At 74.9% G+C, this 54915-nt stretch carries 59 protein-coding genes (1 of these 59 only partly in view); 26 read left to right on the forward strand and 33 right to left on the reverse strand.

Annotated features, from left to right (window positions below; genetic code table 11):
• Positions 1 to 92 precede the first annotated feature (92 nt).
• Complete coding sequence (locus tag WDV06_RS16990; RefSeq protein WP_395510587.1) at positions 93 to 746, forward strand: maleylpyruvate isomerase N-terminal domain-containing protein; 654 nt, start codon at positions 93 to 95, stop codon at positions 744 to 746.
• Positions 747 to 758: 12 nt separating this feature from the next.
• Here the strand turns inward: WDV06_RS16990 and WDV06_RS16995 are convergent, their stop codons facing one another.
• Positions 759 to 968, reverse strand: coding sequence for a hypothetical protein (locus WDV06_RS16995; protein WP_395510588.1), 210 nt, complete (start codon positions 966 to 968; stop codon positions 759 to 761).
• 364 nt (positions 969 to 1332) lie between these two features.
• Here WDV06_RS16995 and WDV06_RS17000 point away from each other — a divergent pair, with 364 nt between their 5' ends.
• A complete protein-coding gene (locus WDV06_RS17000; protein WP_395510589.1) occupies positions 1333 to 2199 on the forward strand; it encodes a DMT family transporter in 867 nt (288 codons plus the stop codon).
• A 15-nt stretch (positions 2200 to 2214) separates the two neighbouring features.
• Here WDV06_RS17000 and WDV06_RS17005 read toward each other — a convergent pair whose 3' ends face one another.
• Positions 2215 to 2448, reverse strand: a complete 234-nt coding sequence (locus WDV06_RS17005) for a hypothetical protein (RefSeq protein WP_395510590.1) — start codon at positions 2446 to 2448, stop codon at positions 2215 to 2217.
• Between the two features lie 248 nt (positions 2449 to 2696).
• On the opposite strand from WDV06_RS17005, the gene dacB reads away from it, so the two are divergent.
• On the forward strand, positions 2697 to 4364 hold the full coding sequence (gene dacB, locus WDV06_RS17010) for a D-alanyl-D-alanine carboxypeptidase/D-alanyl-D-alanine endopeptidase (RefSeq protein WP_395510591.1): 1668 nt from the start codon (positions 2697 to 2699) through the stop codon (positions 4362 to 4364).
• Positions 4365 to 4406: 42 nt separating this feature from the next.
• On the opposite strand, the gene WDV06_RS17015 is transcribed toward dacB, so the two are convergent.
• The gene (locus WDV06_RS17015) at positions 4407 to 4898 is read right to left on the reverse strand and encodes an FBP domain-containing protein (RefSeq protein ID WP_395510592.1); all 492 of its coding nucleotides are present in this window, start codon (positions 4896 to 4898) and stop codon (positions 4407 to 4409) included.
• Positions 4899 to 4974: 76 nt separating this feature from the next.
• Between WDV06_RS17015 and WDV06_RS17020 the strand changes: the two genes are divergently transcribed.
• On the forward strand, positions 4975 to 5544 hold the full coding sequence (locus WDV06_RS17020; protein WP_395510593.1) for a TetR/AcrR family transcriptional regulator: 570 nt from the start codon (positions 4975 to 4977) through the stop codon (positions 5542 to 5544).
• Entirely contained in the window at positions 5493 to 6764 is a 1272-nt protein-coding gene (locus tag WDV06_RS17025) for a GDSL-type esterase/lipase family protein (protein WP_395510594.1), read from the forward strand. The genes WDV06_RS17020 and WDV06_RS17025 overlap by 52 nt, the downstream gene beginning before the upstream one ends.
• Before the next feature lie 7 nt (positions 6765 to 6771).
• Here the strand turns inward: WDV06_RS17025 and WDV06_RS17030 are convergent, their stop codons facing one another.
• The 3 genes from WDV06_RS17030 to WDV06_RS17040 all read right to left on the reverse strand — a co-directional run bounded on the left by WDV06_RS17030 (position 6772) and on the right by WDV06_RS17040 (position 10250).
• A complete protein-coding gene (locus tag WDV06_RS17030; RefSeq protein ID WP_395510595.1) occupies positions 6772 to 7350 on the reverse strand; it encodes a hypothetical protein in 579 nt (192 codons plus the stop codon).
• Positions 7351 to 7504: 154 nt separating this feature from the next.
• Positions 7505 to 8632, reverse strand: a complete 1128-nt coding sequence (locus tag WDV06_RS17035; protein WP_395510596.1) for an agmatine deiminase family protein — start codon at positions 8630 to 8632, stop codon at positions 7505 to 7507.
• Positions 8633 to 8708: 76 nt separating this feature from the next.
• Positions 8709 to 10250, reverse strand: a complete 1542-nt coding sequence (locus WDV06_RS17040) for an APC family permease (protein WP_395510597.1) — start codon at positions 10248 to 10250, stop codon at positions 8709 to 8711.
• 163 nt (positions 10251 to 10413) lie between these two features.
• Between WDV06_RS17040 and WDV06_RS17045 the strand changes: the two genes are divergently transcribed.
• Positions 10414 to 11070 (forward strand): TetR/AcrR family transcriptional regulator, encoded by a 657-nt coding sequence (locus WDV06_RS17045; RefSeq protein ID WP_395510598.1) that lies wholly within the window; start codon positions 10414 to 10416, stop codon positions 11068 to 11070.
• Positions 11071 to 11073: 3 nt separating this feature from the next.
• On the opposite strand, the gene WDV06_RS17050 is transcribed toward WDV06_RS17045, so the two are convergent.
• The gene (locus WDV06_RS17050; RefSeq protein WP_395510599.1) at positions 11074 to 11427 is read right to left on the reverse strand and encodes an NYN domain-containing protein; all 354 of its coding nucleotides are present in this window, start codon (positions 11425 to 11427) and stop codon (positions 11074 to 11076) included.
• A gap of 142 nt (positions 11428 to 11569) precedes the next feature.
• Between WDV06_RS17050 and thpR the strand changes: the two genes are divergently transcribed.
• From thpR to WDV06_RS17070, 4 genes are all read left to right on the forward strand, one after another.
• A complete protein-coding gene (gene thpR, locus WDV06_RS17055) occupies positions 11570 to 12154 on the forward strand; it encodes an RNA 2',3'-cyclic phosphodiesterase (protein ID WP_395510600.1) in 585 nt (194 codons plus the stop codon).
• 205 nt (positions 12155 to 12359) lie between these two features.
• Positions 12360 to 13022: a dioxygenase family protein gene (locus tag WDV06_RS17060; protein WP_395510601.1), complete on the forward strand. Its 663-nt coding sequence runs from the start codon at positions 12360 to 12362 to the stop codon at positions 13020 to 13022.
• Positions 13023 to 13300: 278 nt separating this feature from the next.
• On the forward strand, positions 13301 to 14728 hold the full coding sequence (locus tag WDV06_RS17065; protein WP_395510602.1) for a hypothetical protein: 1428 nt from the start codon (positions 13301 to 13303) through the stop codon (positions 14726 to 14728).
• A gap of 89 nt (positions 14729 to 14817) precedes the next feature.
• A complete protein-coding gene (locus WDV06_RS17070) occupies positions 14818 to 15660 on the forward strand; it encodes a dienelactone hydrolase family protein (RefSeq protein WP_395510603.1) in 843 nt (280 codons plus the stop codon).
• On the opposite strand, the gene WDV06_RS17075 is transcribed toward WDV06_RS17070, so the two are convergent.
• Positions 15654 to 16133 (reverse strand): hypothetical protein, encoded by a 480-nt coding sequence (locus WDV06_RS17075; protein WP_395510604.1) that lies wholly within the window; start codon positions 16131 to 16133, stop codon positions 15654 to 15656. The genes WDV06_RS17070 and WDV06_RS17075 overlap by 7 nt on opposite strands.
• A gap of 106 nt (positions 16134 to 16239) precedes the next feature.
• Entirely contained in the window at positions 16240 to 16776 is a 537-nt protein-coding gene (locus WDV06_RS17080) for a CAP domain-containing protein (RefSeq protein WP_395510605.1), read from the reverse strand.
• 296 nt (positions 16777 to 17072) lie between these two features.
• Here WDV06_RS17080 and WDV06_RS17085 point away from each other — a divergent pair, with 296 nt between their 5' ends.
• From WDV06_RS17085 to WDV06_RS17100, 4 genes are all read left to right on the forward strand, one after another.
• Entirely contained in the window at positions 17073 to 17471 is a 399-nt protein-coding gene (locus tag WDV06_RS17085) for a hypothetical protein (protein WP_395510606.1), read from the forward strand.
• A gap of 118 nt (positions 17472 to 17589) precedes the next feature.
• A complete protein-coding gene (locus WDV06_RS17090) occupies positions 17590 to 18951 on the forward strand; it encodes an MFS transporter (RefSeq protein ID WP_395510607.1) in 1362 nt (453 codons plus the stop codon).
• 60 nt (positions 18952 to 19011) lie between these two features.
• The gene (locus WDV06_RS17095; RefSeq protein ID WP_395510608.1) at positions 19012 to 19737 is read left to right on the forward strand and encodes a response regulator transcription factor; all 726 of its coding nucleotides are present in this window, start codon (positions 19012 to 19014) and stop codon (positions 19735 to 19737) included.
• Positions 19734 to 21179: a sensor histidine kinase gene (locus tag WDV06_RS17100; RefSeq protein ID WP_395510609.1), complete on the forward strand. Its 1446-nt coding sequence runs from the start codon at positions 19734 to 19736 to the stop codon at positions 21177 to 21179. The genes WDV06_RS17095 and WDV06_RS17100 overlap by 4 nt, the downstream gene beginning before the upstream one ends.
• On the opposite strand, the gene WDV06_RS17105 is transcribed toward WDV06_RS17100, so the two are convergent.
• The 3 genes from WDV06_RS17105 to WDV06_RS17115 all read right to left on the reverse strand — a co-directional run bounded on the left by WDV06_RS17105 (position 21158) and on the right by WDV06_RS17115 (position 23885).
• Entirely contained in the window at positions 21158 to 22126 is a 969-nt protein-coding gene (locus tag WDV06_RS17105; protein ID WP_395510610.1) for a TAXI family TRAP transporter solute-binding subunit, read from the reverse strand. The two genes, WDV06_RS17100 and WDV06_RS17105, sit on opposite strands and share 22 nt — an antisense overlap.
• 20 nt (positions 22127 to 22146) lie before the next feature.
• Complete coding sequence (locus tag WDV06_RS17110) at positions 22147 to 22791, reverse strand: cysteine hydrolase family protein (protein ID WP_395510611.1); 645 nt, start codon at positions 22789 to 22791, stop codon at positions 22147 to 22149.
• A gap of 101 nt (positions 22792 to 22892) precedes the next feature.
• A complete protein-coding gene (locus WDV06_RS17115) occupies positions 22893 to 23885 on the reverse strand; it encodes a GlxA family transcriptional regulator (protein WP_395510612.1) in 993 nt (330 codons plus the stop codon).
• A 208-nt stretch (positions 23886 to 24093) separates the two neighbouring features.
• Here WDV06_RS17115 and WDV06_RS17120 point away from each other — a divergent pair, with 208 nt between their 5' ends.
• Positions 24094 to 24507 carry a rodlin gene (locus WDV06_RS17120; protein ID WP_395510613.1) on the forward strand — a complete coding sequence of 138 codons (414 nt, stop codon included), beginning with the start codon at positions 24094 to 24096 and terminating at the stop codon, positions 24505 to 24507.
• A 71-nt stretch (positions 24508 to 24578) separates the two neighbouring features.
• On the opposite strand, the gene WDV06_RS17125 is transcribed toward WDV06_RS17120, so the two are convergent.
• Both WDV06_RS17125 and WDV06_RS17130 read right to left on the reverse strand, forming a co-directional pair.
• Positions 24579 to 25760 carry a cytochrome P450 gene (locus tag WDV06_RS17125; protein WP_395510614.1) on the reverse strand — a complete coding sequence of 394 codons (1182 nt, stop codon included), beginning with the start codon at positions 25758 to 25760 and terminating at the stop codon, positions 24579 to 24581.
• Positions 25757 to 26467, reverse strand: coding sequence for a cyclodityrosine synthase (locus tag WDV06_RS17130; protein ID WP_395510615.1), 711 nt, complete (start codon positions 26465 to 26467; stop codon positions 25757 to 25759). Before WDV06_RS17130 ends, WDV06_RS17125 begins: the two co-directional genes overlap by 4 nt.
• A 555-nt stretch (positions 26468 to 27022) precedes the next feature.
• On the opposite strand from WDV06_RS17130, the gene WDV06_RS17135 reads away from it, so the two are divergent.
• A complete protein-coding gene (locus WDV06_RS17135) occupies positions 27023 to 27757 on the forward strand; it encodes a DUF4232 domain-containing protein (RefSeq protein ID WP_395510616.1) in 735 nt (244 codons plus the stop codon).
• A 34-nt stretch (positions 27758 to 27791) separates the two neighbouring features.
• Here the strand turns inward: WDV06_RS17135 and WDV06_RS17140 are convergent, their stop codons facing one another.
• Positions 27792 to 28499, reverse strand: a complete 708-nt coding sequence (locus WDV06_RS17140; protein WP_395510617.1) for a hypothetical protein — start codon at positions 28497 to 28499, stop codon at positions 27792 to 27794.
• Positions 28500 to 28704: 205 nt separating this feature from the next.
• On the opposite strand from WDV06_RS17140, the gene WDV06_RS17145 reads away from it, so the two are divergent.
• Entirely contained in the window at positions 28705 to 29661 is a 957-nt protein-coding gene (locus WDV06_RS17145; RefSeq protein WP_395510618.1) for an SMP-30/gluconolactonase/LRE family protein, read from the forward strand.
• 71 nt (positions 29662 to 29732) lie between these two features.
• On the opposite strand, the gene WDV06_RS17150 is transcribed toward WDV06_RS17145, so the two are convergent.
• Positions 29733 to 30149: a nuclear transport factor 2 family protein gene (locus tag WDV06_RS17150; RefSeq protein ID WP_395510619.1), complete on the reverse strand. Its 417-nt coding sequence runs from the start codon at positions 30147 to 30149 to the stop codon at positions 29733 to 29735.
• A 168-nt stretch (positions 30150 to 30317) separates the two neighbouring features.
• Between WDV06_RS17150 and WDV06_RS17155 the strand changes: the two genes are divergently transcribed.
• On the forward strand, positions 30318 to 31658 hold the full coding sequence (locus WDV06_RS17155) for a cytochrome P450 (protein ID WP_395510620.1): 1341 nt from the start codon (positions 30318 to 30320) through the stop codon (positions 31656 to 31658).
• On the opposite strand, the gene WDV06_RS17160 is transcribed toward WDV06_RS17155, so the two are convergent.
• Together WDV06_RS17160 and WDV06_RS17165 are read right to left on the reverse strand one after the other, a co-directional pair.
• Entirely contained in the window at positions 31655 to 32962 is a 1308-nt protein-coding gene (locus tag WDV06_RS17160; protein ID WP_395510621.1) for a DUF1266 domain-containing protein, read from the reverse strand. The genes WDV06_RS17155 and WDV06_RS17160 overlap by 4 nt on opposite strands.
• 9 nt (positions 32963 to 32971) lie before the next feature.
• Entirely contained in the window at positions 32972 to 34393 is a 1422-nt protein-coding gene (locus WDV06_RS17165) for an amidase (RefSeq protein ID WP_395510622.1), read from the reverse strand.
• A 119-nt stretch (positions 34394 to 34512) separates the two neighbouring features.
• On the opposite strand from WDV06_RS17165, the gene WDV06_RS17170 reads away from it, so the two are divergent.
• From WDV06_RS17170 to WDV06_RS17180, 3 genes are all read left to right on the forward strand, one after another.
• Entirely contained in the window at positions 34513 to 35151 is a 639-nt protein-coding gene (locus WDV06_RS17170; RefSeq protein ID WP_395510623.1) for a TetR/AcrR family transcriptional regulator, read from the forward strand.
• 47 nt (positions 35152 to 35198) lie between these two features.
• Complete coding sequence (locus tag WDV06_RS17175) at positions 35199 to 35972, forward strand: maleylpyruvate isomerase family mycothiol-dependent enzyme (RefSeq protein ID WP_395510624.1); 774 nt, start codon at positions 35199 to 35201, stop codon at positions 35970 to 35972.
• Between the two features lie 238 nt (positions 35973 to 36210).
• A complete protein-coding gene (locus tag WDV06_RS17180; RefSeq protein ID WP_395510625.1) occupies positions 36211 to 36633 on the forward strand; it encodes a DUF5133 domain-containing protein in 423 nt (140 codons plus the stop codon).
• A gap of 44 nt (positions 36634 to 36677) precedes the next feature.
• Here the strand turns inward: WDV06_RS17180 and WDV06_RS17185 are convergent, their stop codons facing one another.
• The 4 genes from WDV06_RS17185 to WDV06_RS17200 all read right to left on the reverse strand — a co-directional run bounded on the left by WDV06_RS17185 (position 36678) and on the right by WDV06_RS17200 (position 40510).
• A complete protein-coding gene (locus tag WDV06_RS17185) occupies positions 36678 to 37886 on the reverse strand; it encodes a cytochrome P450 family protein (RefSeq protein ID WP_395510626.1) in 1209 nt (402 codons plus the stop codon).
• Between the two features lie 159 nt (positions 37887 to 38045).
• Positions 38046 to 38447, reverse strand: coding sequence for a guanyl-specific ribonuclease (locus WDV06_RS17190; protein ID WP_395510627.1), 402 nt, complete (start codon positions 38445 to 38447; stop codon positions 38046 to 38048).
• Between the two features lie 154 nt (positions 38448 to 38601).
• Positions 38602 to 39585, reverse strand: coding sequence for an MASE1 domain-containing protein (locus WDV06_RS17195; RefSeq protein ID WP_395510628.1), 984 nt, complete (start codon positions 39583 to 39585; stop codon positions 38602 to 38604).
• A 73-nt stretch (positions 39586 to 39658) separates the two neighbouring features.
• Positions 39659 to 40510 (reverse strand): PP2C family protein-serine/threonine phosphatase, encoded by an 852-nt coding sequence (locus WDV06_RS17200; RefSeq protein WP_395510629.1) that lies wholly within the window; start codon positions 40508 to 40510, stop codon positions 39659 to 39661.
• Between the two features lie 372 nt (positions 40511 to 40882).
• Here WDV06_RS17200 and WDV06_RS17205 point away from each other — a divergent pair, with 372 nt between their 5' ends.
• Entirely contained in the window at positions 40883 to 42151 is a 1269-nt protein-coding gene (locus WDV06_RS17205; protein ID WP_395510630.1) for a serine hydrolase domain-containing protein, read from the forward strand.
• A gap of 25 nt (positions 42152 to 42176) precedes the next feature.
• Here WDV06_RS17205 and WDV06_RS17210 read toward each other — a convergent pair whose 3' ends face one another.
• Together WDV06_RS17210 and WDV06_RS17215 are read right to left on the reverse strand one after the other, a co-directional pair.
• Positions 42177 to 42857, reverse strand: a complete 681-nt coding sequence (locus tag WDV06_RS17210) for a phosphatase PAP2 family protein (protein ID WP_395510631.1) — start codon at positions 42855 to 42857, stop codon at positions 42177 to 42179.
• A 122-nt stretch (positions 42858 to 42979) separates the two neighbouring features.
• A complete protein-coding gene (locus WDV06_RS17215) occupies positions 42980 to 43504 on the reverse strand; it encodes a GNAT family N-acetyltransferase (protein WP_395510632.1) in 525 nt (174 codons plus the stop codon).
• 163 nt (positions 43505 to 43667) lie between these two features.
• On the opposite strand from WDV06_RS17215, the gene WDV06_RS17220 reads away from it, so the two are divergent.
• From WDV06_RS17220 to WDV06_RS17235, 4 genes are all read left to right on the forward strand, one after another.
• Positions 43668 to 45245, forward strand: coding sequence for an alpha/beta hydrolase (locus WDV06_RS17220; protein ID WP_395510633.1), 1578 nt, complete (start codon positions 43668 to 43670; stop codon positions 45243 to 45245).
• A gap of 131 nt (positions 45246 to 45376) precedes the next feature.
• On the forward strand, positions 45377 to 45544 hold the full coding sequence (locus tag WDV06_RS17225) for a hypothetical protein (RefSeq protein WP_344167213.1): 168 nt from the start codon (positions 45377 to 45379) through the stop codon (positions 45542 to 45544).
• Between the two features lie 115 nt (positions 45545 to 45659).
• On the forward strand, positions 45660 to 46463 hold the full coding sequence (locus WDV06_RS17230) for a 3-hydroxybutyrate dehydrogenase (RefSeq protein WP_395510634.1): 804 nt from the start codon (positions 45660 to 45662) through the stop codon (positions 46461 to 46463).
• 158 nt (positions 46464 to 46621) lie between these two features.
• Complete coding sequence (locus WDV06_RS17235; RefSeq protein WP_395510635.1) at positions 46622 to 46918, forward strand: DUF1876 domain-containing protein; 297 nt, start codon at positions 46622 to 46624, stop codon at positions 46916 to 46918.
• Positions 46919 to 46974: 56 nt separating this feature from the next.
• Here the strand turns inward: WDV06_RS17235 and hypE are convergent, their stop codons facing one another.
• The 9 genes from hypE to WDV06_RS17280 all read right to left on the reverse strand — a co-directional run.
• Entirely contained in the window at positions 46975 to 48036 is a 1062-nt protein-coding gene (gene hypE, locus WDV06_RS17240; protein ID WP_395510636.1) for a hydrogenase expression/formation protein HypE, read from the reverse strand.
• Positions 48029 to 49201 (reverse strand): hydrogenase formation protein HypD, encoded by a 1173-nt coding sequence (gene hypD / locus WDV06_RS17245; protein ID WP_395510637.1) that lies wholly within the window; start codon positions 49199 to 49201, stop codon positions 48029 to 48031. The genes hypE and hypD overlap by 8 nt, the downstream gene beginning before the upstream one ends.
• Entirely contained in the window at positions 49198 to 49497 is a 300-nt protein-coding gene (locus WDV06_RS17250) for a HypC/HybG/HupF family hydrogenase formation chaperone (protein ID WP_395510638.1), read from the reverse strand. Before WDV06_RS17250 ends, hypD begins: the two co-directional genes overlap by 4 nt.
• Complete coding sequence (gene hypF, locus WDV06_RS17255) at positions 49466 to 51850, reverse strand: carbamoyltransferase HypF (RefSeq protein ID WP_395510639.1); 2385 nt, start codon at positions 51848 to 51850, stop codon at positions 49466 to 49468. The genes WDV06_RS17250 and hypF overlap by 32 nt, the downstream gene beginning before the upstream one ends.
• On the reverse strand, positions 51850 to 52686 hold the full coding sequence (gene hypB, locus WDV06_RS17260) for a hydrogenase nickel incorporation protein HypB (protein ID WP_395510640.1): 837 nt from the start codon (positions 52684 to 52686) through the stop codon (positions 51850 to 51852). The genes hypF and hypB overlap by 1 nt, the downstream gene beginning before the upstream one ends.
• Positions 52687 to 52688: 2 nt before the next feature.
• Positions 52689 to 53066, reverse strand: coding sequence for a hydrogenase maturation nickel metallochaperone HypA/HybF (locus WDV06_RS17265; RefSeq protein ID WP_395510641.1), 378 nt, complete (start codon positions 53064 to 53066; stop codon positions 52689 to 52691).
• 181 nt (positions 53067 to 53247) lie between these two features.
• Positions 53248 to 53352, reverse strand: a complete 105-nt coding sequence (locus WDV06_RS17270) for a DUF6893 family small protein (RefSeq protein WP_395510642.1) — start codon at positions 53350 to 53352, stop codon at positions 53248 to 53250.
• Positions 53349 to 53885 (reverse strand): hydrogenase maturation protease, encoded by a 537-nt coding sequence (locus WDV06_RS17275; protein ID WP_395510643.1) that lies wholly within the window; start codon positions 53883 to 53885, stop codon positions 53349 to 53351. Before WDV06_RS17275 ends, WDV06_RS17270 begins: the two co-directional genes overlap by 4 nt.
• Positions 53882 to 54915: the 3' portion of a hypothetical protein gene (locus WDV06_RS17280; RefSeq protein ID WP_395510644.1), read on the reverse strand. The gene runs 391 nt beyond the window's last position; only the last 1034 of its 1425 coding nucleotides appear in the window; its start codon lies off the right edge, out of view; it ends in the stop codon at positions 53882 to 53884. Before WDV06_RS17280 ends, WDV06_RS17275 begins: the two co-directional genes overlap by 4 nt.

Raw genomic sequence — 54915 nt, forward strand, 5'->3', positions numbered from 1 at the left:
CCCCCCCCCCCCCCCCCCCCCCCCCCCCCCCCCCCCCCCCCCCCCCCCCCCCCCCCCCCCCCCCCCCCCCCCCGGGGCGTTACCGTGCCATCGTGGACGACTTCTCACACGCTTGGTCGGCGCTGCGCGCGGCGGTCGCCGGACTCCCGGCCCAGGACTTCGAACGGCCGTCCGGCTGCGCCGGCTGGCTGGTGCGGGACCTGGTGTGCCACCTGGTCATCGACGCCCAGGACGTCCTGATCACCCTGGCCACCCCGGCGGGGGGCGACCCGACCGTGGACGCGGTCGGCTACTGGCGCCTCGTCGAACCGCCGACCGGCGAGGACCCGCTCGACGCGCTCGTCCCCCGCCTGGCGGCGGCGTACGGCGAGCCGCGGTGGCTGACGTTCCACCTCGACGACGTCGGCTCGGCGGCGGGCCGGGCGGCCGCGCTCGCCGATCCGGCCGCCCGCGTCGCCACACGGGACGAGGTGCTGACCGTCGCCGACTACCTGACGGCGTACGTCCTCGAATGGACCCTGCACCACCTCGACCTGATCGCGCACCTGCCGTCCGCCCCTCCCCCGCCCGCCGAAACGCTCGCGGCGGCGCGCACGGCCCTGGAGGCGATCGCCGGCGTCCGCTTCCCCGCTTCGCTCTCCGACCGGGACGCCCTGCTGATCGGCACCGGCCGCCGGGCGCCGACGCCCGCGGAGGAGGCCGCGCTGGGCGACGTCACGGCACGGCTCCCGTTCGTCCTCGGCTGAGTCGCGCCGACCTCACGCCGCGGGCGGTCGCGGGGCGTCGGCAGGGCAGTCCTCGGCCTCCTGGCGGGTGTCGATGTCGCCGCGCCGCATGAACCGCTCCCAGCCCTCGGTGGCACGGGCGCGCAGGGCCCGGCCCGGGGCCCCCGGGTCGGGCTCCTGCCCGTCGAAGGTCCGTCCGCTGGCACCGGGCTTCCTGCGGGGCAGTGAGGGGGTGATGGACATGTAGCCGCTCCTCTGCGACGGGAACGCGACGGGCCGGGTCCGGCCGGGGCCGGGGCTCGGACACCGTTGCGAGGGGGAGCACTTCCGGACCGGATGGCCGGATCCGGGGTGCGGTGACCACCTTCGCTGCCGGACGGCCGATCAATCAATGGGTGCGTCGGGTGGATTCGCCCTCACGGCCGCACCCGCGCGCCCCGGGACCGTACTCCGCCAGAACGACGTCCCCGCCGTCGGCGAACTGCGCGACGGCCGGAACCCACAGCGCCGCTCGTGCCGGTCGGGACGGGGTCGGGTGCGGGGCCGGACGGGGGACACGGTGGTGGGGCTGAGCGGGGGGCCGCGCCGGTGCGGTGAGGATCGGGGCATGGGCGTCGTCATGCCGGTCCTCTTCGCGGTGTTCGCCGCGTTCAGCAACGCGCTCGCGACGGTCCTCCAGCGGCGGGCCTCGCTGACCGTGCCGCAGAGCGACGGATTCCGCTTCGGGCTGGTCCTCGACCTGCTGCGCCGGCCGCTGTGGCTCGGGGGAATCCTGGCGGTGATCGCGGCCGGGGCCGGGCAGGCCGCCGCGCTGGCGACGGGCCCGCTGTCGCTCGTCCAGCCCCTGTTCGTGCTGGAGCTGCCGCTCGCGCTGCTGATCGCCTCGCTCGTGGCGCAGAGCCGGCTTCCAGGGGCGGTGTGGATCGCCGTCGGAGGGGTGGTGGCCGGGCTCGGGGTGGTGCTGGTGGCCGCCGCCCCCACGGGGAACCGTACGTACGTCCCGCCGGACCGGTGGGTGCCGGCGCTGCCGGCGTGCGCGGCGGCGGTGGCGGTGCTGGCCGTGGCGGGGCTGCGGCGGCCGCCGGGACGGATGCGGGCGGGCTGTCTGGGCGCCGCCACCGCCGTCTGCTACGCGGTCACCGCCGCCCTGATGAAGTCGGCCGTGCACCTGCTGCGGGAGGGCGGGGCCGGGGCTTTCCTGACGGCCTGGGAGACGTACGCCTTCGGCGCGAGCGGCATCTGCGCCGTCCTGCTGCTCGAACACGCCATGCAGGGCGGTCCCTTGATCGCCTCACAGCCCGCCCTGACGCTGGCCGACGCCGGGGTCGGCGTCGCCCTGGGGGTCCTGCTGTACGAGGAGCACCTGCGCGCCCACTGGTGGCTGCTGCCCCAGGTGCTCGGCCTGTCCCTGATCTGCGCCGGCGTCCTGGCCCTGGCCCGGTCCGGCGCGGGCGCCGGGGCGGGGGCGACGTGAGCGGGGGCGGGTCCGTCACAGGGCGACGACGATGACCGCTGCGGCCTTCCCGTTGCGTACCAGGGTCTGCCACCTCCCTTCCGGTTCCGGGGCCCGCGGCGCCGGGGTGGTGGGCGGGCGGGGTGCGGAGGGGATGGCCGCGGTACCGGAGCCGGGCATCCGGGAGGCCGCGAAGACGCCGGGGGCCACGCGCACGGCTCCGGCTTCCATGGCGGCGGCGAGGAGGGAAACGCGGTGGATGTGGCTCATGGGACTCTCCTTGGAATGCGGGGCCCGGCGGGGCGGTCGCCTTGGGTCCGATGGTGCCGGGGAGGTGGCGCCTGGTGCGGCACCGCCTTCGTGTCCTCCATTGGGCCCCCTGCCGGGGCTCCGCGTCATGCCCCTGCTGTTCGGGGCTTGACAGCCGTCCGGGTGACGGGCGGGCCGGGGCCGGGTGTGCCACGCTGGGCGCAGGTGCCGGACTCCGGCGAGGGCAGCCGCGGCGAACGGAGCGTGCCGTGGGACATCCGATCCGTTGTGCCGCGCTGCGGAGGCGTACGGGGGCCGGGATCGCGGCGCTGTTCCTGACGGCGTGCGGGGCGGGGACGGGAGCCGGCGCGGCCCCGGTGCCGTCCGCGGCGCCCGCTCCCCCGCCGTCGGCGTCCGCGTCCGCGTCGCCGCCCGGACCGGGGGACGCCGGGCGGCTGGACCCGCGGATCACGGAGATCATGCGCAAACCCGCGTACCGGCACGCCCAGTGGGGGCTGCTGGAGACCGGGCCCGGGGGCGGTCCGGTGCGGCACGCGATGTTCCCGGGGCAGTTCTTCATCCCCGGATCCACGGCGAAGCTGTTCTCCGTCTCGGGCACCTGGCGGACCCTGGGAACGGACCACCGGTTCGTGACCCCCGTCTACGCCGTCGGCGAGCGCAGCGCGGGGACGCTGACCGGGGACCTCGACCTCGTCGCCCAGGGCGACCTGACCCTGGGCGGGCGCACCCGGCCCGACGGGACCGTCGCCTACACCGACCTCGACCACACCTACGCCAACGACTTCCCCGGCGCGACCCTGACCCCCGAGAACCCCCTCGCCGGGATCGACGACCTCGCCCGGCAGGTGCGCGCGTCCGGCATCACCCGGGTGGACGGCGACGTGGTCGTGGACAGCCGGCTGTTCGCCGTGGACCCGGCACTCGACCCCGCGCCGACGCCGCTGATCGTCAACGACAACCTCATCGACCTGCTGACCGCTCCCGGGGACCGGCCGGGCGCCGACGCCCGGCTGGACTGGCGGCCGCGCGTGGCCCCGTACCGGGTGACGTCCACGGTGAAGACCGTGGCGGCCGGGCAGCCGACGCAGATCACCGTGACGGCCGATGCGACGGGTACCCGCATCCGGCTGTCCGGCACCATCGCCGCCGGCGCCCGGCCGCTGCTGCGGACCTCCCCCATCGCCGACCCGGCCGCCTTCGGCCGGACGGCGCTGATCGAGGCGCTCGGCCGGGCGGGGGTCGAGGTCCGCGCCCCCGCGACGGGGGCCGACCCCGTCGGGCGGCTGCCGCGCGACTACCGGGGGCGCCCGCGGGTGGCCGCGTACACCTCGCCCCCGTACGAGCAGTACGCGAAGCTGATCCTCAAGGTCAGTCACAACCTGGGCGCGAACCTGGGGATCTGTCTCATGGCCGTCACCGCCGGGAGCGGGCAGTGCGCGGACGGCTTCCCGGTCCTGGCTTCCTTCCTGGACCGGGCGGGTGTCGACCGCGCGCAGGTCGAGCTCATGGACGGCCGCGGCGGCAACCCCGCCGACCGGGCCACTCCGGCCGCGCTGGTGCAGATGCTGGCGTACTGGCAGCGCGGCCCGGACGCCCGGCGCTTCCGGGAGGCCCTGCCGATCCTGGGCGTGGACGGCCTGCTCGCCGGGAACTGCCGGGCCTGCCCGGCGCGGGGGAAGGTGTTCGCGAAGACCGGCGCGGCCGTGGGCGGGGACCTGCTGAACGACCGGCTCGCCGTCGGCGCGATCACCATCGCCGGATACCTGGACCGGGGCGGCGGCCGCTTCGACCTCTTCTACGCGGGCGTGAACGGGGCTTCGACGCCCACCACGGACCCCTCCGGCGTCCTCTCCATCGCCGACGACCTCGCCCTCGTCGCCGCCTACCTCCAGGAAGCGCCGCCGCCGCGGAGCTGAGACGGGGCGGCCGGACGGTCAGGCGGTCAGGCGGTCAGGCGGTCAGGCGGTCACCTTGGCGACGAAAGCGGTGAGGTTCTCCACGGTCCGCCGGACCTTCTCCTCCTGCATGAGCGTCTCATGGAGCCGCGCGCCCGCACCCGTCTCCTTCTTCCCCCGGACGTACAGGGAGCAGGCGAGGTCGTCGCACATGTAGGCGCCGACCGAGTTGCCCTGCTGCCCGGCCTTCCCGGCCCTCGGGGCGACCATCAGCGACACCCCGCCGTCATGGACGGTCAGGCATATCGAGCACATGCTGCGCCGCATCCCGCCCCCGCCCTGGACGGGGCGGCGCAGGGCGAGGGCGCGGGGGCGGCCGTCGACCTCGGTCACCAGGTAGGCGCGGCCCGGGGACTGCGGGTCGCGCCAGCCGAGGTAGTCGAGGTCCTCCCAGGGGCGGTCGGCCAGGTCGCGGGGGACGGACAGGCGCTTGGCCTCTCCCTTCGTGCAGTTGACGAAGGCGGCACGGATCTCTTGCTCGGTCAGTGGCTTCATGGACAGCACGCTAGGTTGCCTAAAGCTTTTAGGCAAACGCATAATCGGCTCAGGCAAGAAGGAGGAGGGAAGAGGCATGGGTCGCATCGGCTTGACCACGGACCGGCTGGTGCGGGCCGGGGCGGAGCTGGCGGACGAGGTCGGGTTCGAGCAGGTGACCGCCTCGGCGCTCGCCCGGCGGTTCGACGTGAAGGTCGCCAGCCTGTACTCGCACGTGCGCAACTCGCGGGACCTGCGGGCGAAGATCGCCCAGCTGGCCCTGGAGGAGCTCGCCGACCGGGCCGCCTCGGCGCTGGCCGGGCGCGCGGGCAAGGACGCGCTGACCGCGCTGGCGGACGTGTACCGCGACTACGCCCGCGAGCACCCCGGCCGCTACGACGCGTCCCGGTTCCGGCTCACCCCCGAGGAGGCCGACGCGAGCGCGGGCCGCCGCCACGCGGAGATGATGCGGGCCGTCCTGCGCGGCTACCGGCTGGACGGGCCGGACCAGACGCACGCCGTCCGGCTGCTGGGCAGCGTCTTCCACGGCTACGTCAGCCTGGAGCTGGCCGGAGCCTTCGGCCACAGCACCCCCGACCCCCAGGAGAGCTGGTCATGGACCCTCGACGCCCTCGACACCCTGCTGCGCGGCCGGGCCACGACGTGACGCCCCGCGCCGCCACGCCCGGCCCGCCGACCCCCGCGCCGCACGCCACCCCCCACCTCACGACGCCCGTCACCGCGGCCCTCCTGCGCGGCGCCCTCGACGCCGAGCACACCGGCCGGGGCCTGCTGCCGCACCGGCTGCCGGCCGGGGCCCGGGCGCGGAACACCGACGGACAGCTGGCCATGGCCGAGTCGCAGCCCTCCGGCGTCCGGCTGGCCTTCCGCAGCGCGGCCACGGTCGTCGAGCTGGACACCCTGCCCGTCAAGCGGGTCTACCCGGGCGCCCCGCCCCGTCCCGACGGGGTCTACGAGCTCCTCGTCGACGGGTGCCCCGCCGGACGGGCGACCGCGGAGGGCGGGGACACCGTGACCGTCGACCTGGCCACGGGCGCCGCCGAGCGCCGGCCCGGCACGCCGGCCACCCTGCGCTTCACGGGCCTGCCGGGCCGTGCGAAGGACGTGGAGATCTGGTTGCCGCACGACGAGACCACCGAGCTCGTCGCCCTGCGCACCGACGCCCCCGTGACCCCCGCGCCGGACCGCGGCCGCAGGGTGTGGCTGCACCACGGCAGTTCGATCAGCCAGGGGTCGGGCGCCGAGAGCCCGACCGGCACCTGGCCGGCGCTCGCCGCCTCCCTCGGCGGGGTGGAGCTGGTCAACCTGGGCCTGGGCGGCAGCGCGCTGCTCGACCCGTTCACGGCCCGCGCCCTGCGCGACGCCCCCGCGGACCTGATCAGCCTCAAGCTCGGCATCAACCTGGTCAACACCGACCTGATGCGGCTGCGTGCCTTCGGGCCCGCCGTCCACGGGTTCCTGGACACGGTCCGCGACGGGCACCCGGACACGCCGCTGCTGGTGGTCTCGCCGCTCCTGTGCCCGATCCACGAGGACACGCCCGGGCCGACGGGCTTCGACACCGCGGCGCTCAGCACCGGGAAGCTGCGGTTCCGCGCCACGGGGGACCCCGCCGAGCGCGCCGCCGGCCGGCTGACCCTCACCGTCATCCGGGAGGAGCTGGAAAGGATCGTGCGGCAGCGGGCGGCCGAGGACCCGCACCTGTACCACCTCGACGGGCGCGAGCTCTACGGCGAGGCCGACGCCGCCGAGCTGCCCCTGCCCGACGGGCTCCACCCGGACGCCGCCACCCACCGCCGGATCGGTGAGCGCTTCGCGCGGCTGGCCTTCGGCGCGGACGGCTTCTTCGGCCCCGGAACCCCCTGAGGGCCGGTCAGCGCCGGTAGGTGTAGTGGCCGAGGCGGGAGCGGGCCTCCTTCTCGGAGATCCCGAGGCCGGTGCCGATCGACTCCCAGGACAGGTCGTCGGCCTCGGCGATGTAAGCGGCGTCACGGGCCACGCTGCGGGTGACCCGCTCCAGTGCGGCCACGGCCTTGAGGGCGGCCACGGGAGCCTGCCCGGCGAGGCGGTTCAGCTGCTCCTCGACCCGCTCCAGCAGGTCGGCCAGTTCGGCGGGCAGGGGTACGGTGCGGGCCTCGACCTCGTCGAGGTGGCGCTCCCAGTCGTCGCGGGGCCCCTCGATGTCCGGGTCGTACGCCCCGGCGGAGTCGTCGTCCACGCGGTCGATGGGGTAGTGCGCGGCTCCGCGCCACCCGCACGCGCACGCGGCCCGGGCGGCGGCGGCCCGGGGCCGGTTCAGGATGCCGCTGTAGGCCCACCACTCCCGCGTCTGGCGGAAGTCGGCCCCGCTGCCCGGGTCCAGACAGACCGGGTCGGGCTCACTGCCGTCCTCCAGGAGCGCACCGGCCCAGCCTTCGTGCGAGGCCCCGAACTCCTCCGCCGTCCACCCCATGCCCACTCCCCGTCAGCCGTGCCGGGCGGCCGTCCCGCGGGGGCGGGGGCCGCACGCTCTCGCCCCACCATGCCCACATCGGGGCCGGGTCAAGCGGAGCGTGCCGGCCGGTTCGCGGCGCGCGGGGCGCGCACCGCGAACCGTGCGCCCCGCGTCAGCGCGTGCGCGGCACGTGCTGGGTGACGCAGTGGACTCCGCCGCCGCCCCAGGCCAGGATCCGGGCGGGGCTGCCGACGACCTCGCGGCCGGGGAAGAGGGTGCGCAGCTGGGTGAGGGCCGCGGTGTCGGCCGGTTCCCCGGACAGCGGGACCACCACCTGGGAGGCCGTCAGGTAGTAGTTGGTGTAGCTGAAGGTCTCCACCAGGAGGCCGTTCTGGCGGAAGTGCGGCTGCTGCTGCATCTCCACGAGTGCGAAGCGGCGCCCGCAGGCGTCGGTGGCGGCCTCCAGGACCGCTTTGTTGGCCGCCATCCGGGCGTGGTTGGGGCTGGTGGTGTCGGGCTGGGTGTGCAGGAGGATCCGGGCGGGGCCGAGGTAGGCGGCGACCAGGTCGATGTGGCCGTTGGTGATCGTGTCGTTGGCGAGGCCGTACGGCAGCCAGATCAGCTTGCTCGCGCCGTAGGCGGACAGCAGCGTCGACTCGATCTGGCCGCGGGTCATCGTGGGGTTGCGGTTGGGGTTGAGCAGGCACTCCTCCGTGGTGATGAGGGTGCCCTGGCCGTCGGTGATGACGGACCCGCCTTCGAGGACCATGGGGACGTCGCGGCGCGGGACTGCGAGGTGATCACAGACGCCGACCGGCAGGAGGTCGTCCTTGTCGTACGGGTACTTGCCGCCCCAGCCGTTGAAGCCGAAGTCGAGGCCGATGCGGCGGGTCTTCGCGGCGTCGAGGGCGAAGATCGGGCCGGTGTCACGCGTCCAGCAGTCGTTGACGGGGTACTCGACGACGGTGACGGCGGGGCCGCACAGGGTGCGCGCCTCGTCGGTGTGTCCCGGCTCGGCGAACATCAGGACCGGTTCGGAGCGGGCGATGGCCCGCGCGATGCCGGCGATCTCGCCCTGGACGTCGGGCAGTAGGGAGCCCCAGCCGTCCGTGCGGTCCCAGGGCCAGGACATGACGCAACAGGAGTGGTCCTCCCACTCGGCGGGCGCCGTGTACTTCTCGGCTGCGGCGGACGTGCCGGCCGTCTCGGCGGCGAGGGCGCGTCCGCCGATCAGGGTGGCGGCGGTGGCGGACAGTGCGGCGGTGCCGAAGCCCCGACGGGTCATGGGTGGCAGGTGCATGACATACCTCCGGATGGGTGGGTGGTGGGGACGAGAGGACGGACGGGGCTGCGGGCCGGGGCCCTGGGAGGAGGGGTCAGGAGAGCCCGGGCGCCGGTTCGGCGGAGCGGTCCGCGGGCCGGCGCTCCTCCGCCTCCAGGTCGCGGAGCTTCTCCTGGGGGCGCCGGACCAGCAGGTAGAGCAGGCCGGCCGAGAGCACGGCGCCGGTGCCGAGGAGACCGGCCCAGACCTGGTACCAGGGGGCTCCGGGCGGAGCGAGGATCGCCCGCGGCCAGCAGACGTTGGCCACCTCGAAGGCGGTCCAGAGCACGGCGAGCACGTTGAGGAAGGTGCCCTTGCGGCCCAGGCGGACGTGGCCCGACGGCACCCAGGTGCCGCGCAGCCGGGCGATGAGCGCGGCCAGCGAGACCAGGAAGAACGGCAGGAACGTGGCGGCCGTGCCGAAGGCGATCAGGCTGCCGATGGCGGTGGCGTTCAGGCCCAGGAGCAGGGCAGAGCAGCTGACGGCGGTGGAGGCGACCAGGCCGCCGATCGGAGCCTGGCGCCGGTTGACCCTGCGCACCTGGCGGGAGAGGGGGAAGACGCCGTCGCGGGCGAGGGAGTAGACGCCGCGGGCCGCGCCGCCCTGGGAGGCCATGGCGCAGGCGAGGAAGCCGACCAGGACGACGAGGACGAAGGGCTTGTCGGACCAGGAGCCGAAGGAGGTGACCACGGCGGTGGTCACCGGGTCGAGATCGCGGCCGGCGACGACCGCGGCCGGGTCGGGGTGGGCCAGGGCCACCGCCATGGCGTTGAGGATGACCACGGTGCCGACGCTGAGCAGCGCCCACCACATGGCGCGCGGCACCTGGCGTCCGGCGTCCTTGGTCTCCTCGGCCGTCGAGACGCAGGCGTCGAAGCCGATGAACCCCCAGCCCGCGACGGCGAGTACGGCCAGGAAGGCCAGCACCGTGGAGCCGCCCGACAGCTGCTCGGCGCCGAGGGTCTCGGTGAAGAGGGAGAAGCCGTGCCTGCGGAAGAAGAGCAGCAGGCTGAAGCCGACCAGGACCGAGGCCACGGCCTCGGCGGCGATTCCGAGCGAGACGAAGAAGCTGAGGATCCTGATGCCGAAGGCGTTGACCGCCGTACAGGCCAGCAGGATGGCCGCGGCCACCGCCACCATGGCCGCCGGGGTGGGGGTGACCCCGATCAGGGCGAAGGCCCAGGGCGCGGCCAGGTAGGCGACGGTGGTGTTGCCGAACATGACGGCGAACTGCCAGACCCAGCCGCTCATCCAGCCGAAGGAGGGCCCGAGCAGCCGGCGCCCCCACTGGTAGGGGCCGCCGGCGAGCGGCCACTGGGAGGCCAGCTCGGAGTAGACGTTGACGACCAGACACTGGCCGAGCAGCACGACGGGCAGCGCCCAGACCCAGGCGGGCCCGGCGATGGTGGTACCGACCATGGACACCGCGTAGAGCGCGACCACGGGCGAGACCACGGCGAATCCCATCGCGATGTTGCCCAGGACGCCGAGGCTGCGGCGCAGCTCCTGCCGGTAGCCGAGATCGTTCAGGCGGGCGGCGTCGCCGTCCTGCGGGGTGGCGGTGGCGGATCTGCCGCCGGTGGAGGGTTCTGACACGTGACACCTCGGAGGGCAGGGGGAGCCGTCCGGCATCCCCGGCGGCTCCCCGAACTAAATCTAACTTTGTTAGGTAACGGGGTTGCGGGGACGTTAACGCGCCCTCGACCTCTTGGGAAGACCTGCCGACCGGTAACCTTGCGGCGAACGAGGGGGAACCGCCGTGGGCCGACCGAGCCAGCCGCTGCTCAGCCGCGCGATCATCGCGCGCGCCGCACTGGAACTGCTCAACGAGGAGGGCCCGGACGCGCTGAAGATGCGGTCGCTGGCCGACCGGCTCGGAGTGCGCGGCGCCTCGCTCTACCACCACGTCGCGTCCAAGGAGGACCTGCTCGACGCGGCGTCGGAGCTGCTCAACGAGGAGATCGACCTCGGACCGCTCCAGGACCCCCGATGGCGCCGGGGCATCGCCGAGTACGCCCGCGGCTACCGCCGGGTGTACCTCCAGCACCCGCACATGATCGCCCTGGTGGCCCGCCGCCGGGTCGAGGCCGAGCGGGCCCTGCGGAGCTACGACGCCCTGCTGGCCGCCCTGGTCCGGGCCGGGTGCACCCCCGCCGGGGCGGCCGAGGCCGCGGCCGCCCTCGACTACCTGGTCCTCGGCTCCGCCCTGGAGACGTTCACCGCGGGCTTCACCCGCGCCCCGGGCGACTACCGCCCCGGCTACCCGGCCCTCGCCGACTCCCTGGAGGCGACCCGCACCGGACCCGGCGGCCTCGCCGGCCTGGACGACCGCGGCTTCGAACTGGGCCTGCGCCTCGTCCTGGACGGCCTGGCGGCACAGCTGGGCGGGACCCGCGACGCCGAAGAAACCCTCTAGGTTCTAGGCCGGACGCACGGTACGGGGGCCCGCGCACGCGGCGCCGTACGCGCGGACCCGTTCACACAGGGCGCGGTCGGCGGTGACGACCGTGCAGGGGCGGTCGGTGTGGGCGGCGGCGAGCTCAACGATGAGGTCGTCCCCGCTGCCGGGCGCGGACTCGACCCGGACCCCGGGGACGGACTCGACGCCGCGGGCGGCTCCCTCGACGACGAGGATCACCTCCTCGCCGGCGTCCCGCTCCGCCAGCCGGTCGCGCAGCCGCTCGGCGGCCGCCCTGCGGTCGCGCCACCATCCGTCGGGCACGGATCCGACGACGTTCGCGGCGTCGACGATCAGCACGGGGCGCGGGGTCACTCCCCCTCCCGGCGGCGCCCGGTCCGATGTCGGGGCGAGGGGCACATCGCTCGTTCGGTCACGTGCCGTGATTCTGCCACGACGAGCGGACCCCGGATCGACCGGCTGGTTCCGACGGCCCCGGCACGGTACGAAGTCCCCTGTGAAACATCAGACCCACAGCACGACCGTCCGCGTGTTCATCGCCCTCGCCCCGCCCGACGACGCGAAGGAGGAACTGGAACGGGCCCTGCTGCCCGCCTACGAGGCGTACCCGCGCATGCGGTGGAACCGGATCGAGGACTGGCACATCACGCTGGCCTTCCTCGGCGAGCTCCCGGTCGCGGCCGTCCCCGGCCTGCGCGGGCCCCTCTCCGGCCTCGCCGCGATACGCCGGCCCCTGCGGCTGGCACTGCGCGGCGGGGGCCACTTCGACGAGCGGGTGCTGTGGACCGGGATCGACGGTGACCTCGACGGGCTGCACCGGCTGGCCTCCGAGGTGCGCTCCCTCGTCACGGAGTGCGGCATCCCCTACGAGGGCCGGCCGCTGCGCCCCCATCTCACGCTGGCGCGCGCCCGCCGCGGGGACACCGCCTGCGTGCCGGAGGCGGCCGCCGGTCTCAGCGGGTTCACCGGTCGCCCCTGGCACGCCGCGCGCCTCCACCTCGTGGGCAGCAACATCGGGCGGGGCCCGGGTCCGATCCACTACCGCGACATCGAGTCCTGGGCCTTCGGGGACGGGGACTGAGCGAGGGGGCGAGGGGGCGAGGGGGCGAGGGGGCGAGGGGGCGAGGGGGCACGCGGGCGGTGTCCGGCCGCCTCGGGGCGGGCGGGGGCGACGCCCGGACGGCGGTGTGTCGGTCGCCGGGCCCGCCGACGCGGTGCGGCACGGTGGGCTGCGGTGGGCGGCCGTGCGGACCACGCGGCCCCGGGCGTACGCGTGAGAGGTTCGGATGACCGACAGCGGCACCTTCCCGAGCAGTCGTCGTGCCCTTCTGCTGGCGGTCGGCTCCGCCTCGGTCGCCGCGCTGACGGCCGGCTGCGGGCGCCCCGCCGCCGCGCCGCCCGGCGGGTCCACGCCCGGGTGCGTGCTGGCGGTGGAGGCGGGCGCGGGGCCGAACTACTCCGGACCGGGCGCGACCCGTTCGGACGTGACCGACGGGCGTGAAGGGGTGCCGCTGCGGCTGGAGCTGACGGTGGTGCGGGCTTCGGCCGGCTGCCGTCCGCTGGCCGGTGCCGCCGTGGACATCTGGCAGGCCGATGCGGGCGGGGTGTACTCGGAGGGCCGCCAGGGCCCGCTGCGCGGGGTGCAGGTGACCGACAGCGCCGGGCGGTGCGTGTTCCGGACGATCGTTCCCGGCTGGTACGCGGGCCTGGCGCCGCACATCCACTTCAAGGTGCGGCCCGACGCCCGTTCCGAGACGACCTCGCAGTTCTTCCTCCCCGAGGACTTCCTGCGGGAGGTCTACGCCCGCCCGCCCTACACCCGGCGCAAGGCGCCGCGCAGCCCCAACGCGCACGACGACCGGTACCGGGCCGCCGCCGGGACGATGACGCTGGCACCGGTGGCCGAGGGCGGCGGGTACCGCGCCGCCTACACCGTCGGCATCGCCTGAGCCGCGCCGGGCGGCCCGCGCAGGGGCGCGGGGCCCGATGCGCACGGGCGGCGCCGAGGAGCCGGGCACCCGGGCGGCGGCGGGCGTGGCGGCCGGGCCGCCGCGGTCGGCCGCCGGTCCCGCGGACTGCGCCTTTGAACTTTCAACCTTCAGGCGGGGCTGGTGAGTTGGCCGGATCCGGGGATGACCGCACCGGTCCGCCCATGTCATGATCAACCCTCACGTTACTTCTCGGTAACGCGTTCAATTCCCCCCATTTACCGAATGGTTCTTCCTACGTGCGCACGTTCGCCCAACGCCTCCTGCTTCCCGGCCTGACCACGTTGGCGCTCGCCACCGCCGGCTGCTCCTCGCCGGCGCACACCGGCTCCACCGGACCGGGGACCTCCCCCGGCGCCCCCGCCGCAGGCGGCTCCCAGCACCTCGAAGTGGCCGCGGCAGCGCAGGGCCCGGCCGACCCGACACCGCTGGCCCGCACCGCCACCGGCGAGGGCCGGCCGGAGAAGTCCTCCCTGCGGGTCGCCTCCTACGACCAGAACAGCCGGCGGGCCGTCATAGCCGCGGCCCCCAAGCCCCCCAAGGGCGGCCGGAACGCCCCCTCCGACGACTCCTCCGCCCCCGCCAAGCCCGTCGCGGTGGGCGACGTCATCGCCAGCGCCCCGGCGCCCGGCGCCCCCGACGGCCTCCTCGCGAAGGTCACCGAGGTGGTCGGCAAGACCGACCGCGGCACCGAGGTGAAGACCGCCCCCACGACCCTGTCCGCGGCCCTCGGCGAGGCCAAGGCCGACGGCAAGGTCAAGGTCGACCCCTCCGCCATGGTCGTCGAACCCCTGATGAAGGGCGTCACCTTCTCCTGGGCCAAGGGCGAGGGAGCCCGCTTCGGCCCCGAGGGCGCCAAGCTGCCGCTCGGCAACCTGCGGCTCGACGTGAACGCGGCCGTCGACACCGCCAAGGACGCCCCCGCCTCGGCCGGCGCCTCGGTGTCCGGCTTCGTCCAGCTCGCCCCCCAGGTCGAGTTCTCCTACACGGGCACGAAGATCGGCTCCGCCCCCAGCGCGGCCTTCCTCGGCATGAGCGGCGACTGGTCCTCGCAGTGGGCCCTCAAGGGCCGGGCGGCGGCGAGCACGGGCGCGCCCAAGCGCATCCCGTTCGCCAAGCTCCACAGCGCCCCCGTCATCCAGGTCGGCCCGGTCCCGGTCGTGGTCAACCTCGACCTGACCACGTACATCCAGGTGGAGGCCGACGGCCAGGTCACCCTGGACGTCGAGCAGGACGTCCAGGGCGACTTCCGCGTCGGCGGCAGCTACGCGACGGGCAAGGGCTGGCAGCCGGTCAGCACCTCGGCCGTGCACAGCTCCCCGGTGAAGGCCACCGTCGCCGCCGCCGGGCGGGTCAAGGGCGCCCTGGGCGCCGAGGCCTCCGTCGGCCTGTACGGGGCCGTCGGAGTCGGCGCCGACTTCGCCCCCTACCTGCGCGGCGAGGCCGACGCCAAGGCCTCCGCGTCCAGCGACGGCAAGACCTCCGTCAGCGGCGCCTGGGCCCTGTACGGCGGCTTCGACCTGAACGGGCAGCTGCACCTCCAGCTCTCCCTGTTCGGCACCCCCGTCCTGGAACGCCGCATCCCGCTGGGCTCCCTGCACCGCGAGTGGCCGCTCGCCGGCGGCGCCGCAGGACGCCAGGGCGCGGCCTCGGGATCACCGCGCTGACCGGATGAAGACGGCGGCGGCCGCTTGACCAACCGGCGCTACGTGCCGGTAACTTGAGGCCGTCCACAGGTCCGACGGAAGGGGAGGCCGTGGCTGACCACGACCTGACCGGTTTCGCCAAGAGCACGTTCACCCACGACGGCGTCACCCGGCGGGTGCTGCGTCGCGGGACCGGACCGGCGGTGATCGTCATCGCCGAGATCCCCGGCATCACGCCCAAGGTCCTCGCGTTCGCCGCGCGCGTGGCGGACGCCGGCTGTACGGCCGTACTCCCGGTGCTGTTCGGTACGCCCGGCCGGGACGCGAGCCCCGCGACCGCGGGCTGGGCCGGTACCGCCCGCGCCGTGGGCTCGGCCATGGGACAGGTGTGCGTCAGCCGCGAGTTCACGGTGCTGGCCACTGGGCGCAGTTCGCCCGTGGTGGGCTGGCTGCGCGCCCTCGCCGCCGCCGAGCACGAGCGGTGCGGCGGTCCCGGGGTCGGGGCGGTCGGTATGTGCCTGACCGGCGGTTTCGCGCTGGCCATGGCGACCGACGAGCGGATGCTCGCCCCGGTGCTGTCGCAGCCGTCCCTTCCGTTGGCGTTCACACCGGGCCGAGCGGGCTCGATCGACATCAGCCCCCGCGAGCTGGCGGTGGTGCGCGGTCGCTGCGAGCGCGACGGGCTCCAGGTGCTGGGGCTGCGCTTCAAGGGGGACCGCCTGGTGCCCGGGGAGCGGTTCGCGTTCCTGCGCCGCGAACTCGGCGACGCCTTCGTCGCCGTCGAGCTGGAGGACGACACGGCCGACCCGGAGAGCCCCATGCCCCCGCACTCCGTCCTGACGGAGCACCTCGTCGACGAGCCGGGCCAGCCCACGCGCCAGGCGCTGGACCGGGTCCTCGACCTGTTCCGGGAGAAGCTGCTCGGGGCGAGCCCGGACAGCCCGGCTCAGTAGACGAGCTTGTAGGTGACGTCCTTGCGCACGGGCTCCGGGGCCCGGTCCGGGTAGAGCAGCCGGATCACGGTGAACCGCTGGACCCCGGGATGGGTGGGCCAGGGGCGCGGAGCGCTCAGGGTGACCTCCACGGGGTAGGACCGGAAACGGCCCGCCGCGCAGTACGGACGGCAGTCGTTCACCATGTCGGTGCCGGTGGCGGTCGCCGTGCTCGCGCCCCAGCTGTCCCAGTGCAGCCCGACGAGGCGGTTGTTGCCGTCTCCGCAGGCCAGGACGTACTCCTCGGGCTGCACCTGGGCGGCGGAGAAGCAGTCGACGACCACGACCGGATACGGGTCCGCGGGGGCCTGCGCCGCCGCCGGCGCGGCCACCGCCGCGAGGGCGGCCGCCGCGCAGAGCAGGCCCGCCTTGCGCCCGCGCGGCCGGGCCGGGCGGGCGCGGCGGGCGCGCCGCACGTCTCCTGAAGCGTCCACGAGCCCTCCTCGCCAGTCGGCTCCGCTGTCGGCGCTGCCGCACCATGTCCAGCTTTGCCCATCGGGGCGGTCCGCGCACCTGCTGGGCGCGGCCCGGGCGGGGCCGTCACCGCTGGCAGCGCCCGAAGGTCACCACGTACGTACCGGCCCCGTCGGCGCCGGCTCCGGCCGGGTCGGCCGCGCCGGCCTGGGCCCAGCTGCCGTACTCGCGCAGCGAGCCGTCCAGGATGATCCTGCGGTGGCCGGGGCTGTTCATCCACCAGGTGACGGCGGCCTTCGGCGTGCCGGCCCCGCCCCAGCCGGTGTACGCGATCTCGGCGACGGCCCAGGAACGGGGGTTCGGGCAGTAGCCGGCGGCCTTGATGCGGCTCTGCGGGGTGGAGCCCGTCTGCGGGTTGGTGTGCGCGTCCTTGCCGGGACCCCACCACTTCAACTGCACGGCCGCGGCGGTGTGCTGCCGGGCCGCCTCCGTGAGGGACGGATTGCCGGTCAGGGGCTGCAGCCCGCGCTGGGTGCGTTCGGCGTTGATGAGGCAGGCGACGGCGAGCCGCGCCGCGTCACTGCTGCCCGGAGCGCTGCCGGACGCGGCGGGATCGCAGTACGCGGCCGACGCGGGCGCGGCCGCGACCGGTACGAGCGTCACGGCGAGGCATCCGGCCGTCGCCAGGCTCACTGCAAAACGGGTCGGTGAAGCGAGTCTTCCCACGGGTCCCACCTCCTGCGGAGCCGGTGTGGACACCCCCCGGGCGCCTGGCGCCCGTCCCAGCGTGCCATCGGGTCCCGCCGCTCGCCACGCGGCTCCCCGCGCGGTCGCGGGCCTGCCCGGGCGCAGGGGTGAAGACGTATCCATCATGACAGGTCAGAGGGGGTTTTCGTAGGACCGAAAGCACAGCGGATTGCCCTTGTTCGGGGGTCTGTGCGGCTTTCAGAATCTCCCTCATGAATCCCACCCCGCACATCAATCACGACGCCGTCCTGCGCGCCCGCGTGGCCCTCCTCGGGTCGGGGACCCTGCCCGCCCGGGAGGAGGTCGCCGCCTGCCGGGTGCTGGCGCAGGTCAGCCCGATGGCCTATCTCCCGCGGCTGGCGGAGGCGTTGTACGAGTACAGCCGCCAGGAGTTCGCCCACGAGCCCGGTACGGCGCTGGCACTGCGGGCCGAGGCGGTGGCCGCCGCACGCCGGATGTGCGACCTGGAGCACGGGCGGACGCCCCTGCTGCTGACCGCGCTGGAGCGCTACCGCAGGCAGCTGGAGGGCATGGACCGGCCGGAGGAACTCGCTTCGGTGGACGAGGAGATGGCCCTCCTCGGCGCCGGGGGGCGTGCGCGGCTTTCTTAGCGGAACGTTAGATCTGGGCGGCGGGCCTTGTCCGGGTGCGGCGGCGGCTCCACTCTGGGCACTCCCCGACAAACGGGGAACCACCCCTTCCCATCAGGGACTTCCCTCTGGAGCCGCCATGTCCTCGTCCGCCGCCACACCCGGTACGCCGCCCGGGGACGAACGCCGCAGGCGCCGTCTCGCGCTCGTCGGCGGCTCGCTCGGGAACCTCGTGGAGTGGTACGACTGGTTCGTCTACGCCAGCTTCGCCATCTACTTCGCGGATTCCTTCTTCCCCGGCGACAACCCGACCACCCAGCTGATGAACACGGCGGGCATCTTCGCCGTCGGGTTCCTGATGCGTCCCGTCGGCGGGTGGATCCTGGGGCGGGCCGCCGACCGGCACGGGCGCAAGAGCGCGCTCACGCTCACCGTCACCATGATGTCGGTGGCCGCCCTGATGATCGCCGTCGCCCCGACCTACGGCCAGGCCGGCTACTTCGGCGCCGTCGTCCTGCTGCTGGCCCGGCTGCTCCAGGGGATGAGCATCGGCGGGGAGTACGCGGCCAGCGCCACGTACCTGACCGAGGCCTCGGCCCGCGACCGGCGCGGGCTGGGGTCCTCGTTCCAGTACGTGTCGATGACCTGCGGCCAGCTCCTGGGGCTGGGGATCCTGATCACGATGCAGCACACGCTGACCAAGGAGCAACTGGGCAGCTGGGGCTGGCGCGTTCCGTTCCTGCTCGGCGCCGTCTTCGCGGTCGTGGTGTTCTGGCTGCGGCGCCGGCTCCAGGAGACCGACGCGTTCAAGGAGGGCGGCGCCCACGACGACAGCGCGCGCGGCTCGCTCAGGGCGCTGTGGGAGCACCGCCGGCAGGCGGGGCTGGTCATGGCGCTCACCCTCGGCGGCACCGTCGCCTACTACACGTACACCACCTACCTCACCAAGTACCTGGTCGGCAGCGCGGGCATGGCCAAGAACACGGCCACGCTGGTGAGTTTCACCGCTCTGGCCCTCTTCGCCGTGCTCCAGCCCTTCGCGGGCATGCTGTCCGACCGGATCGGCCGCCGACCCCTGCTGATCACCTTTGCGGTGGGCTGCACCGTCGGCACCTATCCGATCATGACGGCGCTCGGCTCGGCGTCCTCGTACTGGTCCGCGCTCGGCCTGTCCCTGCTGGCCCTGGTGATCGTCACCGGCTACACCTCCATCAACGCGGCGGTGAAGGCGGAGCTGTTCCCCACCCGGGTCCGGGCGCTGGGCGTGGCGCTGCCGTACGCGATCGCCAACGCGCTGTTCGGCGGCACGGCGGAGTACGTGGCGCTGTGGTTCAAGAACGGCGGGCACGAGAAGGCGTTCTTCTGGTACGTGTCGGGGTGCGCCCTCGTCTCGCTGGTCACGTACGTGCTGATGCCCGACACCCGCAACGCGGCCCTCAGCCGCGCCGAGGAGGAGGCGGGGGCGCCTGCTCCGACGGCCGCCGCAGTGTCGGCACGATAGGCTGCCGACCAGGCCAGGCCGGACCGGGCACGGGTACGGGTACGGGTACGGGGAGGTGCGGTGCACGCGCTGCTCGTCGAGGACGACGACCGGATGGCCCGCGCCCTGGGCACCGCGCTCGCCCGGCGGGGCCACACCGTCCGCCGGGTGGGCCGGGCGCTGGACGCCCTGCGGCACGTCCGCGAGGCGGAGTTCGTCCTGCTCGACCTCGGCCTTCCCGACCTCGACGGGCTCGAACTGCTGCGGCGGCTGCGCACCGTCTGCGACGCGCCGCTGATCGTGGTGACCGCCCGGTGTGAGGAGCGCGACGTCGTGCAGGGGCTGCGGGCGGGCGCCGACGACTACGTGGTCAAGCCGTTCCGGATGGCGGAGCTGATCGCCCGCATCGACACCGTGCGCCGGCGGACCGGCCCGCGGACCCACCGGCCGGGCGGCGCCGGTACGGACGGCGGCGGGGGCGGGCCGGTACGCGCCGGGGACGTCGAGGTGGACCCGGCCCGCCGGACCGTCACCGTGGCGGGCAGCGAAGTCCGGCTGACCCGGCGGGAGTTCGACGTGCTCGCCCATCTGGCCGCCCGTCCCGACGAGGTGCACGCGCGGGAGGAGATCCTGGACCGGATCTGGGGCGACGCCTTCCTCGGCGCCTCCCGCTCCCTCGACGTGCACGTGGCGGGGATCCGCGCCAAGACGGGCCGTCCCGGCCTGGTGCGGACCGTGCGCGGGTTCGGCTACCGGCTCGGCGGCGCGGCCCCGGCCGCTCCCGGGGAGCAGGACGCGGACCGGTGAGACGCCGGCTGCTCGCGGTGCTGATGGTGCTCATGGGGACCGCCGCGCTGCTGCTCTGCGTCCCGCTGGCCGACGCCTACGCGCGGGGGCGCACCGAACACCTGCTGCTCCAGCGGCGGTCGGACGCCGTGCGGTTCGCCGACCTCGCCGACCGGGCGGACAGTGTCGCCGACCGCGCGGAGCTGTCCGCCGAGATCGGCCGGTACGCGGAGCTGTACGGGGCCTCGGTGGTCGTGGTCGACGCGGCGGGGGCGACCGTCGCCCGGGCGGAAGGCGGCGGCCGCGCCCGGCCGTCCGGTGCCGCCGACGCCCGGCGCAGGGCCCTCACCGGGCGCTCCACCGACCGGCTCCCCACGATCCGCCCCTGGGGCCCGGACGGCGTGGTGCTCGCCGAGCCGGTGGGACGGGACGAGCGGGTCAGCGGGGCGGTGCTGCTGGCCGTGCCCACGGACGCCGCCCGCCGGGACGTGGCGGTCCGGTGGTCGCTGATCGGCGCCGGGGCCGTCGCCGCCTTCGCCGCGGCGGCCCTGGTCGCCGCGGGGATCACGCGCTGGCTGATGCGCCCGGTCCTCGATCTGGACCGGGCGGTGGAGCGGCTGGCGGCGGGCAGTCTGCGGGCCCGGGCCGTCTCCGACACCGGACCGCCGGAACTGCGGCGGCTGCGGCGGCACTTCAACGCGATGGCGGAAGCCGTCGCCGACTCCCTGGGACGCCAGCGCGACTTCGTCGCCGACGCCTCGCACCAGCTGCGCAATCCCCTGGCCACGCTGGTGCTCCAGCTGGAGAACGTCGAACCGCACATCGCCCCGGGCCCGGGACTGGCCGAGCACGCCCGGGCCCTGGACGAGGCGGAGCGGCTGGAGGAGCTGCTGGACGGGCTGCTGGCGCTGGCGCGGGTGGAGGCCGGGGCGGCGGAGCTCGCGGACCAGGACCTGGCGGGGGCGGTACGCGGACGGGTCGAGGCCTGGTCCCCGGTGTTCCGGGCCGCCGGGCTCGTCCTGGCGGCCGGCGGCCTGCCGCGGGAGCTGCGCGTCCGCGCCCTGCCCGACGCCGCAGGGCGGATCCTGGACGCGCTGCTCGACAACGCGGTGAAGTTCGTGCCGTCCGGCGGCCGGGTGGAGGTGGGCGTCACGGGCGGGGCCAACGGCGGGGCCCTCGTCCGGGTCGCCGACGACGGGCCCGGGGTTCCGGCGGACCAGCTGGGCCTGCTGCTGCGGCGTTTCACCCGCTCGCCCGAGCACCAGAACGTGCGCGGCAGCGGTCTGGGGCTCGCCATCGCCGAGGAGATCGCCCGGATCAGCGGGGGCGGGCTCGCCGTCGCCGCGAACGCCCCGCGGGGCCTGGTCTTCACGTTCCGGCTGCCGTCCCCCGGGGACGGCGCGCCGCACACCGGGGAGAGCCGGCCGTGCACCGGGGACGCTCAGCCGTACACCGAGCGGTAGTAGGAGACCGCGCCCGGGTGCAGCGGCACCTCACCGGTGGAGATGGCGAACCGGGGTTCCAGGCGCACGCCGGCCGTCACCTCGCGCAGCAGGTCGTGCCGGCGGTCGAAGAGCACCCGCAGCAGCTCGCCCGTGGCGGACGCGGCCACGTCCTCGCGGGCCAGGAGGTAGTTGCCGACGCCGATGGTGCCCACGGGTCCGGTCAGTCCGTAGGCTCCGGCGGGCAGGGTGACGGTCGTGTAGACGGGCCCGTACCGGCGGCGCAGGGAGTCCGCGTAGCCGTCCAGCGGCAGGAAGCGCAGCGGGAGTGCGCGGGCCAGGCCGGTCAGGGCCGGGGTGGGTACGCCGCCGGACCAGAACACGGCGTCGACCTCTCCCGAGCGCAGCGCGGCCGCCGACTCGGCGAGGCCGAGCTGCCGTTCGCCGGCCGGCGCCGGGCCCTGCGTCAGGCCGGCGGCGCGCAGCACGCGGCCCGCCAGCACCTGGACCCCCGACCCGGCCGCGCCGGCCGCGAGCGGGCGCCCGGCGAGGTCGGTCAGCGAGCGGACCGGTCCGGCGGCCGGGACCAGGAGGTGGGTGTAGTTGACGTAGACCCGTGCCAGAGCCGTCACCGGAGCCCGCCGGGCGAACGGTTCGCGGCCCAGGACGGCGTCCTCGCAGACGTCGGCCATGGACAGCGCGAGGTCGGCGGAGCCCTCGTCCAGCCGGTGCAGGTTGTCCACGCTCGCGGCGGTGGCCAGCGGGACGATCTCCAGCCGGCTCCCGCTGTCGGCGACGGCGCGGGCGAGGGCCTGCCCGAAGGCGTGGTACGGGCCTCCCTGCGGCCCGGTCGCCAGCCGGAGCCGGGGCGCGGGCCCTGCGTGCCCGGAGCAGCCGGCGAGGGCCGCCGTGACCGCGCCGAGCCCGGCGGCCAGCAGGCGTCGGCGTCCGGTCGCTGCGCTGGTCACGGCGGCAGCCTGACGCGCGCTCACGCGCGCAGGTCCTCCGCGGTGGGAACGACGATGCCGAACAGGTCGGTGATCGTGGTCAGGGCGGCGGCCTGGAGTGCGGGAGCGGGCAGGACGGTGCCGTCGGGGGTGGTCAGGGCGCGGGTGGCCGTGGCCTCGGCGACGACGGTGGGCCGGTAGCCGAGGTTGAAGGCCTGCTGGGCGGTGAAGGTGATGCACATGTGCGTCATGAACCCGGCCAGCACGAGGTCCTTTCCGCTGCCCGCGGCGAAGCCCAGGCCGGTGAGGGTCTTCTCCAGGTCGGTGGCGTGGAAGGCGTCGGGGAAGTTCTTGACCACCACGGGTTCGCCGTCGGCCGGGGCGACCTCGTCGCCGGGGGCGCCGATGTGCTCGCGGACGTCGTACGGGCTGCCCTCGCCGCCGTCGTGGACGACGTGGACGACGGGGATGCCGGCGGCGCGGGCCTGCTCCAGCAGGCGGGCGCCCGCGGCGACGGCCTCCTCGGCTCCTTCCAGGGCCATGACGCCGGTGCGGTAGGTGTTCTGGAAGTCGATCATGATCAGGGCGCAGTCGCCCAGCCGGGGCGGCCGGTTGTCCAGTCCGCTCAGCTCGCGCAGGGTCGCGGACGCGGTGGTGGTGCTGTCGACGGTGGTCGTGGTGCTCATGGGTGCCTCTCATCGGGATGCGGGCCCGGCGGGAGCGGGCAGGGCGGAGCGTCCGCCCTGCCGTGCGCCGGGGGAAAGGGGTGGGGGCGGGTGGGCGGCCGTCAGGCCGTCTGGGTGCGGAAGCGGCGCCGGTAGGCGGCGGGGGTGGTGGCGAGCTGCCGCCGGAAGGCCCGGTGCAGGGTCTCCGCCGAGCCGAGGCCGGCGGTGGCCGCGACCCGGTCGAGCGGGTGGTCGGTGGTCTCCAGCAGCCGCCGGGCCAGTTCGACGCGCACCGCTTCGACGTAGGCGGCGGGGCTGGTGCCCGTCTCCTGTTTGAAGACGCGGGCGAAGTGCCGTTCGCTCAGGCACATCCGGGCGGCCAGGGCCGGCGCGGACAGATCGGCGTCGGGGTGGTCGGCGATCCACAGGCGCAGGTCGTCGATCTCCCGCCGCCCGGCGGCCGGGCGGCTGAGCGGTACCGAGAACTGGCTCTGCCCGCCCTGCCGCTTGAGGTACATCACCAGCTGCCGGGCCACGGCGAGCGCGGTCTGCTCGCCGAGGTCCTCCGCGACCAGGGCGAGCGCGAGGTCCAGGCAGGCGCTGATCCCGGCCCCGGTCCACAGCCGGCCCCGGTCGGTCCGGACGAAGATGGGGTCGGGGTCGACCGTGACGCCCGGGTGGTCGGCGGCGAGCTGGGCGGCGGTCGACCAGTGGGTGGTGGCCGTCCTCCCGTCGAGCAGGCCGGCGGCGGCCAGCAGGTGGGCGCCCACGCACACCGACGCGACGCGCCGGGCGTGCGGGGCGGTCTCCCGCACCCAGGCCACGACGTCCTCGTCGATCCGGGCGACGGGGCCCTCCTCGGCCATGTCGACCGCGCCCGGCACGAGCAGGGTGTCCACCTGCGCGCCGACGTCGCCGAACGCCACGTCGGTCAGCAGCCGTACGCCCGCCGACGTGCGCACCGGGCCGGGCGCCGCGCCGGCGAGGCGGACCTCGTACCCGGCCCGGCCGGCGGTCTCGCGGTTGGCCAGCGCGAAGACCTCCGCGGGGCCGGTGACGTCGAGGAGGTCGACATCGGGGAAGACCGCGATGACGACACGGTGTGCGGTGGGCATGCCCCCATCCTCCCCGCGGCCGGCGCATGGCGGCAATGACGCTTCCCCGTCACATTCGGACACGAGTCCCAAGGGGGAGTCCGGCCGGGGGCGCGGGCCCCGCCCGGCGATCGGGTGACCTGGCGCCACCTCTTCCCGCGGACGCCCGTTACCAGGACGACCTCCCCACCCGGGGCCGGTCCTCCGCCAGACAAGGAACCTTTCGAGCATGCTGAAGAAGATGATGGTCACCGCCGCAGCCACCGCAGCCGCGCTCGGTGCGGGCGCTGCCGCTGCCGCCCCGGCCATGGCCATCGGCAACGACAACGGGATCAACACCGTCAACGGCAACGGTGCCCAGCAGATCTACGGCAACCAGAAGACCACCGGTGACCAGAGCCCCCAGCTCAGCCTGGTCCAGGGTTCCGCGAACAAGCCCTGCGTCGGCCTGCCCGTCAAGGTGAACGCCCAGTCGCTGGTGGCCATCCTGGCCAACGTCGGTGTCCAGGACATCAACGTCCTGTCCAACCCGCAGAACCAGCAGTGCACCGAGAACTCCACCCAGGCCAAGGGCGACGAGCCGCTCTCGCACATCCTGGACAACATCCCGGTCCTCTCCGGCAACCTCTCCGCCGGCAGCTGAACGGCCGAGGCCCCCCACCCCGCGTCCGGGGTGGGGGGCCTCGTCATGCCGTCAGCGGGACCGGCGGGCGGTCACCACATCACCGGCAGGCGCTCGGGGAGGCGCTTCATGAAGCCGGTGCGCCATACGAGCTGTTCGACGGGGACGGCCAGCCGCAGCCGCGGCATCGCCGCGAGGACGGCGCGCAGGCCGATCTCGGCGTGCTTCTTGCCGAGGGCCGTGGCCGGGCAGTAGTGGGAGCCGCCTCCGAAGGAGAAGTGGGCGGAGGAGTTGGCCCGCGTGAAGTCGAGGCGGTGCGGGTCCGGGAACACCGAGGGGTCGAAGTTGGCGCCTTCGGGAAGCACGAGCACCAGCTCGCCCTTCTTCACCTCGACGTCGCCGAGGGTCATGTCCTCCATCGCCAGGCGGGGCAGGCCGTCGCCGATGGACAGGTTGATCCGCAGGAGCTCGTCCACGGCCTGGGGCATCAGTTCGGGGTGGTCGGCCAGGTGGTCGGCCTCCTCCGGGTGGGTGAGCAGGGTGACCAGGGCCATGGCGAGGAAACCGGCGGTGGAGATGACGCCCGCGCCGAACAGGGTGACGCCGACGGTCGCGAACATCTCGTCGCTGACGTGCTCGTAGCCCTCGGTGCCGCGCAGCTTCGCGAGGTCGCCGACCAGGCCCTGCTCGGTGTCGTCGAGACGGGCCGTCATGTAGGCGATGTCGCGGTCCCAGTTCAGCCGGGCGGCGGGGATCTCCCGGGGGCTGTTCATGAACGCGATCGGGAGCGACTCCGACAGCAGCGGGGCCGCCTCGTGGGGTATGCCGAGGATCTGGCAGTGCATCGCCTCCGAGAAGGGGTCGGTGAACATGGACCGGATGTCGACGGGAGCGCCGTGCCGGACCATCCGCTCGACCAGCTCCGCGGCGTGCTGCTCCATCCACTCCTGGAGGCCGGGGGCCTTGGGGTTGATCGCCTTCATGACGGCCTTGCGCAGGCCGGCTCCGGTGATGTTGCCCATGTTGTTGACGACCTCGGGCGGGATCGTCAGCGCGTACTGGCGGGGCACCCCCGGGTCGGAGGTGTTCTTGAGGCTGAACCGGTCGTCCTCCAGGACCTGCTTGACGAGTTCGTACGAGGAGACCAGCCAGGCCTCGGCTCCGGCGATGGTGCGTACCTTCACCACCGGGGCGAGTTCGTCGATCTGGGCGGGCAGGTGGGTGCCGTCCCACGTGAAGGGGAAGTCGAGGATCGGCTCCGCGTGGGTGGTCACAGCTGGTCTCCTTCGGTGGCGGGGGTGACGACGGCGTGGCCCTGGTTGCGGGAGGCCCGCAGCCCGGCGCCGCGCGAGTAGAGCAGGTCCGCCATGGGCAGCGCCTGGTGGTAGCAGTTCAGCGACGAGGGGACGCCGAGGATCGCGGGGGTGTCGAGGAACAGGGGCGCTTCGGCGCACACGTAGTCGAGGCAGACCTTCCGCTGCTGTTCGGTGGGCTGCCGGCCTCCGAGCACCTTCGAGGAGAGGAAAATGTCCACGAGTTCGTTCGCGGTCTGGGCGAACGCCGGATCGGTGCCCAGCCGTTCCAGCAGGTCGGCGTGCATGAGGTCGTACGCGGGGATGCCCTGGAGCGACGACATCGGTCTGCCGCGCAGGCGGGTGCCCGACGGGTCGATGTCGGCCACCGCGTTCGTCACCTTGGCGCGGACGCCGCGCAGGTTCTTGACCGTTTTGCGGCGTGCTTCGTCCTCCGGATAGCCCATGGCCACATACATTTCGGCCACGTGCAGGTCGGTGTAGATCAGATCGGCCTGGCGGAAGTTGTCGAGGGCCCATTCGGCGAGCGCGTGCACGCGCTGGGCGGAGAAGTAGGAGTTGCCGGGGGAGATGCCGATGACGGCGTGGTCCCCTTCGCCAGCGATGACCTGGCAGTGCGGGGTGTAGGGGTCAACGCGGAAGGCGCTGGTCCGGGTTGCTGTTGTCATGGGAGTGGTCACGTCCCTGTCGCCGCGATTCCCCGCTCGGACCCCGTGTCCCGGGTGCGGCGGCGACGTTCAGAACCTATCCGCAAAGCGCGGCTCCGGTTGGATTACCGCACAGTTCGTCTCGGCTTCTGGACTCAGCTGTTGCCCCAGTCAACAGGCTTGACATGTGGGGCTGTTGTTCTGCCCTGCAAGGTGGCGATCAGGTGGTTCCCTGACTCATTGCGACCTTTCCACTACAAGATCGCCCGATGGGCCACATGTGCCCGCTGGCCGGAACGGGAGGCCGAAAACATCCCGTGGACCTTCCCGCCCTTCCGGGGCGCGATCGAACATAGTGGGTCATAGCAGTCCGAGGAGGTCGCCGGCGGCGCCCACGCCGTGGGCGGGGCCCGCGCCGTGGGCGGGGCCCGCGCCCTCGCCGAGCTGCGACATATGTCAAGGTCATGTCACGGAACTGCCACAGCGCCGCGCCCGCGCAACCGTCCGGGGGCGCGGCGCGTGACCGTGGACGCGAGTGCCGGCGCGGGGCCGGTCGTGAACCATCGGGAGCACCCCATGCAGTACACCAGCAGCCTTCGGCGCACCGCCACGGCACTCGCGGCGGCCGCTGCGGCCACCGCCCTGATGACGGGCTGCGGGCCGACCGGGGACACGGGCGCCGGCGCCGCCACGCCGTCCTCCCCGCCGGCGGCTTCGGGACCGGCGCCCGCGACGGCCACCGGCGGCACGGGCGGGAGCGGCGCCACGGGCGGCTCCTCCACCGGGGGCGCGGGCGGCTCCTCCACCGGGGGCGCGACGGGCGGTGGCGGCGCCAAGCCGACGCCCTCCGCTCCGGGCGGCGGCGGCAAGGTGAAGGCCTGCACGACCGAGGACGTCGAGGTCTCCCCGGCCCACCTGGCCGACGTCCGTCCGACCGGTACGGGTACCGGGGCGGTGGTCGTCTCGGTCACCAGCCGGGCGCACTGCACCCTGCAGGGCTTTCCCCAGGTGGCCGGCGCGGGCAACGGCTCGCCCGACAAGAACCTCCCCCTGGCCACCACCAACAGCGGTACGGCCGCACCGGTGGTCCTGACCCCGGGGGCCCGCGCCTGGACGAAGCTGACCTTCGTCAACGTCCAGGGCGAGGCGGACGGCTACTGCGTGTCCGGCTCCACGCCCGTGGTCTTCCCCAGCCTGGTCATCCGCGTGCCGGGGGCGGGCGCCCACCAGATCGGCATGGACGACGGGCAGTTCGCCGAGTGCGACAACAAGGTGACCGTCACCCCCTTCTCCCTGACCAAGCCGTCCTGACCCGGGCGCAACGGGCGGGCGGCCGGAGGGGGCGTCAGGAGACGCCGTACCACTGGCTGCCCCAGCCGGTGTTGATCGTGCCGGTGGACTGCTCCGCGAGGTTGAGGGCGGGCGGCAGCGAGGTCTGGCCGGTGAGGACCGTGCTGTAGCGCAGGGCCGGGGGCGCCAGGCCCGCGTTCACCGAGATGCCGGCGCCCGTCGCCTTCAGGGTCAGGGCGTTGGTGGCCCAGTTGCCGTTCAGCAGGAGGGCGATGAAGTAGGTGCCGGGGCCGGCGGTGAAGGGCTTGGTGAGGGGCAGCGGCTTGGCCACCGCCTCGGTCATCAGCTGCGGCGAGACGTCGGCCGTGGACCCGAGCAGTCTGCCGGTGGCGTCGTACACGCCGAGGTAGCAGTTGGAGAGCTGGGCGCCCGCGTCGACGCCGGCCAGGCCCAGCCAGATGTTCGACCAGGTGATCTGCTCGCGCAGGCCGATCCGCACCAGGGTGATCCGCCCGCCGACGCCGGCGGCCGACTGGGCGGTGACGTGCCCCGCGTCGTTGGGGTCGCCGGTCCACGCCAGCAGGTTCTGGTCCTGCGGGCGGGGCCCCTCGTACCCCGCGCCGCCGCCCTGCACGGGTGCGGGCGCGGCCGCCGGGGTGCTCGCGGGCGGGTGGGCGCCGCCGTCGGACGAGGTGCACCCGGAGAGGGCGAGCAGCGCTGCGAGGGCGGCGGCGAGGGCGGCTGTGGTGGTACGGGTGCGCATGGTCCCCCCATGTGGTGCGGATGTGCCGGGGGTCATCGTCACACGCGTCCCTGTGGTCACGGCAAGCAGCCGGTTCTACCGCCTGCGCGGGGGCGGTTCCGGCCTGCGCGGGCGCGGAGTTGGCCCGGGAACCGGTCGCGGCGGAGGGCGGACGCGCCGATACTGCACGCACGGGCAGGAGCGGGCCGGGGAGGGCGGGGAACCGATGGGGTCGGGCGGACGGTGGGGCGGGGTCGCGCGCGGGCGCGCGGTGGCGGTGTCGGCGGTGCTGGGGGCGGTGGGAACCGGTGTCCTCGTGCCCGCCGCGCCGGCCGGGGCGGCGCCGCGGTGCGCGTCCGCCGGGGCGGGCGGCCCGGTGCAGGTGGGGTACGTCCCGGACTGGGTCGAGTCGATCGCGGTGGACCGGCGGGGCCGGATGTTCGCCACCGCGTACTTCAGCGGGCGGGTCTACCGGATCGACGCCCCGGGGGCGGCCCCCGTCGCGCTCACCGGGAACATCGGCGCCGACGGCGGGATCGCCGTCCGCGAGGACGGCCGGCTGCTCGTCGGAACGGGCAACGACCTCGCGCACTCGCTGACCGGGGACCTGCTGCCGGTGTCGGAACTGCTGGAGGTGGACCCGGAGACCGGGGCCGTCTCCGTGTACGCGTCGGGGCTCGGCGGTATCGACGGGGTCGCGCTCGCGCCCGACGGGACCGTGTACACGACGACCCTGGGCGGTTCCGGCATCGGGCGGGTCACTCCGGACGGCCGGGTGGATCCCGCGTGGGCGCGGGTGGCGCAGCCCAACGGGATCGCCGTGGCCCCGGACGGGTCCGAGGTGTACGTCGTCCAGACCACCCTCGGCCCCGGGGTGTACCGGATCCCGGTCGGGGACCCGGGGCATCCGCGACGGTGGGTCTCGACCGGGGTCGCCGACGCCGCTGCGCTGCCGGACGGGCTCACCCTCGACGGCCGGGGCCGCCCGCTGATCGCCACGCACGCGGCGGGCCAGGTGTGGCGGGTGGAGGACGGGGCGTTGTGCGCCGTGGCGTCGGGACCGCAGCTGCGCCTGTCGACGCAACTGGTGTACGGGCGGGGCGGCCAGGGGTTCTCGGCCGGACGGCTCTACCGTGCGGGGATCGACGGGCGGATCTACGAGGTGCCGGACGGGGGTCCCTAGGGCCTGTCGTCGAACTCCCGTCGTCGCCCGTGCCGGGCGTCGCGGGGCAGACGGGAGTGTGACGACAGGCCCTAGGGGGTGAGGTCGTCCCAGGCCATCGAGCTCATCCGCCAGCCCTGCGGGGTGCGCACGAACTGGGTGGTCTTGCGGCCCTCGCCCTCGAACCACTCCCCCTCCAGGCGGCCCGACTTGCGGTAGGTGCTGAAGCGGTGGGCGATCGTCCCGTAGACCTCGGTGCGTTCGCTCACCTCCCACTCGGAGAACTCCGTCAGCGTGCCGTCGGTGAGGATCCGGCGCCGGGGCTCGATGAAGGCGTCGAGGTCGTAGACGACGGGATCGCCGCCGACGTTCTTGATGATCATCCCTTCGGGGATGAACACCTTCCGCACGGCGTCCAGGTCCGGGGCCGCGGCGGTGTTGGCGAACGCGCCGAGGAAGGCGCGCATCAGCGCGTCGATTTCGGTCTTCGCGTCGGACGCGTCGGACACGTCGGGCCCCTCCCACGGGTCGTACACCGGTGTACCCGGTCGATCGTATGCGTCCCGGCTCCGCTCCAGAAGATCCGTACGGCCGGTACCGCGGCGTCCGTCCGCGTACAGTCCGTGCTGTCCCGCACCTCTCGACGGCCGGGCCGACGGCCGGACAGGAGCAGTCCCGTGGCCACAGACGCCGTCCCCGCGCAGCTTCCCCCGCAGCCGTCCGGACCGGGCGGCCGGCCCGTACCCGTGCCCGAACTGGCGCCCGCGGCGGTGGAGTCGTGGCGGGCCGGCGGAGGGCAGCTGGTCGAGCTGCTGGCGCGCACGCGCGAGCGGCTCGGCGGTGTCGCCGCCGTCCGGCTGGGGCCCCGGCCGACCGTCCTGGTCACGGCGCCGGAGGCCGTGCGGCACGTCCTCGCCCAGCACCCGGACCGGTACGTCAAACGCTCCCACCGGGCCCGCCTGCTGATCGGCGACGGGGTGCTCGCCGCGACGGGCGGGGCCTGGAAGCGGCAACGGCGGCTGCTCCAGTCGCAGTTCACCGGGCCGGGGATGCGCCGATACGAGCAGCGGATCGCCGCCGCGGCCCGGGCCGCGGCCGGCCGGTGGGCCGGGTACGCGCGCACCGGTCAGGTCTTCGACGTCGGGGAGGAGATGCGCCACTTCGCCCTCGACACCATCTGGCGCTCCCTCACCGGGCATCCCCTGGATCCGCCGACCGCCCGCGAACTGGCCTCCGTCGCGGCCGTGGTGGCGGCGCTGCCGAGCCTGCCGGCCGATGCGGTGGAGGCGCGGGGCACGGTGGCCCGGGACCTCGCGCGGATCGACGCGGTGGCCCGGGAGGCCATCGCGGCCGCCCGCCGGGGGGAGGCCGGACCCGACGGGCCCGGCCTGCTCCGGGTGCTGGTCGATGCCGCGCGGGAGCACCCCGAGTACACCGACGTGCTGGTGCGCGACGAGCTGGTGACCCTGCTGGTGGCCGGGCACGAGACCACCGCCACCACCCTGACCTGGCTGTACCTGCTGCTCGACCGGGAGCCGCGGGCCCGCGAGGAGGCGCTCGCGGCCGGCGCCGCGGGGTCCCCGCAGCGGCGGGAGGCGGTCCAGGCGCTGGTCGGCGAGACCCTGCGGCTGTACCCGTCGGCGTGGATCCTGCCCCGGTACACGGCGGAGGCCGACACCGTGGCGGGGTACGCGGTGGAGGCGGACAGCGACGTGCTGGTCTGCCCGTACCTGACGCACCGCGACCCGAACCTGTGGCCGGATCCGGAGCGGTTCGACCCGCGGCGGTTCGGAGGCGGTGGCCGCCGCCCCACCGCGACGGGCGCCTACCTGCCCTTCGGGGTGGGTCCCCGGGCGTGTCTGGGGACGCAGTTCGCGCTGCGGGAGTCGACGGTGCTGCTGGAACGCCTCCTGCCGCTGGGCCTGCCCGCCTTCTCCTCCGTCCCGGAGGGGGCCTCGTACGGTCTCACGGTCCGCCCCGACGGGCCGACTCCGGCGGCGCTGGCCCCCACTCCCTAGACCCAGGGCAGGGTGCGCCAGGGGCTGGTGGGGTCGGTGGTGAGGAGGCGGTGGACGGCGAGGACCGACTCGTACCACTCGCCGAACTCCTCGTCGTCGAAGTGGAGGCAGCGGCCGAGGACGTAGCCGGCGGAGAAGTCCTCCCAGGAGCGGTAGTTGTCGTGGACGAGGCGTCCGGCGCGGACCACGGCCGCCTCGGCCTCCGCCGGGGTGCACAGGCGGGCGCCGAGGCCCCAGCGGGCCATGCCGGAGGCCCGGCCGTAGTCCCAGGCCTCGACGCTGCGGACGTACCCGCCGTCCGGCAGCAGGCCGTCGGCGCGGAAGCGGGCCTCGTAGCGGGTGATCCGGCCGATCAGCCGCTGCACCCCCGCCACCTGGCCCTCCAGCTCGGCCGGGGACAGCGGGCTGCCCTCGGTGACGCCGTCGGGGGTCAGCCGGGGCTGCGCAGCGGCCTCGGCGCGGCGGCGCACGACATTCGCCGCGGCCTGGCGCCAGTGGTCGGCCTCGACGGGCCCGGCGAAGTCCAGGGCCATGCCGCTGCGCAGCCGCAGGACGAACTCCCAGACTCCGCTGACCATGTCGGCGGCGAGCAGCCGCTGCTGGGTGCTCTGCCACTGCTCGCGGGTGGTGACGCCCCACCAGCGCTCCAGCGACCGCTTCTCGGCGGCGTAGCCGCCGCCGTGGTAGGCCATGGCGTTCCAGAACCGGCCGTTGGCCACCGCGATGTGGGCGCCGGCCGCCAGCCCGAAGGCGACCCGGCCCGTGAGGGGACCGCCCTGCTCCAGGGTGTGGACGGTGTCCGCGGCCGGATCGCGGTCCGCGACGGCTTCGCTGTGGCGCCGCCACAGCGCCCGGCCCTCGGGCCCGGCGGGCAGCACGCCCTCGCAGGGGCTGCCGGGATTGACGACGAGGTACGGCGGATCCTGCGTGGTCCACACCTCGGCGAACCAGTCCAGGTCGTAGCCGTTGTAGACGGGGTCGGGCAGCGGCTGCGGCAGCATGCCGGCCGTGTAGACGGCCAGGCACATCGTCTGCGTCCCCGGGTTCCAGTACGGGTGGAAGAGGCTGCTGCCGGGGTTCGCGTCGACGTGGGCCCTGGACTGCATCATGTACAGGTCCACACGGGCGAGGAGGTCGTAGTAGGCGGGCCAGTCCCCCCGCTCCTTCGCCTCGTACAGCCCTCGCTCGATCGCGCTCGGCGCCTGCCAGCCCGGCGGACCGAACTCCCCCGGCGGACCGAACTGCCCCGGCGGGCCCTGCCGCACCGGCAGGGCACCTCCCTCGTGACTCGTTGTCAACCCCATGGGAAAACCCTAACGGGCGGTCCGGGGGTCGACGGGCGTCAGGACCCCGAGACGGTCCTCGACCGCCTGGGCGGCGGCGAGGCACAGGTCCTCGCGGAAGGCCCGTCCGATGATCTGCACCCCCGCGGGGAGCCCCTCGCGCAGTCCGGTGGGGACGGCCACGGCGGGTACGCCGACGAAGCTGGTGGCGGTGCACAGGCGCATGCCGGAGGCGACGCGGTCGCGGCCCGCCCGGTCCCGGGACTCCAGCCCCGGCTCGACCGGCGGCTCGGTGAAGGAGGGGCCGAGGAGCAGCGGGTACGCGTCGAGGAACCCGGCCCAGGAGCGGCGCAGGTTCAGCCAGGTGCCCGCCAGCGCCACGAGTTCGGCGGCGGTGGCGGGCGGGGTGCGGTCCATGGCGAACCGGATGTAGCGGTCGCCGCCCTCGCCCAGGAGGGTGCGGACGGCCGGCCAGGCGGGGGCGAACTCGGTGAGGGTGATGCGGTCGTACGCGTCCAGGGTCTCGTCGAGCCGCGGGACGTCCGCGACCTCGCACACCTCGTAGCCGGCGTCGGCGAGCGCGGCGGCCGCGTCGGCGACGGCGGCGCGGACGGCCGGGTGGACCCCCCGGCCTCCGGGGTCCGCCACCACCGCGACCTTCACGGGGCCGGGGAGCGGGGGCCCGTAGGCGGGTACGGGGACGGCCCTCGGGTCGCGGGGGTCGGTGCCGGCCAGCGCCTCGTAGGCCAGGCGCAGGTCGGCCACGCTGCGGGCGAACGGGCCGTCGGTGACGAGCGCCTGGGAGGCCGGGCCGGGGTCGTCGGGGCCGAGCACCCGGTGGTCGGCGGGGAAGCGCCCGGTGGTCGGCTTCAGTCCGGCGACCCCGCAGAACTGGGCCGGGACGCGGATGGAGCCGCCGGAGTCGTTGCCGAGGCCGAGGGCGGCCATGCCCGTGGCGACGGCGACCGCGTCGCCGCCGCTGCTGCCGCCGGGGGTCCGGGCGGGGTCCCAGGGGTTGGCGGTGTCGCCGAAGAGTTCACTGCGGGTGTGCATGCCGGCGAGGACCAGGGTGGGCATGTTGGAGTGGCCGACGGGGATGGCCCCGGCGGCGCGCAGCCGGGCCACGGGGGGCGCGTCGGCCGGGGCGACCAGGTCGCGGAAGCGGGGCACGCCGAAGGTGGTGGGCACCCCTTCGACGGGGGTGGTCTCCTTCACCGTGAAGGGCACGCCGGCGAGGGGACCGAGCTCCTCCCCCGCGGCGCGCCTGCGGTCGGTCAGGGCCGCGGCCTCGCGGGCCCGCCCGGCCATCGGCTGGGTCACGGCGTTCACCCGCGGGTTGACCTCCGCGATGCGTTCCAGATGGCTCTCCACCAGCTCGGCGGCGGAGACCTCGCCGCCGCGCACGGCTGCCGCCTGGGCGGCGGCCGTCATCCGCCAGAGGGGTTCCGGCATGGCTCGTACACTCCCGTCACTGTTTCGATGCGCTTGCATCGGAACCCTATACGCCGAACCGATACGGGTGCATCGAATAAACTGCGGGGACACCGTGGCGCAGAGGGAGGCGGGGAGACATGCCCAGGCAGGTGGACCACGAGGAGAGGCGCCGGCTGATCGCCGAGGCGGTGTGCCGGCTCGCGGACGAGAGCGGGCTGGAGGGCGTCACCCTGCGCGACGTCGCCGGGCGGGCCGGGGTGTCCATGGGTGCGGTCCAGCGGTGTTTCCGCACCAAGGAGGAGATGCTCCTGTTCACCCTGGGGCAGATCGGCGAGCGGATCGCCGAGCGGGTGCGGGTCCGGCTCGTGCGCAGCCCGGCCCAGTCGGCCGCCTCCGCGCTGGGCCACGCGGCCACGGAGGTGGCCCTGCTGCGCGGGGAGCACCGTACGGAGGCCCGGGTGTGGCTCGCGTTCGTGGCGCAGGCGGCGGTCAGCGCTCCGCTGGCCGAGGCGCTCAGGGCCAACTACGCCTCGCTGGAGGCGATGTTCGCCCGGCTTCTGGCGGAGGCCGCCGCGGCGCGTCCCCGGGCCGTGCCCCTCGACCCGCGGCAGGAGGCCCGCACCCTGCTCGCCCTCGCCGACGGCCTCACCACGCACGTGCTCATCGGCCACCTCAGCCCGCCCGGGGCCCGGGAGGTGCTGCACGCACACCTGGCCCGGCTCTGGGAGCGGGTGGACCAGGGCGGAGCCGGTGGGGAGCCCGCGGCCGCGCTGTGAAAGAGTGCCCTGGGCATCCATTCGCCAGGCCAGAAGGGCTCACCAGCATGAACACAGCCGACCAGCCCGACCACAGGGCGGCCGTGGCGGCGGAGGCCGCCCGCTTCGCGGACCTGGTCCGCGGCGCCGACATGACGCTCCCCGTACCCACCTGTCCCGGCTGGGACCTGACCGACCTGACCCGGCACGCCGGCAGCGTGCACCGCTGGTTCTCGGTGCTGCTGCGGCAGCGGATCCAGGCGCCGCCGACCAGCCGGGACGTGGACCTGCGCCTGCCGGAACGGGCGGAAGGATACGCCGACTGGCTGGCCGAGGGCGCCGCCGAGGCGGCGGCGGTGTTCGCCGACACCGATCCGAACGCACCCATGTGGGTGTGGGGCGCCGACGGCCACGCCCGCTTCTGGGTGCGCCGGATGCTCTTCGAGACCCTGGTCCACCGGGTGGACGCCGAGCGGGCGCTGGGGCTGCCCTCGGACGTCGACCTCGCGCTGGCACGGGACGGGGTGGACGAGTTCCTCGCCAACCTGCCCTACGCCGCCCTCTTCGCGCCCAAGGTGGCCGCCCTGCGGGCACCGGACCGGAGCATCCGGTTCGAGTGCGCCGACACGGACGGCTCCTGGCTGGTCCGGCTGCGCCCGGACGGCTTCGGCCTGGTCCCGGACGGCGCCGCGGACGCCGGCCCCGCCGACGCTCTGGTCAGCGCCCCGGCCGCCGACCTGCTCCTGCTGCTGTACGGCCGCCTGGACCGCTCGGCGACGACGGTGCGGACCGAGGGCGACGCGGAGCTGCTGGACCTCTGGTTCGCCAACTCCGCGTTCTGAGGACGCCGCCGGGCCGGACCCGCGATGCGGATCGCCATCGGGTGTGACAGCGTGGGAGCGGGCGTCCCGCGCGGGGCGGGCCGGCCTGACGTGCTTGTCGTCGTCGCGGTGCGCGGCCTCGGGCTGAAGGGATCCTCTCGTGGCGTCTCCTGGTGATCCGCCGTCCCCGGCCCCCCCGGTCGAGGTCGCTCCCGCACGGGGAGGGCCGCCCGGGGAGAGCCCCACGCACACCTGGGCGGTGGGCCTGCTGATGGCCGCGGCCCCCTGCTCCGTGCGCGAGGCGAAGCAGATCCTGCTCGCGGCGGCGGAGCTGGCCCGCGTCACCGCGGTGGAGGTGGCGGCGGCGATGGTCGCCGGCACGCTCGGGATGCCGATGCCCGTCCGGATCGAGCGGGCCCTGCGCCGGTCCCTGGAGGCGGCCCGTACCCCGCAACGCCCCGGGGTGGTCCAGTCGGTGGGGATCCTGCCGAGCCGGCTGCGCACCGAGGAGGTGCTGTCCCGGCTGCGCGGCTGCCAGGCCCGCCTGGCGGCCGCCCCGACGGACCCGGGCACCCTGCGGGCCATGGACGACGTCGCCTACACCCTGTGCGTGCTGATGGGCCGCCCCAGCACGCACCAGGCGGTCCTGGCGGCGGAGGCGCACCTGGCGGCCGCCGAGTAGACGCGCGCCCGGGGCCCCGCGCGACGGGACCCCGGGCGACGGCGTCACCAGGTGACGGGCAGCCGCTTCACACCGCGGATCAGCATGCCGGGGACCCACGGCAGCTTCGCCTCGTCGGCGTCGCCGGTGAGCCCCGGGAAGCGCTCCAGCAGCGAGCGCAGGGCGATGCGGCCCTCCAGACGGGCCAGCGGGGCACCCAGGCAGTAGTGCAGTCCGTGTCCGAAGGCGATGTGGCCGCGGGCGTCACGGCGGATGTCGAAGCGGTCCGGGTCCTCGAAGCGGGCCGGGTCACGGTCCGCGTCGGCCATGGCGATCAGGACGGTGGAGCGCTTGGGAATGACCACCCCGCCCATCTCCACGTCCTCCAGGGCCAGGCGCTCGGTGCAGGTCTCCACCGGGCCGTCGTAGCGGAGCATCTCCTCGATCGCGCCGTCGAGCAGGCCGAGGTCCGCGCGCAGGGCGGCGAGCTGCTCGGGGTGGGCGAACAGCGCGCGCAGGCCGTTGCCGATCATGTTGACGGTGGTCTCGTGGCCGGCGATGAGCAGCAGGACCGACATGCCGATCAGCTCGGACGGCGAGAGCCGGTCCCCGCCCTCGTCGACGGCGTGGATCATGGCGCTGAGCAGGTCGTCGCCGGGCTCGGCGCGCTTGGCTTCGATGAGGCCGCCCAGGTAGGCGATCATCTCCTGGTACGCGAGGGCCTCGGCCTCGGGGCTGGTGCGGGCGACCGCTTCGTTGGACCAGGCGCGGAAGGCGTCACGGTCCAGGCCGGGCACGCCCAGCAGCTCGCAGATGACGGTCATCGGCAGCGGGAAGGCCAGGGCCTCCAGGAGGTCGGTCCGGCGCTCCTCGTTCGCCTCCATGGCGTCGAGCAGTTCGTCGGTGATCTGCTGGATGCGCGGCGCCAGTTCCTCGATCCGGCGCGGGGTGAACGCCCGGGCCACGAGGCGGCGCAGCCGGGTGTGGTGCGGCGGGTCGGCCATGAGCATGTGGGCCAGCGCCGGGTTGTCCTGCTCGACGTTGATGATCTGGGTGATGTCGCCCGAGCGGAGCCAGTCACGGCTGAGCCGCGGGTCGTTGAAGGCCGTGCGACAGGCCTCGTAGCCGACGACCAGCCACAGCTCCTCGCCGTCCGGCGTGCGGACGTGGTGGACGGGTCCGCGTTCGCGGAGCCGGGCGTAGACCGGGTAGGGGTCGCGGACGAAGTCCGGACTCAGTTCCAGCAGGTCCACTATCTCGGTACCAAGCGCCATTGCAATCCCCCTGAATGCATGTGTTGCCGTGCACGGTCACACGCCGACGCGTGTGCACCCCACACAGTAGTCATGAACCGGCCGGGGCGGTCGGCCGGGCCCTTCCCCGTCGGGGCCGGGCGGCCGGTGGGGAAGGGCTCGGGGGCTTCTGCGTCCTCGTCAGCAGCCGAAGTCGACGCGGCGGAACGTGGCGTAGTGGTCGGCGGTGTAGTAGTCCTCGTGGTACTGCCGCCCGGTGACGATCCGTCGGGCCCCGCGCGTCGACGCGCCGGGGGTGATCACCGTGTACTCGTGGTAGTAGCCGGTGCTCTGCGACGGCAGGACGCGCTCGCGGTTCTGGAAGACGACGCCGTCCTGGGAGTACGGGAACGGCCCTCCCTGATCGATGAGTTCGAGGGTGTCGTACGCCTCGTCGGGCAGGGCGGAGTAGCAGACGCCGCCGACCGAGGCGACGGCGGCGGGTGCGGGGGCCGGTGCGGCGGTGGCGGCCTGACCGGTGAACAGGGTGGCGGCGACGGCGGCCGCGGCGGCCAGGGCAGCGAAGCGTGGGGGAATCCTCATGCGCCCCACACAACGCGCGTAGAGCGGGGTGCGTCAACGTCAACTCCCGCCTGTTCCACGCCTGTTCACCGAGGTGGCACCGGGTGTCGCCCGAACTCCCCCGGCCCTTAAGGCGCCGTTCCCCTGAGCGCGCCGCTCCGCTTCGCGCATCCCCTCAGGGCCGGCCGGGAGGGTGGCCGTCGCCGTCCGGGGACAGGTGGGCGACGACCTCGGCGAGCTCCTCGCAGGCCTCCTCGATCTTCAGCCGGACGTTGTTCTGCTCGGTCACCAGGGCCGCGAGCAGCAGCCCGGTCAGGGCCGCGGCGCCGTTGAGGGCCTGGAGGTTGACCATGATCTCCAGCAGGCTGCTCCCGGCGAACGGGCCGGCGTGGTCGGTGGCCGCCCAGATCGACAGCACGGACACGAGCAGGGCGCAGGGGGCCGCCCCGGCCAGCTGGAAGCGCACCGCGGCCCAGATGAGCAGTGGGAAGACCAGGAACAGCAGGGACAGGGTGCTGTGCGTGGTGACGACGGTCACGACGGTGGTCGCCGCCATCAGGGCCACCGCCTCGGCCACCCGCAGGGGATCGCGCGGCAGCCCGCCCCCGGGCACGGCCAGCAGCAGCGGGGTGACCAGCAGCACCCCCATGGCGTCGCCCGCCCACCAGGCCGCCCAGGTCGGCCAGAAGCTGCTCAGGGGCAGGTTGCCGGTCAGCACCAGGGTCCAGGCCCCGGCAGTCGCGCTGATCAGCATCGGGAGCAGCCCGCCCAGGAAGACCAGGGCCAGCCCGTCGCGCAGCCGGTCCAGCTCGGGACGGAACCCGGCCCGGCGCAGGAGCAGCAGCGCGCACACCGGGGCCAGGACGTTGCCCGCCACGATGCCCAGGTCGGCGGGGTGGAACGCGGCGAGCCCCTCGATGGCCAGGTACGTCCCGAGGGCGATTCCCGGCCAGACCCGCAGGCCGAACCGGAGCAGGGCGGCCACGGCGATGCCGGTCGGCGGCCACAGGGGGGTGACGACCGCGCCCGCGACCACCACCTGCCGCAGCAGGCCCAGCCGTCCGGTCGCGTAGTAGGCGGCGGCGACGGCGAGGACCAGCAGGAGCGTTCCGCACGTACGGCGCCACGGCCCCGCACGGCACCGTTGCAGGGTGCGCACCAGAGCATCAGACAACAGCCCGGGCGTCCCGGCCCGGTGTGACACGCGCGTCAGCCCCCGGGGCGACGGCCCTTCACCGGCCGTCCGGCCCCTCGGGGGCCGCCGTTCCGGGGCCGTCGTGGCTGAGGACGAGCACCGCGGCGTCGTCGGCGTGGCCGGTGGAGTCGGCGACCTTCATGACCTCGGCGGCCAGCTCGTCGGGGTCGCCGCCCGCCGCCTCGCGGACGATGCGCGACACCCGTTCCAGTCCCGCCTCGATGGGGAACGACGGGCCCTCCACCACGCCGTCGGTCAGCAGGACGATGGATCCCGCCGCCGTCAGCCGGCGCCGCGTGACCCCGTACCCGGCGCCGGGGGCCAGCCCCAGGGGCGGGCCGCCGGCGTCCTCGGCGATGCCGTGGCGCCCGTCGACGGTGGCCCAGACGGCGGGGACGTGGCCGGCCCGGGCTCCCTGGAGCTCGCCGGTGTACGGGTCGTAGCGCAGCAGGCTGCACGTGGCGAACAGCTCGCAGTCCATCGAGAGCAGGACGTCGTTGGCCCGGCCCAGCACCTCCCCCGGGTCGGAGACCACCCCCGCCACGGCGCGCAGGCAGACCCGCACCTGTCCCATGAAGGCGGCGGCCGCGACGTCGTGTCCCTGGACGTCGCCGATGGAGAAGGCGAGGGCGCCCTCGGGCAGCCGGAAGCCGTCGTACCAGTCGCCGCCGATGTCCAGGCCGTGCTGGGCGGGCGCGTACCGGGCCGCGGCCCGCAGCCCCGGCAGGACGGGCAGGGAGGCGGGCAGCATCTCGCGCTGGAGCGCCTGGGCCAGCTCGACCCGGGCGTGGTGCAGCTGGGCGCCCTCCCGCGCCTGGGCGGTGAGCCGCCCCAGCGTGCTCAGCAGATCGGCGCTGGCCGGCCGGGCGTGCCGCCGGCGCGGGGTCACGGACCACTCCCGGGTACGTCCATCTGCCTCTCTGCTCCCGCTGTGCGAAAGACCCAGGCACATCATATTTCGGCTCGGCTCCCGCCGCCCGGCGCCGGCGGGGGCCGGCCGGGCGGCCCGATCCCCCCGGGCCGGCCCGACCGGGCGGGGGCCGGTCCCGCAGGGGGTCCGGCGGGATCCTCCCTCGTGCCGGGCCGGGACGCCGCCGCGCGGACGGAATGCCGCGCCGCATTCCTCGTACGAACGGACAACGACTTTCGGCCGTGCTGCCGGTGACGGCACATCAGGCGTGCGCGGCGGCCTGGGTAGGCTCGTGATCACCGCGGCCGACCTCCGGGGCCCGGGAACCGCACCACCGAGCCGAGGAGCAACGTGCCCCTGTCCGCGAACCGCCGTCCCCTGAACCGACGTCTGGCCGTCGGTGCCGCCCTGCTGGCCGTGGTCGCCGGTGTGGCGCCCGCCACCGCCGCCCAGGCCGCGACCGCACCCTCCGCCGGGGCCCCGCACACCGCCGGACCCGCCCTGCCGGCGGCGGACATGGAAGCCGTCGACCAGGCGCTGCGCAACACCCTCGCCGCCGGAGCCCCGGGCGCGCTGGCCCGGATCACCGAGGGCGGCCGCGTCCTGAGCGCGACCGAGGGAGTGAGCGACAAGGTCACGGGGGCGGCCATGGACCCCCGGGCCCGCTTCCGGATCGGCAGCGTCACCAAGACCTTCTCCACCGTCGTGCTGCTCCAGCTGGTGAACGAGAAGAAGATCGAGCTGGACGTCCCGGTCAACCGCTACCTGCCGGGGCTGCTGCCCGACGACCGGATCACCGTGCGCCACCTGCTGACCCACCGCAGCGGGCTCTCGGACTACACGAACGCCATGTTCGACAAAACCGTGCCCGGCTTCGAGGCCGTCCGCAACAGGGTGTTCGGCTACCAGGAGCTGGTGAACCTCTCGCTGGCCGAGCCCCGGACGGGCGAGCCGGGTGCCTCCTACCAGTACTCGAACACCAACTTCGTGGTGGTCGGCATGCTCATCGAGAAGGCCACCGGCAACCCGGTGGCCAAGGAGTACGAGCGCCGCATCATCAAGCCGCTGAAGCTGCGGGACACCGCGTACGTGCACCCCGGCACGCAGATCTCCGGGCTGCACACCCACGGCTACCTCACCCCCGACGAGGCCGGGGCCCCGCTGGTCGACTCCACCGAGCAGACGGTGTCCTGGGCGCAGTCCGCCGGTGCGATGATCTCCAGCCCGGCGGACCTCAGCACGTTCATGTCCGCGCTGGTGGGCGGGAAGCTGGTGGCGCCGAAGCTGCTGGACCAGATGCTGACCATGACCCCGACCGACGCGGCCGGGACCCGCTTCTACGGGCTGGGGCTGCGCCGCTACGACCTGTCCTGCGGCACCTCGGTGTACGGGCACACGGGCACGGTGCAGGGGTTCTACACCTACGCGTTCACCACGCGCGACGGCAAGCGCAGCATGACGGCCATGGCGAACACCTCGAACCGGGGCGTCGCGAACACGGCCCTCGGCGCGACCCTGGAGGGGGCGTTCTGCGGCAAGAAGCCGGCCGCCGCCGCCAAGGCCCGCGGCTTCGCGTCCGCCCCGGCCGATGTGGACCTGCCGGAGCGCGGCGCCCGCTGACGGCCGTCCGCCGGGGACCGACCGTTCAGACCGGTCCCCGGCGGACGTACCAGCGGGCCGTGAGGACGGCGAGGGCCAGCCAGGCCGTCGCCAGGAGCCAGCCGGCGAGTACGTCGGAGAGCCAGTGCACGCCGAGGTAGACGCGGCTCAGGCCCACCGCCGCGCCCCAGACGAGGACCGGCACGGCGGCGGGCACGGGCGGACGCCCGGAGCGGCGCAGGGCGAGGGCCGCGAGCAGCAGTCCGGCGGTCAGCGCCCCCGTGGTGGCGTGACCGGACGGGAAGGCCCAGTTGTCGGCGTGGACCGCCCAGTCGGCGGCCGGGGGCCGGGGCCGGGCGAAGGCATACATCAGCCCGCGCCGCACGGCCTGGCCGGCGGCCAGGCACAGCACGAACCCGGCGACGGCCGTCAGCCGCTGCCGGGCGGTACGTCCGGCGTACAGGCCCGCCAGGACGACCAGGGCGTACGGCGGGATCCCCGTGCCGGTGCCGGTGACCGCCCGGGCCGCGGTCAGCGCGGCGGACGGCCGGTGTCCGGCGGACCAGGTGTGCGGGCCGGCGTCGAAGGGCAGCGGCCCGGTCGGCGCCAGGAGCACCCACAGGGCCAGCAGCGCGAACCCGGCCGAGGCCGCGAGGGCCACCCGGGCGGCGGGGCCGACGCCCCGCGGGCGGGGCGGGCGCCGTGGGTCGGGGACGGGGTCGGCCATGCGCGCCGCCTCTCACGGTCCGGGCGGGGGCGGAGCGGGCGCGATCCCGTCGTGCCTCCCCGGTGTACGGGGTCTCCGGCACTGTAGCCGTGGCCGGCGGGGTGCGCGGGGACGAACCCCCGTCAGAGGCCGACCCAGTAGCGGCGCTTGGGGCCGATCAGGGTGTCGCGTACGTCCTCCAGTACGCCGCCCGCCCGCTCGATGGTGCGCCGCGAGGGCTCGTTGCCCGGGTCGCAGGTCAGCAGGACCCGGTCCATGCCCATCACGCGGGCCTCGTGCAGGACCTGCTCCAGCGCCCAGCCGGCCAGGCCGCGCCGGCGCGCCGAGGGGCGGACGCTATAGCCGATGTGGCCGCCCGCGTCGAGCAGGAAGGCGTTGAGGTGGTGCCGCAGGTCGATGGCGCCCAGGTAGGTGTCGCCTTCGGCGATCCACCAGTACGTGGCGTGGACGCGCCCCTGTTCGACCGGGGCAGCGCGGTCCGCCTGGCGGTGCAGGCGCGCGGTCCAGGCGGCGAAGCCCTCGGGGGTCTCCACGTCGTCGGCGGAGCCCAGTCCGGCGCCGTCCATGTGGGCGTCGGGGCCCCATTCCGCCCGCGCTTCGAGCCAGGAGGAGTGCAGGTGCGGGGAAGGGGCGATCAGTTCGGGCATGCCCCGACCGTAACAGTCCGATCATCCGAGTATTCAGCCCCGCTCGTGCTCTTCCGCCGCCGGTCCGGCCCGCCCCCGGGCGAAACGGCCGGAAGGCGATCGGATAGTTTGCCGTCCGTTTACCCGAAGGCACCGAACCGCCCGCGTCCCCAGGAGCTCCGGCATGCGCCACCCCCTACGCCGCCCCGCACGGACGGCCGCTCTGGCCGCCGCCGCCCTGCTGGCGGTCCCCGCCCTGGCGGCCTGCGACGGCGGCGCCGAGGCCCCGGCGGCGACGAAGCCCCCGGCCCCCGCGAGCGGCCCCTCCCCCACCGCCCCGGCCGCGCTGCCCGCCGCCCTGACCGGGCAGAAGCCGACCTGGTCCTCCTGCCCGGCGCCCTCGGCGGCGCAGGGCGGCGGAAAGGCCCCCGGCGGGGACTGGGAGTGCGCGACGATGAAGGCGCCCCTGGACTACGCCGATCCCGGCGGCGAGACCCTGGACGTGGCGCTGATCCGCAAGAAGGCCACGGACACGGACAAGCGCCTGGGATCGCTGGTCTACAACTTCGGCGGCCCCGGAGCCTCCGGCGTCAGGACGCTGCCGCACGCCGCGAAGGACTACGAGAAGCTCGGCAGCGTCTACGACCTGGTCGGCTTCGACCCGCGCGGCGTGGGCGGCACCGCCCCGGTCACCTGCCTGGACGACAGGGCCCTGGACGAGGGGCCGGGCCCCTCCGACGCCGACCCCCTCGCCCCCGTCCGCACGTACACGCAGGCCTGCCGGCGCAACTCGGACAAGATCCTCCCGCACGTCGGCACGGCCGACACCGCCCGGGACATGGACCTGATGCGGCAGGTGCTCGGCGACGCGAAGCTGAACTACTTCGGCATCTCCTACGGCACCCGGCTGGGCGGCGTCTACGCCCACCTGTTCCCGAAGAACGTCGGCCGCACCGTGTTCGACGCCGTCGTCGACCCCACCTCCGACGAGCTCCAGGCGGGCCTCGGGCAGGCCAAGGGGTTCCAGCAGGCGCTGGAGCACGCCATGGCGTTCTGCCGGGACAAGTACGCCGCCAGGTGCCCCACCGGTGGCAGCACCGACGAGGGCAACCGCCGGATCGGCGACCTGCTGAAGAAGCTGGAGACACAGCCCGCCGCCACCAGGAGCGGGCGCAAGGTCACCTCCGACCTCGCGCTCACCGGCATCGCGGCCGGCCTCTACGACAAGGAGACCTGGGACTACCTCGTCCAGAGCCTGGCCGAGCTGCAGTTGCGCGGCACCGGGAACAACCTGCTCGCCCTCGCCGACGCCTACAGCGGGCGCGGAGCGGACGGCCACTACGACAACTCCGACGCCGCCCACACCGCGATCGGCTGCGCCGACACCAGCCACCGCTACACGGTGGAGGAGATGCGGGCCCAGGAGCCCGCCTTCCGCTCGGCTTCCCCGGTCTTCGGGCCGTCGATGGCCAAGGGCCTGCTCGCCTGCACCGACTGGCCGGTGCGCGGCACCTCCGACAGGCCCCAGGTGGCCGCCGAGGGCGCGGCCCCGATCCTCGTCATCGGCAACACCGGCGACCCGGCCACCCCCTTCGAGGGCGCCCGGCGGATGGCCGACGCGCTCGGGCGGGGCGTCGGCGTCAACCTGACGGTGAAGGGCGAGGGGCACGGGGTCTACGGCACCGACGTCTGCGCGACCAAGGCCGTCGACGCGTTCCTCGTCGACGGCACCGCGCCGGCCGACGGAACCGTCTGCCGCTGAGTTCCGCTTTGCCCCCTGTTCCGGCGTTTGCCCCGGCGCCCGTACCGACCTGTGTTCGGGTGCCGGGATTCCGCCACCTACACTTGTGCCGCCCGGCCGCCGGTGCCGGCTTCAGGGGAGCGACGTCCTAAGTGAGCAGCACCAGCAGTGAAGCGCCGATCTACGACCGGCTCGTACGCGAGCGCGGCGATGTCCCGGGACAGGTCCGCCGGGAGGCGGAGGAGATCCTCCACCACCTCGCCCAGGTGATGGCGGGCCGGCCCCCGTCGGGCGGCCTCCAGGGCTGGCGCACCCCGTAACGGGCCCGCCCCTCGCCGCCGATCCGCCGGTGGCGGTCGCCGCCATGGGCGGCGGGCGGAGTGTGGGGGCGGCACACATCGGCAGGGGGCGACGGGGATCCCTACCGTTCGGAGCATGACGAGCGGATCTCCCAGCATCGCGTCCGACGGCACCCAGGCCGGCCGGGCGGACGGTCACGGCCCGGCGGGCCGGGTGGCCCTGGTGACCGGTGGCGGCAGCGGCATCGGGCGCGCCTGCGCCGTGGCGCTGGCCGGGGCCGGTGCCTTCGTGCACGTCGTGGACGTCGACGCGGAGGCGGCCCGGGCCGTGGCCGCGCGGATCGGCGGGACGGCGCACACGGCCGACCTCGCGGACCCCGCCGCCGTCGACTCCCTGCCGGCCGCCGTCGACATCCTGGTCAACAGCGCGGGGCTGCAGCACGTCGCGGCCATCGAGGAGTTCCCGCCGGAGCGGTTCGAGCTGCTCCAGCGGGTGATGGTGCACGCCCCGTTCCTGCTGCTGCGCCGGACGCTGCCGTACATGTACGGGCGGGGGTGGGGGCGGGTGGTGAACATCTCCAGCGTGCACGGGCTGCGGGCCAGCGCCTTCAAGTCCGGCTACGTGGCGGCCAAGCACGCGCTGGAGGGGCTCAGCAAGGTCACCGCCCTGGAGGGCGCCCCCCACGGGGTGACGAGCAACTGCGTGAACCCCGGCTACGTCCGCACCCCGCTGGTGGAGCGGCAGATCGCCGCCCAGGCCGAGGCGCACGGCATCCCCGCCGAGCGGGTCGTCGAGGAGGTCCTGCTGCGCGGCTCCGCCATCAAGCGGCTGATCGAGCCCGAGGAGGTGGCCGCGGTGGCCCTGTGGCTGTGCGGCCCGCACACCGGGCACGTCACCGGCGCCTCGCTGCCGATGGACGGCGGCTGGACCGCCGCCTGACCCCGGGGGAGCCCTGTCCGGCGACGGCGGCGTCCTCGCGGGCCCGGAGCGCCGGGCCGGGCCGCGTGCGCGCGGTCCGCGCCGTCGCCCTGCGGCTTTGCCGGCGGGCCGCCCGGGAGGATCCTGGGAGCGGGGGCCAGGCACGGAGGAGGCACGCCATGACACACGCCGAGGAGTGGAGGGTGGACCTCTACCTCACGGAGGAGGGCGGCACGACCAGGGCCCGGGCCGTGCTCGACAACGGGAGGACCACGATGACCGGCAGCGGCCGCGCCCGGTGCAATCCGCAGGACGTGGACGTTCCCGCCATCGGTGACGAACTGGCCGCGAGCCGGGCGATGCGCGACCTGTCGGCCCGCCTGATGCGCGCCGCCGACCGCGACCTGGCCGCGATGGGCGCCGTTCCCGCCCCGCCGCGCACCGGCTACGGGTGGCCGGACGACGCCCGCCCGTAGCGGCGGTGGGGCGGGCGTCGGTTCCTGCCGGCGCAGGGCCGCCCGGCACGGGCCCGTCAGCAGATCCGCGGCAGCTGCTCCCCCAGCGGCAGGTCCACCACACGGGTACCGCCGAGGCCGGTGCGCGCCACGACCAGGCCCGGATGGGCCTCGACGGCCTCGCCGACGACGGCCGCGTTCCGGCCCAGCGGGTGCGCCCGCATGGCGTGGAGGACGGCTTCGGCGTGCTCGCGGGGGACGAAGGCGACCAGCTTGCCCTCGTTGGCCACGTAGAGCGGATCGAGGCCGAGGATCGCGCAGGCGTTCGCGACGGCCGGGGGGACGGGGACGCGTCCCTCGTGCAGGACGACGCCGGTGCCGGACGCGGCCGCGATCTCGTTGAGGGCGGCCGCGAGCCCGCCCCGGGTGGGGTCGCGCAGCACGTGCAGGTCGGGGGTGACCGCGAGCATCGCCCGGACGAGGCCGCCCAGGGCCGCGCAGTCGCTCTCGACGTCCACGCCGAACTCCAGGCCCTCCCGGACGCTCATGATCGCCACACCGTGCAGGCCGATCTCCCCGCTGACGATGACGACGTCACCGGGGACGACGCGCTGCGGGCGCAGGTCGACCCCGTCCGGGATCAGCCCGATCCCGGCGGTGTTGACGTAGATCCCGTCCCCGTGGCCCGCTTCGACGACCTTGGTGTCGCCGGTGGCCACCTCCACTCCCGCGGCCCGCGCGGCCGCTCCCATGTCCTGGGCGACGCGGGCGAGCGTGGCCGTCTCGACGCCCTCTTCGAGGATGAAGGCGCAGGACAGGTAGGCGGCGGCCGCCCCGCTCATGGCCAGGTCGTTGACCGTGCCGTTGACGGCCAGGCCGCCGATGCTGCCGCCCGGGAAGAACAGCGGGCGCACCACGTAGGAGTCGGTGGAGAAAGCCAGCCGGACGCCGCCGAGGCGCAGGGCCGCGGAGTCGCCGAGCTGTGCGAGGGCCTCGCCGCCGAACGCCGGCGCGAACAGGTGCTGCACCAGTTCCGCGGAGAGGGCTCCGCCGCCCCCGTGGCCCATCACCACACGAGGGCGGTCGCGGAGCGGTGCCGGGCAGGTCCAGCCGGTGACGTCGAGCGTGGTCTCAGACAACGGGGCTCGCCTCCAGCGGGGCGGTCGGGTCGGTGGGCTGGGCCGGGGGCGCGGTGGGCCGGGCCTGCGGGGGCCCGAGTTCCAGACGGCGGTAGAGGTAGTACGCGGCGCAGGCGCCCTCGCTGGAGACCATGGTGGCGCCGAGCGGGTTGCGCGGGGTGCACAGGGTGCCGAAGGCCTCGCACTCGTGCGGTTTGATCAGCCCCTGGAGCACCTCCCCGCTGCGGCAGGCGGCCGGCTCGCGGGTGGTGATGCCGGTGACGGAGAAGCGGTGTTCGGCGTCGTACTCCCGGTACCGCCCGGCCAGCCGCCAGCCGCTGCCCGGGATGACCCCGATGCCGCGCCAGGCCCGGTCGGTGACCTCGAAGACGTCCTCCAGCATGGCGAGCGCGGCCGGGTTGCCCTCGGGGCGGACGGCGCGCGCGTAGGCGTTCTCGACGGTGTGCTCACCGCGTTCGAGCTGCCGTACGGCCCGTCGTACGCCTTCGAGGATGTCGAGCGGTTCGAAGCCGGTGACGACGATGGGGACGCGGTGGCGGGCCGCGAGGTCTGGGTACTCGGCGGTGCCCATGACGCTGCACACGTGACCGGCGGCGAGGAATCCCTGGACCCGGCAGCCGGGCGAGCGCATGATCGCCTCGATCGCCGGGGGGACCCGGACGTGGGAGACGAGCAGGCTGAAGTTGGTGATGCCGAGCTTCCGGGCCTGGTGGACCGTCATGGCGTTGGGCGGGGCGGTGGTCTCGAAGCCGATGCCGAAGAAGACCACCTCGCGGTCCGGGTTCCGCCGGGCCACCTTCAGGGCGTCCAGCGGCGAGTAGACCACCCGGACGTCGCCGCCCTCACTGCGCACCTGGAAGAGGTCGCGGCCGGTCCCGGGGACGCGGAGCATGTCGCCGAACGAGCAGAAGATCACCTCGGGCCGGGAGGCGATCTCCAGGGCCTTGTCGATGACCTCCAGCGGGGTGACGCACACCGGACAGCCGGGCCCGTGGATCAACTCGATCTCATCGGGCAGGAGTTGGTCGATGCCGTGCCGGATGATGGTGTGGGTCTGCCCGCCGCACACCTCCATGAGCGCCCAGGGGCGGGTGACGGTGGAGCGGATGTCGTCGAGGAGCCTGCGGGCGAGGGCGGGGTCCTGGAACTCGTCGATGTACCTCACCGCCGGGCCTCCGTCCCGTCGCCGAGCCGGGCGGCCTCGGCCTGTTCCCAGGGGTCGCCGAACTCCTCCTGGAGCATGCCGAGTTCGGCGAACAGGTCGAGCGTCTTGCGGGCCGACTCCTCGTCGAGCCGCTGGAGCGCGAAACCCACGTGCACGATGGCGTACTCGCCCACCCGGAGGTCCGGGAGGTACTCCAGGCACACCTCCTTCTGTACGCCGCCGAAGTCGACGGTGGCCATGCGGGTGCCGTCCCTCTCCGCGATCTCAAGCACTCTGCCGGGTACCGCCAGACACATGGGGCTCTCCTCGTGACGGATCGTGTGCGGCGGTGGCGGCCGCGGCCGCCACCATGAGCTGGCCGAGCGCCAGGCCGCCGTCGTTGGGCGGCACCCGGTGCTGGCGCAGGACGGTGAACCCCCGGGCGCGCAGCCTCCGGGCGCACGCGGAGGACAGGAGGGTGTTGCAGAAGACCCCGCCGGTCAGGGCGACGGTGTCCAGGCCGTGCCCGGCGCGGGCGAGTTCGCAGAGGTCGGCGACCAGGTCCGCGACCGCGGCGTGGAAGCGGGCGGCGACCGGCTCCGGGGCCGCGCCCGCCCGTACGTCGGCCACCGCCGCGGCCAGGACCGGTGCCGGGTCGGCGACGACCGGGCCCCGCGCCCCGGGTGCGGGCACGCGCAGGCCGAAGGCGTACGCGCGGCCTTCCGCGGGCGCCCGGAGGGCGGCGGCCTCCAGTTCGACGGCGGCCTGGGCCTCGTAGCCGGCGTGCTGGCAGACGCCGGCCAGCGAGGAGACGGCGTCGAAGAGCCGGCCCATGCTGGAGGTGGGCGCGCAGTTCAGTTCGCGGGCCAGCTGGGTTTCCAGTACCCGGAGTTCGCCGGCCGGGCAGGCGGCGACGCAGGGCAGGTCCGGTGTCCGGGCGAGGCCGGCGGCGCGCAGGTGGGACAGGGCCATGCGGTAGGGGCGGCGCACGGCCGCGTCGCCGCCGGGCAGCGGTACGTAGGCGAGGTGGGCGAAGCGGGTGTAGCCCGTGTAGTCGGCGAGGAGGACCTCCCCGCCCCACACCGCGCCGTCGTCCCCGTACCCGGTGCCGTCGAAGGCGACGCCGATCACCCGGCGGGTGCCGTCGTGGCCGTGTTCGGCCAGCGCTGAGGCGATGTGCGCGTGGTGGTGCTGGACGGGGACCAGCGGGCGGCCCGCCGCGTGGTCGCGGGCCCAGCGGCCTGAGCGGTAGCCGGGATGGCGGTCGGCGGCCAGCAGGGCCGGGGTGACCCCGGTGAGGGCCGACAGCTGCCGCTGCGCGTGGGTGAACGCGGTCTGCGTGGCGAGGTCGTCCATGTCGCCGATGTGGGCGGACGGCCAGGCACGGCGGCCCTCGGCCAGGCAGAAGGCGTTCTTGAGGTCGCCGCCGACGGCGAGGGTGGCGGGGACCGGCAGGGGGAGGGTGATGGGCAGCGGGGCGTAGCCGCGCGAGCGGCGCAGGAGCAGGGGGGCGCCGTCGCAGACGCGGACGACGGAGTCGTCGCAGGGGACGTGGATGGGGCGGTCGTGGGTGAGCCAGGCGTCGGCCAGGTGGGCGAGGCGCTCCAGGGCTTCGGTGTCGTCGGTGACGATGGGTTCGCCGGAGAGGTTGCCGCTGGTCATGACGAGCAGGCGGGGGCCCGGCGGGTCGCCGGGCAGGCCGAGCAGCAGGTGGTGGACGGGGGTGTACGGGAGCATCACGCCGAGGTCGGGGCTGCCCGGGGCGACGGCGTCGGCCAGGCCCGCGGGGGGCGCGGCGGCGCGGCGGCGGAGCAGGACGACGGGGCGGACGGTGCCGGTGAGCAGCTCCCGTTCCGCGGGGCCCACGTCGGCGAGCCGTTCGATGTCGGTCAGGTCGCGGGCCATCAGCGCGAAGGGCTTGTCCCCCCGTTCCTTGCGGCGCCGCAGCGCGGCCACGGCGGCGGCGTTGCCGGCGTCACAGGCCAGGTGGTAGCCGCCGAGCCCCTTCACGGCGAGGACGGCGCCGTCGGACAGGAGGCGGCGGGCCCGCGCGACGGGGTCGGCGGTGGTCTCCTCGCGGGGCGGGTGCCCGGTGAGCAGCCGGAGGCGGGGCCCGCAGGCCGGGCAGGCGACGGGCTGGGCGTGGAAGCGGCGGTCGGCGGGATCGGCGTACTCGCGGGCGCAGTCGGGGCACATCGGGAAGCGGGCCATGGTGGTGTGGGCGCGGTCGTAGGGCAGCCCGGTGACGATGGTGAAGCGGGGTCCGCAGTGGGTGCAGGTGATGAAGGGGTGGCGGTGGCGGCGGTCGGCCGGATCCGCGAGTTCGGCGAGGCAGTCGGCGCAGGTGGCGGTGTCCGGGGAGACCAGGGTGCGGGGCGGGCCGCCGGTGCGGGAGGCGACGATGGTGAAGCCGGCGCCGCCCGCGAGGGGGACCGTGCGGTGGTCGACGGTGTCGACGACGGCCAGGGGCGGCGCGTCGGCGGCGAGGCGCTCGCAGAACGCCGCCACCGCCGAGGGCGGTCCCTCGACCTCGGCGACCACGCCCTCGGAGGTGTTGGTGACGTGCCCGGCCAGGCCGAGGGTGGTGGCGCGGGTGTACACGTACGGGCGGAAGCCGACGCCCTGGACCACGCCGCGGACCGTCACGCGGCGGCGTTCCGCGGCCTCCATCAGCGGGGCCCGGCCGTGGTGGCGGGGGCCGGGTGCGGGTGGCTGTGCGGGTGGGGCGGTGAGGGGGACGCCGCGGGGGCGTCCGCCGCCGGGTCCTGTGCCCCTTCCGCCTGCAAAGGCGCGTCGTCGTGGACGTGGGCGGCCCGGGGCTGCCGGGACATCACCGGGGTGTGGGGGCGCGTGCCGCCCGCGATGGCGAGGGCGTGGTCGAGGAGGAGGCCCGTGCCCTCGGCCGAGCGGGAGGAGGTGCGCAGGATCCGCACCCCCGGGTTGACCCGCAGGACGTTCGCGCGGAACGCCGCCTCGTCGAACTCGACGGCCTTCGCGAGGTCGGTCTTGGTGATGACCACCAGCTGGGCCAGCCCGAAGGCGGTCGGGTACTTGAGGGGTTTGTCCTCGCCCTCCGTCACCGAGGCCAGCACCACCCGCAGGGACTCGCCCAGGTCGTAGGAGGCCGGGCAGACCAGGTTGCCGACGTTCTCGACGAACAGGAGGCGGGTGTCCGGCGGGAGCCAGTCGTCCAGGTGGCGGCCCAGCATGTGCGCTTCGAGGTGGCAGAGTCCGTCGGTGAGGATCTGCTTGACCGGGACGCCCGAACGGGCCAGCCGGGTCGCGTCGTTCTCGGTCGCGAGGTCGGCGGTCAGGGCGGCCACCGGAACGCCGCGCTTCCGGGCGAGCGTCAGTTCCTGTTCCAGCAGGGCCGTCTTCCCGCTGCCCGGGCTGGAGAGCAGGTTGACCACCGCCGTTCCGCGGGCGGTGAGTCCGGCGCGCAGGGCCTCTGCGGCCCCGTCGTTCTTCGCGAGCACCGCTTGTCGCAGTTCGACCTCTCGGCACACGGTCAGGCCTCCTCGGGGATCGGTTCGAGGGCGTCGTCCCAGACCACGCGGAGGATCCGCAGTTCGCGCCCCGAGAGGAGCTCCACCGCGGTGGCCTTCCCGCAGCCCGGGCAGGACAGGTCGGGGGGCATGCCGGCGGCCCACTCCCCCGCGCAGGTCGCACAGCGGGCGCGGGCGGCCACGGTGCGGGTCACGAGTTCGGCGCCTTCGAGGGGCGTCGCGGTGCAGGCCAGTCCGAAGGAGAAGGCCAGCGCGTCGGGGACGACACCGGCCAGTTCCCCGATCTCCAGCTCCACGCGGCTCACGGAGCGTGCCGCTCCGGCCTGGGCCGCCTCCGCCACCTGGTCCACGACGGCCATGGCGATCGACATCTCGTGCATCGGACTCCGTCCTGCCGGGCCTCATTACAGCGGCAGGACGGGGACGGGAGCGGCGGGCACGCCGACGCGCCGCCGGCCCCGTACTCCGTTCGGACCCGCCCGGCCCATGGGAGAGCGGCCCGGAGCACGGTGCTCCGGGCCGCTCTCCACGCCGGGGGAACCGCAGGTTCCCGTGGCACCGTCACATCCGGCGGATCCGCAGGTAGCGCCGGATGTCGGGGAACGTCTGCACGAGTACGACGGCGGCGGCCAGGGCCGCGGCGGTGCAGAAGACGGCCTTCTTCATGGGGTTCTCCTCAGTTCGCACCGGTCACTCGCCTGCGGCCCGGGCTCCGTCTCCAGATCCGTCAGGAGGTCCAGCAGCATCCGTACGGCTTCCGGTACCGCGGCCGCCACGGGGGCGCTCAGTCCGATCCCCTCGTCCACACGGGCCGGTTCGCAGCCGACGACGTACGTGCGCCGGGGCGGGGCGGAACCGGTGCCGGAGCACAGGGTGCCCAGCAGGCCGAGGACCGCGTCGGGAGACATGTGGTGGCCGTCGAGGACGGGGCGGCCGCCGCCGGGGGCGGCGGAGCCGGGCGCCTCGATCAGGTACAGGGTGCCCGGTTCGCCGCCGCGTTCGGTGGCGTCGACCAGGACGAGGGTGTCGTAGCCGTCCAGGAGCTGGTAGGCCAGGTGGACCCCGCGCACGCCGAAGTCGGCCACCTCCACGTGGCCGGGCAGGGCGTGCGCGGACAGGGACCGCACCGTCTCGACGCCGAACCCGTCGTCGCCGAGGAAGACGTTGCCGATGCCCGCGATCAGGACCCGGCCGCTCACGGCTCCTCCAGGGGGGTGACCTCGTCGGGCTGGAAGTAGAGGAACCGGCCCTGCTCGCGGCGGATGTCCGCGCCCGGGTCGCCCTCCACGGTGACGGCGAGGTGCACTCCCCCGTCGACGTCGTGGAGGACCGCCTCGACGTGCGCGGCGCGGCCCTGGAGGAAGAGGTCCTGGGCGTCGGTGCGCCGCAGGCCGGGGCGGAGCGTCACGCGGCTGCCGGGACCGACGGGGACGCCGTCGACGAGGACCCGGTCGGGTGCCGGTTCCGGTGGGGCGCTTCCGGCCGGGTCCCACCAGGGGGTGCCGGGACTGAACAGGGCGTCCGGCTCCGCCTCTTCGGGCGGCGGCCCGCCGGTGGCCCCGCGCAGGGAGCGCACCGCTCCGTGCAGCCGTTCCAGGACCTCGGGCGGCAGGGATTCGGCGAGGTCGACGACGGCCGCGGCGCGGGGGTCCGTACCGCGTGCCTCGCGCTTCTCCTCGTCGGTGAGGGCGGCGGTGCGCAGGGCGAGGATCTCGTCGATCTCGGTGGCGTCGTACATCGCGCCGGCGCTCTCGGGGGCGATGGCGGGGTGGTCCTCCAGGATGATCGGGGAGGAGAGGACCACGTCGGCGCCGCCGCCCTCGCCGGCGAGGACCGGCCAGGTGTGCAGGTTCGCGCAGCCGGCGACGGCGGGCCGGGCCCATTCGGGCGGGTCGGTCATGGACAGGAAGGAGCCCGGGGTGAGGCCGAGCAGCAGGTGGGCGGCGACGAGGGAGCGCGGCAGGGCCTCCTCGCGTGCCGCTGCGGCGGGCTCGTCCGGGGCCCAGGGGCTGGTGTTCTCGACCAGGGCCGTGAGCTTCAGGACCCGGTAGGGGCCGTCGATTTCCTCGGCGTGCAGGCGCACCACCCCCTCGACCTCCTGGGTGCGCCGGACGAGCCGGCCGACGGTCCGGCCGCGGTCGTCGAGCACCGGTTCCACGTCCTCGCGGGCCGGGCGGGTGAACGGGAGGACGATCTCCTTCTCCGTCAGTTCGGGTACGGCGACGCGCA

It is taken from the genome of Streptomyces racemochromogenes (assembly GCF_044129415.1).
GTDB lineage: Bacteria > Actinomycetota > Actinomycetes > Streptomycetales > Streptomycetaceae > Streptomyces > Streptomyces racemochromogenes_A.

Bases quoted from the DNA above. Each gene is read 5' to 3' on its own strand.
- WDV06_RS17145 (WP_395510618.1), top strand. From the start codon at position 28,705: ATGGGGTCGGGCGGACGGTGGGGCGGGGTCGCGCGCGGGCGCGCGGTG.
- WDV06_RS17215 (WP_395510632.1), bottom strand. From the start codon at position 43,504: ATGCCCGAACTGATCGCCCCTTCCCCGCACCTGCACTCCTCCTGGCTC.
- WDV06_RS17135 (WP_395510616.1), top strand. From the start codon at position 27,023: ATGCAGTACACCAGCAGCCTTCGGCGCACCGCCACGGCACTCGCGGCG.
- WDV06_RS17220 (WP_395510633.1), top strand. From the start codon at position 43,668: ATGCGCCACCCCCTACGCCGCCCCGCACGGACGGCCGCTCTGGCCGCC.
- WDV06_RS17130 (WP_395510615.1), bottom strand. From the start codon at position 26,467: ATGACAACAGCAACCCGGACCAGCGCCTTCCGCGTTGACCCCTACACC.
- WDV06_RS17020 (WP_395510593.1), top strand. From the start codon at position 4,975: ATGGGTCGCATCGGCTTGACCACGGACCGGCTGGTGCGGGCCGGGGCG.
- WDV06_RS16995 (WP_395510588.1), bottom strand. From the start codon at position 968: ATGTCCATCACCCCCTCACTGCCCCGCAGGAAGCCCGGTGCCAGCGGA.
- WDV06_RS17160 (WP_395510621.1), bottom strand. From the start codon at position 32,962: ATGGGGTTGACAACGAGTCACGAGGGAGGTGCCCTGCCGGTGCGGCAG.
- WDV06_RS17185 (WP_395510626.1), bottom strand. From the start codon at position 37,886: ATGGCGCTTGGTACCGAGATAGTGGACCTGCTGGAACTGAGTCCGGAC.
- WDV06_RS17190 (WP_395510627.1), bottom strand. From the start codon at position 38,447: ATGAGGATTCCCCCACGCTTCGCTGCCCTGGCCGCCGCGGCCGCCGTC.
- WDV06_RS17060 (WP_395510601.1), top strand. From the start codon at position 12,360: ATGACCGACAGCGGCACCTTCCCGAGCAGTCGTCGTGCCCTTCTGCTG.
- WDV06_RS17090 (WP_395510607.1), top strand. From the start codon at position 17,590: ATGTCCTCGTCCGCCGCCACACCCGGTACGCCGCCCGGGGACGAACGC.
- WDV06_RS17250 (WP_395510638.1), bottom strand. From the start codon at position 49,497: ATGTGTCTGGCGGTACCCGGCAGAGTGCTTGAGATCGCGGAGAGGGAC.
- WDV06_RS17115 (WP_395510612.1), bottom strand. From the start codon at position 23,885: ATGCCCACCGCACACCGTGTCGTCATCGCGGTCTTCCCCGATGTCGAC.
- WDV06_RS17000 (WP_395510589.1), top strand. From the start codon at position 1,333: ATGGGCGTCGTCATGCCGGTCCTCTTCGCGGTGTTCGCCGCGTTCAGC.
- WDV06_RS17005 (WP_395510590.1), bottom strand. From the start codon at position 2,448: ATGAGCCACATCCACCGCGTTTCCCTCCTCGCCGCCGCCATGGAAGCC.
- WDV06_RS17235 (WP_395510635.1), top strand. From the start codon at position 46,622: ATGACACACGCCGAGGAGTGGAGGGTGGACCTCTACCTCACGGAGGAG.
- WDV06_RS17170 (WP_395510623.1), top strand. From the start codon at position 34,513: ATGCCCAGGCAGGTGGACCACGAGGAGAGGCGCCGGCTGATCGCCGAG.
- WDV06_RS17165 (WP_395510622.1), bottom strand. From the start codon at position 34,393: ATGCCGGAACCCCTCTGGCGGATGACGGCCGCCGCCCAGGCGGCAGCC.
- WDV06_RS17175 (WP_395510624.1), top strand. From the start codon at position 35,199: ATGAACACAGCCGACCAGCCCGACCACAGGGCGGCCGTGGCGGCGGAG.
- WDV06_RS17035 (WP_395510596.1), bottom strand. From the start codon at position 8,632: ATGCACCTGCCACCCATGACCCGTCGGGGCTTCGGCACCGCCGCACTG.
- WDV06_RS17270 (WP_395510642.1), bottom strand. From the start codon at position 53,352: ATGAAGAAGGCCGTCTTCTGCACCGCCGCGGCCCTGGCCGCCGCCGTC.
- WDV06_RS17030 (WP_395510595.1), bottom strand. From the start codon at position 7,350: ATGGGGTGGACGGCGGAGGAGTTCGGGGCCTCGCACGAAGGCTGGGCC.
- WDV06_RS17015 (WP_395510592.1), bottom strand. From the start codon at position 4,898: ATGAAGCCACTGACCGAGCAAGAGATCCGTGCCGCCTTCGTCAACTGC.
- WDV06_RS17085 (WP_395510606.1), top strand. From the start codon at position 17,073: ATGAATCCCACCCCGCACATCAATCACGACGCCGTCCTGCGCGCCCGC.
- WDV06_RS17230 (WP_395510634.1), top strand. From the start codon at position 45,660: ATGACGAGCGGATCTCCCAGCATCGCGTCCGACGGCACCCAGGCCGGC.
- WDV06_RS17120 (WP_395510613.1), top strand. From the start codon at position 24,094: ATGCTGAAGAAGATGATGGTCACCGCCGCAGCCACCGCAGCCGCGCTC.
- WDV06_RS17025 (WP_395510594.1), top strand. From the start codon at position 5,493: ATGGACCCTCGACGCCCTCGACACCCTGCTGCGCGGCCGGGCCACGAC.
- WDV06_RS17210 (WP_395510631.1), bottom strand. From the start codon at position 42,857: ATGGCCGACCCCGTCCCCGACCCACGGCGCCCGCCCCGCCCGCGGGGC.
- WDV06_RS17110 (WP_395510611.1), bottom strand. From the start codon at position 22,791: ATGAGCACCACGACCACCGTCGACAGCACCACCACCGCGTCCGCGACC.
- WDV06_RS17140 (WP_395510617.1), bottom strand. From the start codon at position 28,499: ATGCGCACCCGTACCACCACAGCCGCCCTCGCCGCCGCCCTCGCAGCG.
- WDV06_RS17265 (WP_395510641.1), bottom strand. From the start codon at position 53,066: ATGCACGAGATGTCGATCGCCATGGCCGTCGTGGACCAGGTGGCGGAG.
- hypF (WP_395510639.1), bottom strand. From the start codon at position 51,850: ATGGAGGCCGCGGAACGCCGCCGCGTGACGGTCCGCGGCGTGGTCCAG.